At 72.6% G+C, this 42,445-nt stretch carries 43 protein-coding genes, 1 rRNA gene and 1 pseudogene (1 of these 45 only partly in view); 29 read left to right on the plus strand and 16 right to left on the minus strand.

Annotated features, from left to right (window positions below; genetic code table 11):
• The 5 genes from ACRB68_RS36390 to ACRB68_RS36410 all read left to right on the plus strand — a co-directional run.
• A protein-coding gene (locus ACRB68_RS36390) for a GuaB1 family IMP dehydrogenase-related protein (protein WP_328595248.1) crosses the window boundary here: on the plus strand, positions 1–801 show its 3' portion. The gene continues 636 nt to the left of window position 1, outside the view; only the last 801 of its 1,437 coding nucleotides appear in the window; its start codon lies beyond the left edge, outside the window; the stop codon is at positions 799–801.
• 327 nt (positions 802–1,128) lie between these two features.
• The gene (locus ACRB68_RS36395) at positions 1,129–2,634 is read left to right on the plus strand and encodes an LCP family protein (RefSeq protein WP_153540622.1); all 1,506 of its coding nucleotides are present in this window, start codon (positions 1,129–1,131) and stop codon (positions 2,632–2,634) included.
• A gap of 112 nt (positions 2,635–2,746) precedes the next feature.
• Complete coding sequence (locus ACRB68_RS36400) at positions 2,747–3,013, plus strand: hypothetical protein (RefSeq protein ID WP_153540624.1); 267 nt, start codon at positions 2,747–2,749, stop codon at positions 3,011–3,013.
• Positions 3,014–3,055: 42 nt separating this feature from the next.
• Positions 3,056–4,168: an enolase C-terminal domain-like protein gene (locus ACRB68_RS36405; protein WP_153540626.1), complete on the plus strand. Its 1,113-nt coding sequence runs from the start codon at positions 3,056–3,058 to the stop codon at positions 4,166–4,168.
• Positions 4,165–4,749, plus strand: a complete 585-nt coding sequence (locus ACRB68_RS36410) for an AAA family ATPase (protein WP_328595233.1) — start codon at positions 4,165–4,167, stop codon at positions 4,747–4,749. Before ACRB68_RS36405 ends, ACRB68_RS36410 begins: the two co-directional genes overlap by 4 nt.
• A gap of 22 nt (positions 4,750–4,771) precedes the next feature.
• On the opposite strand, the gene ACRB68_RS36415 is transcribed toward ACRB68_RS36410, so the two are convergent.
• Both ACRB68_RS36415 and ACRB68_RS36420 read right to left on the minus strand, forming a co-directional pair.
• Positions 4,772–5,440 carry a response regulator gene (locus ACRB68_RS36415; RefSeq protein WP_153540627.1) on the minus strand — a complete coding sequence of 223 codons (669 nt, stop codon included), beginning with the start codon at positions 5,438–5,440 and terminating at the stop codon, positions 4,772–4,774.
• Entirely contained in the window at positions 5,437–6,603 is a 1,167-nt protein-coding gene (locus ACRB68_RS36420; RefSeq protein WP_153540629.1) for a sensor histidine kinase, read from the minus strand. The genes ACRB68_RS36415 and ACRB68_RS36420 overlap by 4 nt, the downstream gene beginning before the upstream one ends.
• Before the next feature lie 143 nt (positions 6,604–6,746).
• Here ACRB68_RS36420 and ACRB68_RS36425 point away from each other — a divergent pair, with 143 nt between their 5' ends.
• The gene (locus ACRB68_RS36425) at positions 6,747–7,643 is read left to right on the plus strand and encodes a hypothetical protein (RefSeq protein ID WP_194293574.1); all 897 of its coding nucleotides are present in this window, start codon (positions 6,747–6,749) and stop codon (positions 7,641–7,643) included.
• Here the strand turns inward: ACRB68_RS36425 and ACRB68_RS36430 are convergent.
• From ACRB68_RS36430 to ACRB68_RS36450, 5 genes are all read right to left on the minus strand, one after another.
• A complete protein-coding gene (locus ACRB68_RS36430; RefSeq protein ID WP_153540631.1) occupies positions 7,615–8,526 on the minus strand; it encodes an RDD family protein in 912 nt (303 codons plus the stop codon). The genes ACRB68_RS36425 and ACRB68_RS36430 overlap by 29 nt on opposite strands.
• 124 nt (positions 8,527–8,650) lie before the next feature.
• Positions 8,651–9,805, minus strand: a complete 1,155-nt coding sequence (locus tag ACRB68_RS36435; protein ID WP_328595234.1) for an acyl-CoA dehydrogenase family protein — start codon at positions 9,803–9,805, stop codon at positions 8,651–8,653.
• On the minus strand, positions 9,802–11,766 hold the full coding sequence (locus ACRB68_RS36440; protein ID WP_153540632.1) for an acetyl/propionyl/methylcrotonyl-CoA carboxylase subunit alpha: 1,965 nt from the start codon (positions 11,764–11,766) through the stop codon (positions 9,802–9,804). Before ACRB68_RS36440 ends, ACRB68_RS36435 begins: the two co-directional genes overlap by 4 nt.
• A gap of 4 nt (positions 11,767–11,770) precedes the next feature.
• Positions 11,771–13,303: an acyl-CoA carboxylase subunit beta gene (locus ACRB68_RS36445; protein ID WP_235960866.1), complete on the minus strand. Its 1,533-nt coding sequence runs from the start codon at positions 13,301–13,303 to the stop codon at positions 11,771–11,773.
• Between the two features lie 56 nt (positions 13,304–13,359).
• On the minus strand, positions 13,360–15,138 hold the full coding sequence (locus ACRB68_RS36450) for an acyclic terpene utilization AtuA family protein (RefSeq protein WP_153540636.1): 1,779 nt from the start codon (positions 15,136–15,138) through the stop codon (positions 13,360–13,362).
• A 106-nt stretch (positions 15,139–15,244) separates the two neighbouring features.
• Between ACRB68_RS36450 and ACRB68_RS36455 the strand changes: the two genes are divergently transcribed.
• From ACRB68_RS36455 to paaE, 8 genes are all read left to right on the plus strand, one after another.
• Positions 15,245–15,880: a TetR/AcrR family transcriptional regulator gene (locus tag ACRB68_RS36455; RefSeq protein ID WP_153540637.1), complete on the plus strand. Its 636-nt coding sequence runs from the start codon at positions 15,245–15,247 to the stop codon at positions 15,878–15,880.
• A 44-nt stretch (positions 15,881–15,924) separates the two neighbouring features.
• Complete coding sequence (locus ACRB68_RS36460) at positions 15,925–16,533, plus strand: TetR/AcrR family transcriptional regulator (protein ID WP_328595235.1); 609 nt, start codon at positions 15,925–15,927, stop codon at positions 16,531–16,533.
• Between the two features lie 85 nt (positions 16,534–16,618).
• Positions 16,619–18,616, plus strand: coding sequence for a phenylacetic acid degradation bifunctional protein PaaZ (paaZ, locus tag ACRB68_RS36465; RefSeq protein WP_153540639.1), 1,998 nt, complete (start codon positions 16,619–16,621; stop codon positions 18,614–18,616).
• The gene (paaA, locus tag ACRB68_RS36470; protein ID WP_153540641.1) at positions 18,613–19,527 is read left to right on the plus strand and encodes a 1,2-phenylacetyl-CoA epoxidase subunit PaaA; all 915 of its coding nucleotides are present in this window, start codon (positions 18,613–18,615) and stop codon (positions 19,525–19,527) included. Before paaZ ends, paaA begins: the two co-directional genes overlap by 4 nt.
• Entirely contained in the window at positions 19,524–19,802 is a 279-nt protein-coding gene (gene paaB, locus ACRB68_RS36475; protein WP_153540643.1) for a 1,2-phenylacetyl-CoA epoxidase subunit PaaB, read from the plus strand. The genes paaA and paaB overlap by 4 nt, the downstream gene beginning before the upstream one ends.
• Complete coding sequence (gene paaC, locus ACRB68_RS36480) at positions 19,802–20,569, plus strand: 1,2-phenylacetyl-CoA epoxidase subunit PaaC (protein ID WP_153540645.1); 768 nt, start codon at positions 19,802–19,804, stop codon at positions 20,567–20,569. The genes paaB and paaC overlap by 1 nt, the downstream gene beginning before the upstream one ends.
• Positions 20,563–21,051 (plus strand): 1,2-phenylacetyl-CoA epoxidase subunit PaaD, encoded by a 489-nt coding sequence (gene paaD / locus ACRB68_RS36485; RefSeq protein WP_153540648.1) that lies wholly within the window; start codon positions 20,563–20,565, stop codon positions 21,049–21,051. Before paaC ends, paaD begins: the two co-directional genes overlap by 7 nt.
• A gap of 2 nt (positions 21,052–21,053) precedes the next feature.
• Positions 21,054–22,112: a 1,2-phenylacetyl-CoA epoxidase subunit PaaE gene (gene paaE / locus ACRB68_RS36490; RefSeq protein ID WP_407924330.1), complete on the plus strand. Its 1,059-nt coding sequence runs from the start codon at positions 21,054–21,056 to the stop codon at positions 22,110–22,112.
• Positions 22,113–22,121: 9 nt separating this feature from the next.
• Here paaE and ACRB68_RS36495 read toward each other — a convergent pair whose 3' ends face one another.
• Positions 22,122–22,607, minus strand: coding sequence for an Lrp/AsnC family transcriptional regulator (locus tag ACRB68_RS36495; RefSeq protein WP_153540989.1), 486 nt, complete (start codon positions 22,605–22,607; stop codon positions 22,122–22,124).
• Positions 22,608–22,731: 124 nt separating this feature from the next.
• Here ACRB68_RS36495 and pdhA point away from each other — a divergent pair, with 124 nt between their 5' ends.
• Genes pdhA through ACRB68_RS36510 form a run of 3 tightly spaced genes read left to right on the plus strand, consistent with a single transcriptional unit; the run spans position 22,732 to position 26,068 of the window.
• Positions 22,732–23,820 (plus strand): pyruvate dehydrogenase (acetyl-transferring) E1 component subunit alpha, encoded by a 1,089-nt coding sequence (gene pdhA / locus ACRB68_RS36500; RefSeq protein ID WP_328595236.1) that lies wholly within the window; start codon positions 22,732–22,734, stop codon positions 23,818–23,820.
• The gene (locus tag ACRB68_RS36505) at positions 23,820–24,800 is read left to right on the plus strand and encodes an alpha-ketoacid dehydrogenase subunit beta (protein ID WP_153540650.1); all 981 of its coding nucleotides are present in this window, start codon (positions 23,820–23,822) and stop codon (positions 24,798–24,800) included. The genes pdhA and ACRB68_RS36505 overlap by 1 nt, the downstream gene beginning before the upstream one ends.
• Complete coding sequence (locus ACRB68_RS36510) at positions 24,797–26,068, plus strand: dihydrolipoamide acetyltransferase family protein (protein ID WP_153540652.1); 1,272 nt, start codon at positions 24,797–24,799, stop codon at positions 26,066–26,068. The genes ACRB68_RS36505 and ACRB68_RS36510 overlap by 4 nt, the downstream gene beginning before the upstream one ends.
• Positions 26,069–26,073: 5 nt before the next feature.
• Here the strand turns inward: ACRB68_RS36510 and ACRB68_RS36515 are convergent, their stop codons facing one another.
• On the minus strand, positions 26,074–26,715 hold the full coding sequence (locus ACRB68_RS36515; protein WP_328595237.1) for an NAD(P)-dependent oxidoreductase: 642 nt from the start codon (positions 26,713–26,715) through the stop codon (positions 26,074–26,076).
• Positions 26,712–27,416, minus strand: a complete 705-nt coding sequence (locus ACRB68_RS41775) for a class I SAM-dependent methyltransferase (protein ID WP_153540656.1) — start codon at positions 27,414–27,416, stop codon at positions 26,712–26,714. The genes ACRB68_RS36515 and ACRB68_RS41775 overlap by 4 nt, the downstream gene beginning before the upstream one ends.
• Positions 27,417–27,621: 205 nt before the next feature.
• Between ACRB68_RS41775 and ACRB68_RS36525 the strand changes: the two genes are divergently transcribed.
• Positions 27,622–28,761, plus strand: coding sequence for an FAD-dependent oxidoreductase (locus tag ACRB68_RS36525; protein ID WP_153540658.1), 1,140 nt, complete (start codon positions 27,622–27,624; stop codon positions 28,759–28,761).
• Positions 28,762–28,763: 2 nt separating this feature from the next.
• On the opposite strand, the gene ACRB68_RS36530 is transcribed toward ACRB68_RS36525, so the two are convergent.
• Complete coding sequence (locus ACRB68_RS36530) at positions 28,764–29,051, minus strand: DUF1330 domain-containing protein (RefSeq protein WP_153540660.1); 288 nt, start codon at positions 29,049–29,051, stop codon at positions 28,764–28,766.
• A gap of 95 nt (positions 29,052–29,146) precedes the next feature.
• Here ACRB68_RS36530 and ACRB68_RS36535 point away from each other — a divergent pair, with 95 nt between their 5' ends.
• Positions 29,147–29,539, plus strand: a complete 393-nt coding sequence (locus ACRB68_RS36535) for a helix-turn-helix domain-containing protein (RefSeq protein WP_407924331.1) — start codon at positions 29,147–29,149, stop codon at positions 29,537–29,539.
• A 51-nt stretch (positions 29,540–29,590) separates the two neighbouring features.
• On the plus strand, positions 29,591–30,001 hold the full coding sequence (locus ACRB68_RS36540; RefSeq protein WP_153540662.1) for a VOC family protein: 411 nt from the start codon (positions 29,591–29,593) through the stop codon (positions 29,999–30,001).
• A 7-nt stretch (positions 30,002–30,008) separates the two neighbouring features.
• Here ACRB68_RS36540 and ACRB68_RS36545 read toward each other — a convergent pair whose 3' ends face one another.
• Positions 30,009–31,247, minus strand: coding sequence for an oxygenase MpaB family protein (locus tag ACRB68_RS36545; protein ID WP_153540664.1), 1,239 nt, complete (start codon positions 31,245–31,247; stop codon positions 30,009–30,011).
• A 158-nt stretch (positions 31,248–31,405) separates the two neighbouring features.
• Here ACRB68_RS36545 and ACRB68_RS36550 point away from each other — a divergent pair, with 158 nt between their 5' ends.
• A complete protein-coding gene (locus tag ACRB68_RS36550) occupies positions 31,406–32,068 on the plus strand; it encodes a TetR/AcrR family transcriptional regulator (protein ID WP_153540665.1) in 663 nt (220 codons plus the stop codon).
• Positions 32,069–32,530: 462 nt separating this feature from the next.
• Here the strand turns inward: ACRB68_RS36550 and ACRB68_RS36555 are convergent, their stop codons facing one another.
• Positions 32,531–33,727 (minus strand): SMI1/KNR4 family protein, encoded by a 1,197-nt coding sequence (locus ACRB68_RS36555; protein WP_153540667.1) that lies wholly within the window; start codon positions 33,725–33,727, stop codon positions 32,531–32,533.
• A 209-nt stretch (positions 33,728–33,936) separates the two neighbouring features.
• Between ACRB68_RS36555 and ACRB68_RS36560 the strand changes: the two genes are divergently transcribed.
• From ACRB68_RS36560 to ACRB68_RS40715, 7 genes are all read left to right on the plus strand, one after another.
• Entirely contained in the window at positions 33,937–34,077 is a 141-nt protein-coding gene (locus ACRB68_RS36560; protein ID WP_153540669.1) for a hypothetical protein, read from the plus strand.
• Positions 34,078–34,247: 170 nt separating this feature from the next.
• Positions 34,248–34,658, plus strand: a complete 411-nt coding sequence (locus ACRB68_RS36565; protein ID WP_153540671.1) for a RidA family protein — start codon at positions 34,248–34,250, stop codon at positions 34,656–34,658.
• Positions 34,659–35,925: 1,267 nt separating this feature from the next.
• The gene (locus ACRB68_RS36570; RefSeq protein ID WP_235960695.1) at positions 35,926–36,384 is read left to right on the plus strand and encodes a MarR family winged helix-turn-helix transcriptional regulator; all 459 of its coding nucleotides are present in this window, start codon (positions 35,926–35,928) and stop codon (positions 36,382–36,384) included.
• Positions 36,381–37,817, plus strand: a complete 1,437-nt coding sequence (locus tag ACRB68_RS36575) for an MFS transporter (RefSeq protein ID WP_153540673.1) — start codon at positions 36,381–36,383, stop codon at positions 37,815–37,817. Before ACRB68_RS36570 ends, ACRB68_RS36575 begins: the two co-directional genes overlap by 4 nt.
• 602 nt (positions 37,818–38,419) lie before the next feature.
• Complete coding sequence (locus ACRB68_RS36585) at positions 38,420–38,812, plus strand: RidA family protein (RefSeq protein ID WP_153540675.1); 393 nt, start codon at positions 38,420–38,422, stop codon at positions 38,810–38,812.
• A 271-nt stretch (positions 38,813–39,083) separates the two neighbouring features.
• On the plus strand, positions 39,084–39,539 hold the full coding sequence (locus tag ACRB68_RS40710) for a hypothetical protein (RefSeq protein WP_207709949.1): 456 nt from the start codon (positions 39,084–39,086) through the stop codon (positions 39,537–39,539).
• Between the two features lie 24 nt (positions 39,540–39,563).
• On the plus strand, positions 39,564–39,752 hold the full coding sequence (locus ACRB68_RS40715; RefSeq protein ID WP_207709950.1) for an alpha/beta fold hydrolase: 189 nt from the start codon (positions 39,564–39,566) through the stop codon (positions 39,750–39,752).
• 3 nt (positions 39,753–39,755) lie between these two features.
• Here the strand turns inward: ACRB68_RS40715 and ACRB68_RS36595 are convergent, their stop codons facing one another.
• On the minus strand, positions 39,756–40,112 hold the full coding sequence (locus ACRB68_RS36595; RefSeq protein WP_153540677.1) for a VOC family protein: 357 nt from the start codon (positions 40,110–40,112) through the stop codon (positions 39,756–39,758).
• Between the two features lie 182 nt (positions 40,113–40,294).
• Between ACRB68_RS36595 and ACRB68_RS36600 the strand changes: the two are divergent.
• Positions 40,295–41,763 (plus strand): annotated as a pseudogene (locus ACRB68_RS36600) (IS1634 family transposase).
• On the opposite strand, the gene ACRB68_RS40720 reads toward ACRB68_RS36600, so the two are convergent.
• Complete coding sequence (locus ACRB68_RS40720) at positions 41,707–42,069, minus strand: transposase (protein ID WP_207709951.1); 363 nt, start codon at positions 42,067–42,069, stop codon at positions 41,707–41,709. The pseudogene ACRB68_RS36600 and the gene ACRB68_RS40720 overlap by 57 nt on opposite strands.
• A gap of 272 nt (positions 42,070–42,341) precedes the next feature.
• Positions 42,342–42,445: ribosomal RNA gene (gene rrf, locus ACRB68_RS36610) — 5S ribosomal RNA — on the minus strand; the annotation flags it as partial.

The raw sequence follows: 42,445 nt of genomic DNA on the forward strand, positions 1-42,445 counted from the left end.
GGGCGGCTGCGGATCGCCGCGGCGGTCGGGGTGAACGGCGACGTGGCCGGCAAGGCGAAGGCGCTGCTGGACGCGGGCGCCGACCTGCTGGTGGTCGACACCGCGCACGGCCACCAGGAGAAGATGATCAGCGCGCTGGCCGCGGTGCGCGCGCTGGACCCGCGGGTGCCGGTGGTGGCGGGCAACGTGGTCACCGCCGAGGGCACCCGGGACCTGATCGAGGCGGGCGCCGACATCGTCAAGGTGGGCGTCGGCCCGGGCGCGATGTGCACCACCCGGATGATGACCGGCGTCGGCCGGCCGCAGTTCTCGGCGGTGCTGGAGTGCGCGGCCGAGGCGCGCCGCCTCGGCCGGCACGTGTGGGCCGACGGCGGGGTGCGCCACCCGCGCGACGTGGCGCTCGCCCTCGCCGCGGGCGCCGCCAACGTGATGGTGGGCTCCTGGTTCGCCGGCACCTACGAGTCGCCCGGCGACCTGCAGCGGGCCGCCGACGGCCGGCTGTACAAGGAGAGCTTCGGCATGGCCTCGGCGCGCGCGGTGCGGCTGCGCACCGCCGAGGACTCCCCCTTCGACCGGGCCCGCAAGGCCCTGTTCGAGGAGGGCATCTCCACCTCGCGGATGTTCCTGGACCCTCAGCGCCCCGGCGTGGAGGACCTGGTCGACTCGATCGTGGCGGGGCTGCGCAGCTCGTGCACCTACGCCGGCGCCCGCTCGCTGGAGGAGTTCCACGAGCGCGCCACCGTCGGGGTCCAGGGCTCGGCCGGGTACGCCGAGGGCATGCCGCTGTCCAGCAGCTGGTGACGCGGGCGGCCGGTCCGCCAAGTTTTCCCCATCCCCGGCGCCGGGATCCGGTCCGCCGCGCACTTGATCACGCTGCCGGGGAAGGGAAGAATGCGGGAATCTCCCGCGCGGGCGCCCAGCCGGCGCGGGCGAGGACCGGCCACGGGGACGGCCCGGCGCGAGCCGGGCCCCGCCTCCGGACGAGGCCGCACCACCTGGACAACAGCTGCACCTGGTCTCAACCACAGCCCGCATTCGGTCGGTCGGCACCGCAACCTTTGCCCGGTTAGGCGCGTCCATAATGTAGGCCTGGGCCTGAAACGACCGTGCTTGGGGATCGGAGCGTACATGGCGAGTCCTACGGCCAGCCGGCGTGCCCGCGACAGCGGTGACGCCGGCGACGCCCCCGAGCACGGGCACGGGCTGCCGCGTGCGCTCGCGCTGACCCTGGCGTCGGCGCTGGTGTGGGGGGCGGCGCACCTGTCGACCGGCCGCCGCTGGGCGGGCGGGCTGCTGGTGGGGCTGTTCGCGCTCGTCGTCGCGACCCTGATGGCGGCGGCCCTGTTCTTCCGGGACGACCTGGTGCACCTGGCCGTGCGCCCGGACTGGCTGTCGGGGATCTCCGCCGGCATCGTGCTGCTCGGCCTGGTCTGGCTGGCGGTGGTGATCCGCTCCTACCAGCTGGTGCGGCCCGCGGGGCTGACGCTGTCCGCGCGCGCCGCGGGCGTCATGGCGGTCGCGGTGCTGTGCGCGGCGGTGGCGGTGCCGACGGCCTGGGCGGCGCGCAGCACCTACCTGTACCGCGACGCGCTGACCAGCATCTTCCACGCGGGCGGCGGCAACGGGCGCAAGATCGACGCCGACGACCCGTGGGCCGGGCAGAAGCGGGTGAACGTGCTGCTGCTCGGCGGCGACGCGGCCGCCAACCGCGAGGGCGTGCGCACCGACAGCATGACGCTGGCGAGCGTGGACACCCGCACCGGCGACACGGTGCTGCTCAGCCTGCCGCGCAACCTGGAGCACTTCCAGCTGCCGCCGGGGCCCGCCCGCGACCGGTTCCCCTACGGGTTCACCGGGGACGGCCCCGAGACGCCGGGCCTGCTGAACGAGGTGTACCAGTACGCCGAGGAGCACCCCGACATCGTGCCGGGCGTGCCGAAGAACCACCGCGGGCCCGACCTGCTGAAGCGGACGGTCGCCGGCATCCTCGGCCAGCCGGTCGACTACTACATCCTGGTCGACATGTTCGGCTTCGCCGACATCATCGACGCGATCGGCGGCGTCAAGATCCGCATCACCCAGCCGATCCCCTACGGCCGCGACGGCGGGGTGCTGCAGCCGGGCTACCGCACGCTCGGCGGCAAGGACGCGCTCTGGTACGGCCGGTCGCGCACCGACAGCGACGACTACACCCGGATGGGCCGGCAGAAGTGCCTGATGCGGGCGATCGCCAAGCAGGCCGACCCGCAGACGGTGCTGCGCAAGTTCGACAAGCTGGCGGCGGCGACCAAGCGGGCGATCTCCACCGACCTCCCCCAGGAGCTGCTGCCGGCGCTGATGACGCTGTCGGAGAAGGTCAAGGACGGCGCGCAGATCAACAGCCTGGCGTTCGTGCCGCCGCTGGTGATCACCGGCAACCCCGACTTCGCGCTGATCCGCAGGCTGGCCGCCAAGGCGGTCGCCGAGGATGCGCACAAGGGGGCGGCGTCGCCGAGCCCGTCCGCGAGCCCGTCCGCCGCGGCCACGGCGGCGAGCGGGACCGGCCAGGGCGGCACGCCCACTCCGGGCACGACCCCCCAGCGGGCGAACGAGGGGACCAAGCCGGTCTCGCTGGAGTCGTCCTGCCCCTCCTGACGGCGGGCCCGCCGCGGCGCGGGCAGGTTCTCCTTACCTTGCGATGACGAACCCGACCCGCGTCCGGTCCATCCCATCCAAAGACGGGATGTCCGGACAGGGGGCGATGGGGATGACACAGACGATCACCGGTGGCGGGACCGCGGCGCTGGACGAGCTCGGGGCGGCGCTCGCCCCGCTCGGCTATCTGACGGTGCTGCTGGAGGACGGCGCGCGGCCCCGGCTGGAGGTCCTGGACCGGCGCCCGGGCGGCCGGTCGGGCGGCGTGGTCTGCGACGGGGACTGGTACTGGTGGCCGTGGGCGGACCGGATCGCGCCGGCGGGCGATGCGGCGCGGGCGGCGGCGCTGGTCGACCGGGGGCTGCGGCAGGCGGCCTGACCTCGGCTCGGGTGGCGTTCCCGGGTCCCCGGAGGGGGGATCATGGGAGGGAACACCTTCGAGCGGAAGAGGCGGGTGCGGGTGCCCCAGATCCACGGCTGTGACGCCTTCCGCGTGGCGATGCCGCGCGGCGGGCGGCCCGAGAGCGTCCTGGTCCGGGTGACCGGCGAGGACGGCACGGCGGGCTGGGGCGAGGCGGCGGTACCCGGGCGCCGGGGCGGCCCGGACCCGGTGACCGACGCGGTGTGGCGCGACATCGCCGAGCGGATGGGGCCGGCGCTGATCGGCCTGGAGTGGGACCGCCCCGAGGACGTGTCGGCCGCGGCCCAGCTCGGCACGCGCAGCGCGGCGTCGGCGATCGACACCGCCTGCTGGGACCTGTGGTGCCGGAGCCGGGGCCTGCCGCTCGCGCACGCGCTCGGCGGCACCCGCACCTCGATCGTGACGGGCCGGCACATCTCCCCCGAGCCGGTGCTGGAGACGCTGGTGGGCCGGGTGAACCGGGCCGTCGGCGCGGGCCACACCCGGGTCACGGTGGACGTGCGGCCGGGCTGGGACATCGAGCCGATCCGGGAGATCCGGCGGGCCTACCCGGCGCTCGCGGTGGTCGCCGACGCCGGGCACGCCTACGACGAGTCGGCCGAGCACCTGGACGCGCTGGAGGGGCTGGACGCCTACGGGCTGCTGGCGCTCCAGCGGCCGTTCGCGGCGCACGAGCTGCGGGCGCACGCGCGGCTGCAGCTGCGGGTGGACATGGCGGTGGCGCCCGCGATCGGCGACCTGGACACCCTGGACGCGGCGGTCGCGCTCGGCGCGGGCCGGGTGCTGGACCTGCGGATCGACCTGCTGGGCGGGCTGACGGCGGCGCGCAGCGCGCACGACCTGGCGTACGCGGCCGGGTGGGAGGTGTGGTGCACCGGGTCGGGCGCGTTCGGGCTCGGGCAGGCGGCGGCGGTGGCGCTGGCGGCGCTGCCGGGGGTGACGCTGCCGAGCGATGTGAGCGACCCGGCGGGCGGCCCGGTGTTCGTGACGCCGCCGGTGCGCTCGTCGGGCGGGGTGGTCGGGGTGCCGCTGACGCAGCCGGGGCTCGGCCACCAGGTCGACGAGGCGCGCATCGAGCGGCTGGCGACGCGGCGGATGCGGCTGCCGGCGTGACTCCGGCGACGGCGTGGGTGGTGGCGGGCCCGCCGGGCGGCGGGAAGTCCACCGTGGCGTCGCTGCTGCTGGAGCGGCTGCGCCCGGCGCCCGCGCTGCTGGACAAGGACACCCTGTTCGGCCCGTTCGTCGCGGCGGTGCTGGAGGCGGCGGGCCGTGATCCGGGCGAGCGTGAGGGCCCCTGGTACGACGAGCACGTCAAGCGGTACGAGTACGCGGGGCTGACAGCGGCGGCGCGGGAGATCCGCGCGGGCGGCTGCCCGGTGCTGCTGAGCGGCCCGTTCACCGGCCAGATCCGCTCGCCGGAGCGGTGGGCGGAGTGGGTGGCCGGGCTCGGCGGGCCGCCGGTGCGGCTGCTGTGGATCCGCAGCGACCCGGGGACGCTGCGGCGGCGGCTGGAGGCGCGGGGCCTGGCGCGGGACGCGGGCAAGCTCGCGGCGTTCGACGCGTTCGTGGCGCGGATGCGCCCCGAGGAGCCGCCGCCGGTCCCGCACGAGGAGATCGACAACCGGCTGTCGGCGCCGCTCCCCCTGGCCGCCCAGCTCGAGGCGCTGGCGCGCCGGGCCGGGTCCGGAGGCTGAGCAGACCCGGTGCGGCCGGGTCTCAGCCGAGCAGGCCGGCCTGGTGGGCGAGTATCGCCGCCTGCACCCGGTTGGCGAGGTCCAGCTTGGCCAGGATCCGGCTGACGTGGGTCTTGGCGGTCGCCTCGCTCATGTAGAGCGTGGCCGCGATCTCGGTGTTCGACAGTCCGCCGCCGAGGGCGACCAGCACCTGGCGTTCCTTGTCCGTGAGCACCGCGAGCCGCCGCGCGGCGTCGCCGCGCCGGTCCGGCGCCGGCCCGGCGAACTCGCGGAGCAGCCTGCGGGTGATGCCCGGGGAGAGCATCGCGTCGCCGCGCGCCGCGCAGCGCACCGCGGCGAGCATGTCGCCGGCCGGCGCGTCCTTCAGCAGGAACCCGACGGCGCCGTTGCGCAGCGCGGTGTGCACGTACTCGTCGAGATCGAACGTGGTGAGCACGACGACGTGCGGCGGCGGGTCGAGCCGCGCCATCCGCCCGGCCGCCGTCAGCCCGTCGCCGCGCGGCATCCGGATGTCCATGAGCACCACGTCCGGCCGGAGCGTGCGGGCGAGCTCGACGGCCTCGGCGCCGCCGGACGCCTCGCCCGCCACCGTGATGTCGGGCGCGGTCTCCATGATGGTGCGCAGCATCGCGCGCACCATCCACTCGTCGTCGACGATCAGCGTCCTGATCGGGCCGGCCGCGGCGGTCATCGCCCCTCCTGGGGGATCGGCATCTCGGCGGTCACCTCGAAGCCGCCGCCGGGGGTGGGGCCCGCGGTGAACTCGCCGCCGACCAGCCGCACCCGCTCCGCGAGCCCGAGCAGCCCGTGGCCGCCGCCCGGCAGCGCCCCGCCGACGGCCTGCCGTCCCCGGCCGTTGCCGACCGACAGCCGCAGCAGGCGCGGGGTCCGCTGGACCCGCACCCGGGTCCGTGCCCCCGGCGCGTGCTTGTGCACGTTGGTCAGCGCCTCCTGCACGAACCGGTAGGCCGTGTGCTCCACCAGGAGCGGGGGGCGCTCCCCCGCGTGGCCGGCCACGTCGAGGACGACGGGGATGCCGATCCGCCGGGACTCCTCGATCAGGGCGTCCAGATCGGCCAGCCCCGGCTGCGGAGCGAGCGGGACGTCGTCGTCGTTGCGCAGGACCGCCACCAGGGAGCGCAGTTCCGCGAGCGCCTCGCGGCCGGTCGCGCCGATCTGGGTCCCGATGGCGGCCGCCTCCTCGCCCTTGGCCGCCTCCAGGGCCGTGGCCTGCAGCACCATCAGCGAGACCCGGTGGGCGACCACGTCGTGCATGTCGCGGGCGATCTGGGCGCGTTCGTCGCTCCGGGCCTGGGCGACGCGCCGCTGCTGTTCGTGTTCGGCGCGCTCCGCCCGCTCCTGGACGCGTTCCACCAGTTCGCGCCGGGTGCCGACGTACATGCCCAGAAGCGCGGGCGCGACGCACACCGCCATGCTGATGGGGATCGCACCGTCGGCGCCGGCGAAGCGCCAGATCGGGACGCCCACCAGGGCGGCGGACGCCAGGGTCCCGGCGGTGACCTTGGGCCACGCGGTGGTGCGCTCGGCCAGCGTGTACAGCGCGACGGTGACGGCCAGGTGGGCCGGCACGAGGGCGTTGGCGAGCAGCGATCCCGCCAGCAGGAGCAGCGGAAGGCCGCGCCGCCACCAGGTCAGCAGCCCGGCTCCCACAGCGAGCGGGACGCCGAGCCACAGCGGCGGGACGCGGCCGCCCAGCCCACTGAGGGCCGGTCCGAAGAAGCCGGTGCCGAACTCGCCCGTCGCCGTGGACAGCGCGACGGCGAGCGCCATCGCCGTGTCGGTCACGGGACGGCGGGACCAGGGCGTCGCCGGGGGCGGGTCGTGCGCGCTCATCGTGCTCCCAGGCTAAGCTTCCCGGCCGCCGTGCGCGTCGGCGGAAAGATGTACGCGGCGCCGGGAAATCAGGGCCGATCCGGTGACCGGCCTTCCCGGATCGGCCGATGCCCCGGCGCGGCGCCGCCGGTGACGCTGGACGCATGGTCATCCAAGAACGGCTCGGCCGATGGGCCGCCCCCAGGAACCTGCAGTTCGCCTTCGGGCTCTTCGCGCTCGTCGCGGGAGCATCGATCGCACTGCGGCAGGACGCTCAGCATCCCCTGTTCCAAGCCGCCGGGGCAGTGGGTTACGCGCTGGCCGCGATGCTCTCCTTCGGGAGCTGGTTCGCGCTCGGCCGCGCGGCGGGCGCCGCGCGCGCCCGGCGGACCCTGATCGTCTTCCACCTGCTCTTCATCCCCGCGCAGTTCCTGTTCCTGCTCGCCCACCAGCTGCCGTGGCTCGGCATGCTGCTGTCGACGGTGATCGCGATCAGGCTGAGGCCGCGCTTCCCGCGGCTCGGGCGCAGGTCGCGCAAGGTGTGGCTGGCGCTGCACATCGGCGTCGGCGTCGGCTGGCTGGGCGTCTCCCTCACGATGCTCGCCCTGTCCGTCGTGGGGGTCACCGCCGGCGATCACGAGACGCGGCACGGCGCCTACCTGCTCATGGATCTCTTCGACCTCGCGCTGGCGATCCCGAGCGTCTTCCTGGCGCTCGTCACCGGGGCGGTGGTGTCGCTCGGCACCCCGTGGGGACTGGTCAGGCACCGCTGGGTGCTCGCCAAGCTGGTCATCGCGCTCTGCCTGCCGGTCCTCGCCACGCTCGAGGGGCCGTGGATCGACGAGCTGGCCGCGCGCACCGAGGAGCCCGCTGCCGACCCCGGCGGGACCGGGATCCTGCTGGCCGGCGCCATGGCGCTGTTCCTCGCCCTGCTGTGGACCGCGACGTTCCTGTCCGTCTTCAAGCCCGGCGGCAGGACGCGCTGGGGCGCGGGGAGGCCGGGCGAGGGGCGGCCGGGCGACCGCGCGCCGGTCAGCGCCAGGGCTGCTCGGGCGGCCTGATCTGCTGCGGTGGTGCCGGGTGGATCTGCTGCGGGGGCGCGTATCCGGGATGCTGGCCGGGCGGGGGCAGGGCGCGGCGTTCCTGGTAGGCGCCTTTCAGGCGGCCGCCGATCCGCCGGCCCGCGTCCTGGACCTGCCGGGCGTGCTCGTTCTGGGCGAGCAGGGCGGCGTTGTCGCGGGCGAGCCGCTGCGCGGCCGCGGCCGCGCGCTGGTAGGTGCGGGCGCGGACGACGACGGTCCCGCCGGCGACGTCGGCGATGCTGCGGCGGCGCGTCCCGGCCAGGGTGGGCACGGCGTTGACCACGAAGGCGGCGACGGCGGCCAGCCACAGCAGCACCGAGAACAGGAACAGGCCCTCCAGCAGCAGGATCCAGGCGAAGGCGTACAGCCCGGTGCCGGTGGCGGTGGTGATCAGGGCGCGGCGGGCGGCGCGGGCCATGCCGATGCCGCGCGCGTCGCGGTGCGGCGCGCGCACGCGGATGTCCATGGCGGCCTTGCCGAGCGTGCGGCCCGTCCAGGCGAGCGCGGCGAACTGGTAGACCAGCTCGGCGAGGACGAGCAGGAGCAGCGCCTGCTCGATGTCGGTGACCAGGGCGCCCCACAGGTCGCCGCCGACGTCACCGGCGGCGGCGCGCACGTCGCCGCCGGAGCCGGCGAGGCCCGCGACGGCCTGCAGGGCGCGCAGCGGCGCGTGCTCGACGAAGTGCTCGTGCAGGCGGCCCCAGGTCATGCCGCCGAGCAGGACGGCGACGGCGGCGAGCAGCGCGGCGTCGATCGCCCAGGCGGCGAAGCGGCGGGCGCGCGGGGCGGCCTCGCCGTCGCCCGGCGCGGGCGGTGGCGGCGGGGCGGCGTAAGGCAGGGCGGGTGGCGGGGGGCCGTACATCGGTGCCCTTTCCGGTGGCGGATGCGCCGGAATTCTACGGACATGTCCCGCCCCGTGCCATGCCTTCGGCCAAGGAGAGCGCTTTCGCGGACGGCGCCCGGGCGCCGTCCGCGAAGGCGGCGTCCTAGTACGACTTGGGCAGGCCCAGGGAGTGCTGCGCGACGAAGTTGAGGATCATCTCGCGGCTGACCGGCGCGATGCGCATGAGGCGGACCACCCCGGCCAGCATGCCGACGCCGTACTCGCTGGTCAGGCCGTTGCCGCCGTGGGTCTGGATGGCCTGGTCGACGCAGTGGATCGCGGCCTCGGCGGTGGCGTACTTGGCCATGTTGGCGGCCTCGCCGGCGCCCATGTCGTCGCCCTGGTCGTAGAGCCAGGCGGCCTTCTGCCCCATCAGCCGGGCGAGCTCCAGCTCGATCTTGCCCTGGGCGAGGGGGTGCGCGAGGCCCTGGTGCGCGCCGATGGGGGTCTTGAAGACCTGCCGGTCCTTGGCGTAGGCGATGGCCTTGCCCAGGGCGAGGCGGCCGATGCCGGCGCCCATCGCCGACGCCATGATCCGCTCGGGGTTGAGGCCGGCGAACAGCTGCAGCAGCCCGCCGTCCTCGTCGCCGATCAGGGCGTCGTAGGGCAGCCGGACGTCGTCGAGGTGGCAGATGAACTGCCGCTCGGGCGAGACGATCTCCATCTCGATCGGCGTCCAGGAGAACCCGGGGGTGTCGGTGGGGACGATGAACAGCGAGGGGCGCAGGTTGCCCTTCTGGTCCTCGCTGCGGCTGACGAACAGCACCGCGTCGGACTCGTCGACGCCGGAGATGAAGGTCTTCTGACCGTTCAGCACCCAGCCGTCGCCGTCGCGGCGGGCGGTGGTGGTGATGCGGTGGGAGTTGGACCCGGCGTCGGGCTCGGTGATGGCGAAGGCCATCTTGACCGAGCCGTCGGCGAAGCGGGGCAGCCAGTGCTTCTTCTGCTCCTCGGTGCCCGAGCGGGCGATGATGGTGGCGCAGATGGCCGGGGAGACGACCATGAGCAGCAGCGGGCAGCCGGCGGCGGCGAGCTCCTCGCAGACCGCGGCCAGGTCGCCGATGCCGCCGCCCCCGCCGCCGTACTCCTCGGGCACGTTGACGCCGAGGTAGCCGAGACGGCCGGCCTCCTGCCACAGCTCGTCGGTCTTCTCGCCCGCCTTGGCCTTGCGGACGTAGTAGTCCGGGCCGTACTTGGCGCCCAGTTCGGCGACGGCGGCGCGCAGCGCCTGCCGCTCCTGCGACTCGATGAAGCTCACTGGGGGTTCCCTTCGGAGATCACGGCGAGGACCGCGCCGGCCTCGACCTGCTGTCCTGCGCTGACGTTCAGCTCGGCCACCGTGCCGGCGGCGGGGGCGGCGATGCGGTGCTCCATCTTCATGGCCTCCAGCACCACCAGGGTCTGGCCCTCGGCGACGGCGGCGCCGGGTTCGGCGAGCACCCGCACGACGGTGCCGGGCATCGGCGCGAGCAGCGAGCCGGGGGCGACCAGGTCGCTCGGGTCGGCGAAGCGCGGCACGGCGCGCAGCGCGACGGGGCCGAGCGGGGAGTCGACGTAGCGGTGCCCGGCGGCGGTGCGCACGGTGAAGCGGTGCCGCACGCCCGCGACGTCGAGGACGACCTCCTCGGGGGCGGCGGCGGCGAGGCGCACGCCGTCGTGGCCTTCGGCGGCCAGGCCGTCGCGGGTGAGGCGGTAGGCGACCTCGATCGTCCCGCCGGGGCCCTCGTAGGTCTTGCGCTGCGGCTGGGAGGGCACGTTGCGCCAGCCGGAGGGCAGCCCGCCGAGGACGGGCGCGGCGGCGCGGTTGGCGGCGGCGTCCGCGAGCGCCGCGGCGAGCGCCGACAGCCGTACCGTGTCCTCGTCCGCGAGCGGCGCGGCGAGCACGTCCAGGCCGATCCGGTCGAGGTAGCCGGTGTGGACATCTCCCGCCAGGAAGACCGGCTCGGCCATGATGCGGGCGAGCAGGTCCCGGTTGGTGGTGACACCGTGCAGGCGGGCGCCGGTGAGCGCGGCGCGCAGGCGCCGCGCGGCGGCCGCGCGGGTCGGCGCCCAGGCGATGAGCTTGGCGAGCATCGGGTCGTAGTGGACGCCGACCTCGCCGCCGCTCTCCACGCCGCTGTCCAGGCGCAGCCCCGACTCGCCGCCGAGCGCGAACTCGGTGTCCACGCCGGGGATCTCGAAGGTGTACAGGGTGCCGCTGCCGGGGAGCCAGCCCGCGGCGGGGTCCTCGGCGTACAGGCGGACCTCGATGGCGTGGCCGCGCGGCGCGGGCGGCGCGGCGGGCAGCGGGTGCCCTTCGGCGACCTCGATCTGGAGCCGGACCAGGTCGAGCCCGTAGACGCACTCGGTGACGGGGTGCTCGACCTGCAGGCGGGTGTTGACCTCCAGGAAGTAGAAGCGGCCGTCGCCGGCGAGCATGAACTCCACGGTCCCGGCGCCGGTGTAGCCGATCGCCTCGGCGGCGTTCACCGCGGCGGCGCACAGCTCGGCGCGCAGCGCGTCGTCCACCGCGGGCGACGGCGCCTCCTCGATGATCTTCTGGTGGCGGCGCTGGACCGAGCAGTCGCGCTCGCCGAGCGCCCACACGGTGCCGTGCGCGTCGGCGAGGATCTGCACCTCGATGTGGCGGGCGTCCTCCAGCAGCGGCTCGCAGAACACCGCGGGGTCGCCGAACGCCGACTCGGCCTCGCGGCGGGCCGCGGCGACCTCCTCGGGCAGGTCGGCGAGGGCCCGCACGACGCGCATGCCGCGCCCGCCGCCGCCCGCCGACGCCTTCACCAGGATCGGCAGGTCGGCCTCGGTGACCGAGCCGGGGTCCAGTTCGGGCAGCACGGGCACGCCGGCCGCGGCCATCAGCTTCTTGGCCTCGATCTTGGAGCCCATCGCGGTGATCGCGGCGGGCGGCGGGCCGACCCAGGTGAGCCCGGCGTCCTGGACGGCGCGGGCGAACCCGTCGTTCTCCGACAGGAACCCGTAGCCGGGGTGGATCGCGTCGGCCCCGGCGGCGCGCGCCGCCGCGATGATCAGGTCGCCGCGCAGGTAGGTCGCGCCGGGCGCGTCACCGGGCAGCCGGACGGCCGCGTCCGCCTCCCGGGCGTGCGGCGCCCCCTCGTCGGCGTCCGAGTACACCGCGACGGTGCCGATGCCGAGGTCGCGGCAGGTGCGGAAGACGCGGCGGGCGATCTCGCCGCGGTTGGCCACCAGCAGTTTGTTGATCATCAGCTCACATCCGGAAGACGCCGAAGCCGTCCGCGCCCTGGACGGGGGCGTTGTGGACGACCGACAGGCAGAGGCCGAGAACGGTTCGGGTGTCGCGCGGGTCGATGACGCCGTCGTCGTAGAGGCGCCCGGACAGGAAGTACGGCAGCGACTCGGCCTCGATCTGGGTCTCGACCATCTCGCGCATGGCGGCGTCCTGCGCCTCGTCGTAGACCTGGCCGCGGGCCTCGGTGGCCTGCCGGGCCACGATCGACAGCACCCCGGCGAGCTGCTGCGGCCCCATCACGGCGGACTTGGCGCTCGGCCAGGTGAACAGGAAGCGCGGGTCGTAGGCGCGGCCGCACATGCCGTAGTTGCCGGCGCCGTAGGACGCGCCCATGACGACGGTGAGGTGCGGCACCCGGCTGTTGGACACCGCGTTGATCATCAGGGCGCCGTGCTTGATGATGCCGGACTGCTCGTACTCCTTGCCGACCATGTAGCCGGTGGTGTTGTGCAGGAACAGCAGCGGGGTGTCCGCCTGGTTGGCGAGCTGGATGAACTGGGCCGCCTTCTGCGCCTCGGCGCCGAACAGCACGCCCTGCGCGTTGGCGAGGATGCCGATCGGGTAGCCGTGCAGCCGGGCCCAGCCGGTGACGAGGCTGGTGCCGTACAGCGGCTTGAACTCGTCGAACCGGGAGCCGTCCACGATCCGGCCGATGACCTCGCGCGGGTCGAACGGGGTCTTCAGGTCCTCGGGGACGATGCCGGCCAGTTCCTCGGGGTCCAGCACCGGCTCCTCGACCGGGCCGGGCGCGGGGCCGGGCTTGCGGTGGTTCAGCCGCTTGACGATCTGGCGGCCGAGGCGCATCGCGTCGGCCTCGTCCACCGCCATGTAGTCGGCGAGGCCGGAGGTGCGGGCGTGCATCTCGGCGCCGCCGAGCTCCTCGTCGTCGGCCTCCTCCCCCGTCGCCATCTTCACCAGCGGCGGCCCGCCGAGGAACACCTTGGCGCGCTCCTTGACCATGACGACGTGGTCGCACATGCCGGGGATGTAGGCGCCGCCGGCGGTGGAGTTGCCGAACACCAGCGCGATCGTGGGGATGCCGGCCGCCGACAGCCGGGTGAGGTCGCGGAACATCCGCCCGCCCGGGATGAAGATCTCCTTCTGGGTGGGCAGGTCGGCGCCGCCGGACTCGACCAGGTTGATCACCGGCAGCCGGTTCTCCAGCGCGATGTCGGAGGCGCGGAAGCTCTTCTTGACCGTCCAGGGGTTGCTGGAGCCGCCGCGCACCGTCGGGTCGTTGGCGACGATCATGCACTCGACGCCCTCGACGACGCCGATGCCGGTGATCACGCTGGCGCCGACGGGGAAGTCGCTGCCCCAGGCGGCCAGCGGGCTGAGCTCCAGGAACGGCGAGTCGGGGTCCAGCAGCAGCTCGATGCGCTCGCGGGCGAGCAGCTTGCCGCGCTTGTGGTGCCGGGTGACGTACTTCTCGCCGCCGCCCGCGAGGGCCTTGGCGTGCTCGGCGTCCAACCCGGCGAGCTTGGCGAGCATCGCCGCGCGGCGCTCGCGGTACTCGGGGCCGTTCGGGTCGATGGTGGTCTTGAGAGTCAAAGGACTGCCTCCGGGATGTCGACGAGGCGGGACCGCAGCCATTCCCCGAGGGCCTTGCCCTGCGGGTCGAACCGGGTCGAGGCCGAGACGCCCTCCTGCAGGAGCCCCTCGACGACGAAGTTGACGGCGCGCAGGTTCGGCAGGACGTGCCGGGTCACGGTGTGCTCGCGGGTCTCGGGGAGCAGTTCCGCGAGGCGCTCGGTGGTGAGGTGGGCGTTCAGCCAGGCCCACTGGGCGTCGGTGCGGGCCCAGACGCCGATGTTGGCGTCGCCGCCCTTGTCGCCGCTGCGGGCGCCGGCGATCCGCCCGAGCGGGACGCGGACGGTGGGACCGGCGGGGGCGGGGTTATCCACAGATGGCTGGGGTACTACCGCGCTCTGACCTGCGGGTTCGACAATGGAAGTGGGGTCGCCCCCCTGGGCGGGCGGGGGTTGGCTGAAGTCGCTCTGCACCACTTCCGCCGCCGGGATGATCACCCGCTCTCCATCCGGCAGCACCGCCACATGCTCGATCTCCTCGTTCGCCACAAAAGCCGGCGTGTACACGCCGTACGGCGCGCCCTTCCCCGGCGGCGAGGTCATCGTGAACCCCGGATACCCGGCGAGCGCCAGCTCCACGACCGCGCCGCTGAAGTCACGCCCGACCTTGACCGGATCGGGGTCCAGAACGGCGCAGCGCAGCAAAGCGGTCGCCGCGCCCTGGGTAGCCGGGTCCTTCTCCGCCGTACCGACCAGCGTCCACTCCACCCGCTCGGGCCGCCGGTCGCCGAACGCGGCCTCCAGCTGCGCCTTGGCCAGCTCGGCCTTGGCCTCGATGTCCAGCCCGGTGAGCACGAAGGTCATCTCGTTGCGGTTGCCGCCGAGGTGGTTCAGGCACACCTTGGTGGCAGGCGGCGGCGGGGTGCCGCGCACGCCGCTGATCTCGACGCGGTCGGGGCCGTCCTGGCGGAGCCGGACGGTGTCGAACCGGGTGGTGACGTCGGGCCCGGCGTAGGCGGGGCCGCCGATCTCGTAGAGCAGCTGGGCGGTGACGGTCTCGGTGGTGACGTTGCCGCCGGTGCCGTCGTGCTTGGTGATGACGCTGGAGCCGTCGGCGCGGATCTCGGCGAGCGGAAAGCCCAGCGGCTTTACGTTGTAGATTTCTTGGAAGAAGGCGTAGTTGCCGCCGGTCGCCTGCGCGCCGCACTCCAGCACGTGCCCGGCGGCCGTCGCGCCGGCGAGGGCGTCCCAGTCGTCGCGGGCCCAGCCGAAGTGCGCGGCGGCGGGGCCGACGACCAGGGAGGCGTCGGTGACCCGGCCGGTGACCACGATGTCGGCGCCGGCCTTCAGGCACGCGGCGATGCCCCAGGCCCCCAGGTAGGCGTTGGCGGTGAGCGGCTGCCCGTGGCGCTCGTGGGCGAGGCCGAGCTCCTTGGCGCGCGGCAGCAGGTCGTCGCCCTCCACGTGGGCGATCGCGACCTGGACGCCGAGACGCTCGGCGAGTTCGCGCAGCCGGCCCGCCAGCCCGCGCGGGTTGAGACCGCCCGCGTTGGTGACGATCTTGGTGCCGCGCTCGGCGGCCAGCCCGAGGGACTCCTCCATCTGCCGCAGGAAGGTGGCGGCGTAACCGCCGCCGGGGTCCTTCAGCCTGCTCCGGCCCAGGATCAGCATGGTCAGCTCGGCGAGGTAGTCGCCGGTGAGGACGTCCAGGGGACCGTCCCGCAGCATCTCCCGGACCGCGGAGAACCGGTCGCCGTAGAAGCCCGAGGCGTTACCGATCCGCAACGGTTGGCTCATGGCCCGCAGCCTGCCAGCCCGGCATGAAAAAATCAATCGCGCTTGATTGTTTCCACTTCGGGGCGTATTTGGTTGACTGGAGCATTCCACCGACCCCGAGGACACGATGACCACGCAGGCAGTCCCCCGCGAACCGCAGCAGGACCGCAGCCGCGCCACCCGGCAGCGGCTGCTGGAGGCCGCCGTGGACTGCCTGGCGTCGATGGGCTGGGCGGGCACGACCGTCGCGGTGGTGGCCGAGCGCGCCGGGGTGTCGCGCGGCGCGGCCCAGCACCACTTCCGCACCCGCGAGGAGCTGGTCACCGCCGCCGTCGAGTACGGCAGCGAGGTGCGGATGACCCGGATGCGCGAGCACCTGGACGCCCTGGCGGGCCGCCGGCCGAGCGCGCTGGAGGTCGTCACGCTGCTCGGCGAGATGTACACCAGCCCGCTGTTCCGGGCCGCGCTGCAGCTGTGGGTCGCGGCGAGCTCGGACGACCAGCTGCGCGCCCAGGTCCTGCCGCTGGAGGCCCGGGTCGGCCGGGAGGCGCACCGGCTCACCGTGGAGGCGCTCGGCGCGGACGAGACGGTCCCGGGCGTGCGCGAGACCGTCCAGGCCACCCTGGACCTGGTGCGCGGCCTCGGCCTGGCCGACCTGCTCACCGACGACTCGGCGCGCCGGGCCCGCCTGCTGCGCCAGTGGGCGGCGACGCTGGAGCTCGCCCTCGGCGCGGCGCCCGCCTCGACGGACGTCCCGCGCTGAGCCGCCCGGACGGGCCGCCACCGGACGCTGGGATACTCGGTGCCGTGACCTCCACATCCGCGGCCCGGCGGCCGGCCAAGCGCGGGCGGCCCGGCCACGACCTGGAATCGGTCCTGGCGGTCGCCGTCCGGCTGTTCAACGAGCGCGGCTACGAGGCCACCGGGATGGAGGCGCTCGCGCGCGCGCTCGGCATCACCAAGTCGGCGATCTACCACCATGTCGACAGCAAGGAGGACCTGCTGCGCATGGCCACCGACCGGGCCCTGGACGGCCTGTTCGAGGCGGCCGAGGAGGCGGCGGCGCTGGACGGGCGCGCGATCGACCGGCTGGAGTTCCTGGTGGAGCGCAGCGTGCACGTGCTCGCCGAGCGGCTGCCGTTCGTCACCCTGCTGCTGCGGGTGCGCGGCAACACCGACGTGGAGCGGCGGGCGCTGGAGCGGCGCCGCGCCTTCGACCACTTGGTCGCCGAGCTGATGGAGCGGGCCGCGGCCGAGGGCGACCTGCGGCCGGGCATCGACCCGGCGATCGGGGCGCGGCTGGTGTTCGGCATGGTCAACTCGCTGATCGAGTGGTACCGGCCGGACGGCGGCACGGACGTGGCCGCGCTTGCCGTACTGGTCCGCCGTACTGCCTTCGACGGCTTGCGCGCCTGACCCCGGCGGGTCTTCCCAGCTCCGGCCCGGCGGGTTAGCATTACTTACCGAACGTCCGGTCGGTAATTCGGTGAAGGGACAGGGCATGGCAGTGCTGCGCGGTTACGTCTCGGGGACCTGGCAGACCCCTCAGGACGAGGGCGCCCCGATCCACGACGCCGTCACCGGCCAGGAGGTCGCCAGGGTCTCCTCCGCCGGGATCGACTTCGGCGCCGCGCTGGCCTATGGCCGGCGGCAGGGAGCGGGTCTGCGCGAGCTGACCTTCCACCAGCGCGCGTCGCTGCTGAAGGCCCTCGCGTCCCACCTCAACGAGCACCGCGAGGAGCTGTACGCGCTGTCGGCGCACGCCGGCGCGACGCTCGCCGACGCCCGGATCGACGTCGACGGCGGTATCGGCACGCTGTTCGCCTTCTCCAGCAAGGGCCGCCGCGAGATGCCCAACGACACCGTCTACATCGACGGCGCGGTGGAGCCCCTCGGTAAGGGCGGCACGTTCGCCGGCCGCCACCTGATGACGCCGCTGCACGGCGTGGCGGTCCAGATCAACGCGTTCAACTTCCCCGTCTGGGGCCCGCTGGAGAAGCTGGCGCCCGCGTTCATCGCCGGCATGCCGACGCTCATCAAGCCCGCCTCCCAGACCGCCTACATCACCGCCCGCCTGGTCGAGCTGATCATCGACAGCGGCATCCTGCCCGAAGGATCGGTCCAGCTCGTCTGCGGCGAGCCCGGCGACCTGCTCGACCACCTCACCGAGCAGGACGTGCTGAGCTTCACCGGCTCGGCCGCCACCGCCCGCAAGCTGCGCACCCACCCCGTCATCGTCGAGCGCGCCGTCCGCTTCAACGCCGAGGCCGACTCGCTCAACTGCTCCATCCTGGGCCCCGACGGCGACATCGACCTGTACGCCAAGCAGCTCGTCACCGAGATGACCGCCAAGGCGGGGCAGAAGTGCACCGCCATCCGCCGCGCGTTCGTGCCCCGCGACCGCCTGGACGAGGTCACCGACGCCGTCCGCGAACGCCTGTCGCGCATCGTCATCGGCGCCCCCGGCGCCGAGGGAGTGCGGATGGGCCCGCTGGTCAGCCGCCAGCAGCGCGAAGAGGTCCGCCGCGCGGTCAAGGCGCTCGGCGGGACGCCCCTGTTCGGCGACCCCGACCGGGTCGAGGCCGTCGACGCCGACGCCGAACTCGGCGCGTTCATGTCGCCGCTGCTGCTGCTGGGCGACCCCGAGCGGGCCGAACCGCACGAGGTCGAGGCGTTCGGCCCCGTCAGCACCCTGCTGCCCTACGACTCGACCGAGCAGGTCATCGACTACGCCGCCCGCGGCCGCGGCAGCCTCGTCGGCTCCCTCGTCACCGAAGACACCGACTTCGCCCGCCAGATCGTCCTGGGCCTGGCCCCCTGGCACGGCCGCATCCTCGTGCTCGACCGCACCGACGCCAAGGAATCCACCGGCCACGGCTCACCTCTGCCGATGCTGGTGCACGGCGGCCCCGGCCGCGCCGGCGGCGGCGAGGAGCTCGGCGGCGTCCGCGCCGTCCTGCACCACATGCAGCGCACCGCCGTCCAGGCCTCGCCCGGCGTCCTCACCGCCATCACCGGCCACTGGACGCCCGGCGCGCAGCGGTCCGACGACGGCGTCCACCCCTTCCGCAAGAACCTCGCCCAGCTCAAGGCCGGCGACTCGGTCACCGCCGGGCCCCGTACCGTCACCCTGGACGACATCGAGCACTTCGCCGAGTTCACCGGCGACACCTTCTACGCCCACACCGACGAACAAGCCGCCCAGGCCAACCCGCTGTTCGGCGGCATCGTCGCCCACGGCTACCTGGTGGTGTCGTTCGCCGCCGGCCTGTTCGTCTCCCCCGAACCCGGCCCCGTCCTGGCCAACTACGGCCTGGAGAACCTGCGCTTCCTCACCCCGGTGAAGCCGGGCGACGAGCTGACCGTCACCCTGACGGCCAAGCAGATCACCCCGCGCGAAGGCGCCGACTACGGCGAGGTCCGCTGGGACACCGACGTCACCAACCAGGACGGCGCCTCCGTCGCCAAGTACGACGTCCTCACCCTGGTGGCCAAATGAGCACGTTCGACGAAGTGATCGCGGCGGACCAGCGGATCGAGCCGCGCGACGAGATGCCCGAGGCGTACCGCAAGACCATGGTCCGCCAGATCGCCCAGCACGCCCACTCGGAGATCATCGGCATGCAGCCGGAGGGCTACTGGATCACCCGGGCGCCGTCGCTGCGGCGCAAGGCGATCCTGCTGGCCAAGGTGCAGGACGAGGCGGGCCACGGCCTGTACCTGTACGCGGCGGCCGAGACGCTCGGGATGGACCGCGCCGACCTGACCGAGCGATTGATCGACGGCCGGCAGAAGTACTCCTCGATCTTCAACTACCCGACGCTGTCGTACGCCGACGTCGGCGTGATCGGCTGGCTGGTGGACGGCGCGGCGATCTGCAACCAGGTGCCGCTCTGCCGCAGCTCCTACGGCCCCTACGCGCGCGCGATGATCCGGGTCTGCAAGGAGGAGTCGTTCCACCAGCGGCAGGGCTACGAGCTGCTGATGACCATGATGGGCGGCACCGCGGCGCAGCGCGCGATGGTGCAGGACGCGGTGGACCGCTGGTGGTGGCCGTCGCTGATGATGTTCGGGCCGCCCGACGCCGACTCCCCCAACACCGCCCGCTCGATGGCCTGGAGGATCAAGCGGCACACCAACGACGAGCTGCGGCAGAAGTTCGTCGACATGACCGTCCCGCAGGCCGAGCGGCTCGGCGTCACGCTGCCCGACCCGGAGCTGCGCTGGAACGCCGAGCGCGGCCACCACGACTTCGGCACGCCCGACTGGGACGAGCTGAAGCGCGTCATCGGCGGCGACGGCCCCTGCAACGCCGAGCGGATCGCGAACCGCCGCCGCGCCCACGAGGAGGGCGCGTGGGTCCGCGAGGCCGCCGCCGCACACGCCCGCAAGAAGGAGGCGACGCCATGACCTGGCCCCTGTACGAGGTGTTCGTCCGCGGCAAGCGCGGCCTGAACCACGTGCACGTCGGCTCGCTGCACGCGCCCGACGACGAGTCCGCGCTGCACAACGCCCGCGACCTGTACACCCGGCGCAACGAGGGCGTCAGCATCTGGGTGGTGCGCTCGGCGCACATCACCGCGTCCAGCCCGGACGAGCAGGACGCCTTCTTCGCGCCGAGCGGCGACAAGGTGTACCGGCACCCGACGTTCTACGCCATTCCCGACGACGTTCCGCACATCTGATGGACCTCTACGACGACGACTTCACCGGCGACGGCCACTGGGCCTTCGGCACCGGCTTCCGCGACCCGCTGGACGGCGTCCCCATGACGCCGGCCTCCCCCGAGCTGGCGGAGCGCTGCCTGGCCCTCGGCGACGACGCGCTGGTCATGTCGCACCGGATCCAGGAGTGGTGCACCCGCGCGCCCGAGCTGGAGGACGAGGTCGCGCTCGCCAACATCGCGCTGGACCTGCTCGGCCAGGCGCGGCTGCTGCTCGCCCGCACCGGCCGCGACGAGGACGCGCTCGCCTTCCACCGCGAGGCGGCCGGGTTCCGCAACGTCCGGCTCGCCGAGGTGCGCAACGGCGACTTCGCGCACCTGGTCGTCCGGCTGCTGGTCTTCTCGACGTGGCGCCTGGCGGTGCTGGAGCGGCTGCGCGGCGACCCCGACCCGGTCCTCGCCGCGATCGCGGACAAGGGCGTCAAGGAGGTCGCCTACCACCGCGACTACGCCGCCCGCTGGACGATCATGCTGGGCGACGGCACCGAGCACTCCCGTGAGCGCATGGAGCGGGCCCTCGCCGACCTGTGGCCGCTGGTCGGCGAGCTGTTCACCCGCGACCCGGACCTGCGCGCGGGGTTCGACGCCGTCATCGGCGAGGTCCTCGCCCGCGCCACCCTGAAGGTGCCCGCCGGCACCGCGCCGCCCGGCCCGCGCGGCGACGACCTGGCCGAGCTGCTGGCCGAGATGCAGGGCGTCGCCCGGTCCCTCCCGGAGGCGACATGGTGACCGCGCGCGAGGTCGCCGAGACCGTCACCGACCCCGAGCTGCCGCAGCTCACCCTCGCCGACCTCGGCGTGCTGCGCGACGTCGCCGAGCGGGACGGCCGGGTCACCGTGACGATCACCCCGACCTACACCGGCTGCCCGGCGCTGGACACCATGCGCGACGACCTGGTGCGCCGGCTCACCGAGGCCGGGTTCGCCGGCGTCGACGTGCGGATCGCGCTCAGCCCCGCCTGGAGCAGCGACCAGATCACCGCGGCGGGGCGCCGCAAGCTGGCCGCGGCCGGGATCGCGCCGCCCGGCCGCGCGCCGCGCCCGCCCGCCGGGCCCGTCCCGCTCACCCTCGGCCCGACCCGGACGGCGGCCTGCCCGCGCTGCGGCTCCCCCGACACCGAGGAGCTGTCGGAGTTCGGCGCGACCGCGTGCCGGGCGCTGCGCCGCTGCCGGTCCTGCCGCGAGCCCTTCGACCACTTCAAGGAGATCTGACCGTGGCCGCCGTAACGCACACCCTGCGGGTGGACAAGGTGGAGCGGCTCTGCGAGGACGCCGTCGCGGTGACCTTCGCGGTGCCGCCCGAGCTCGCCGGCCGGTACGCCTTCCGGCCCGGCCAGTCGCTCACCCTGCGCCGGTTCGTGGACGGCCGCGAGGAGCGCCGGTCGTACTCGATCTGCGCGCCGGCCGGCGGGCCGCCGCGCGTCGGGGTCCGCGAGGTGCCCGGCGGGGTGTTCTCGTCCTGGCTGGTCCACGAGGTGCGGCCGGGCGACGAGATCGAGGTGCTGCCGCCCGCCGGGTCGTTCACCGCCGACCTCGCCCCGGGCGCGCACCACGTGCTGGTCGCCGCCGGGTCGGGCATCACCCCGATCCTGTCGATCGCCGCGTCCGCCCTCGCGGTGCCCGGTTCACGGGTGACCGTCCTGTACGGCAACCGCACCGCCGGGTCGGTGATGTTCGCCGACGAGCTCGCCGGCCTGAAGGACGCCCACCCCGAGCGGGTGCAGCTGGTGCACGTGCTGTCGCGCGAGCCGCGCGAGGCCGAGCTGTTCAGCGGGCGGCTCGACGCGGCGCGGCTGCGCCGGCTGCTGCCGCTGCTCGTCCCGGTCGCGGACGTGGACCACTGGTGGCTCTGCGGCCCCTACGGGATGGTCACCGGCGCGATGGAGGTGCTGGCCGGGCTGGGGGTGCCCCGCGACCGCGTGCACCGGGAGCTGTTCCACGTCGAGGACGTCCCGCCGGAGCGCGCGGCACCGCCGCCGCCCGCGCCGGACGGGCCGTCCACCCCGGTCACGGTGATCCTGGACGGCCGCACCACCCGGCTGGACCTGCCGCCGGGCGCGACCGTGCTGGACGGCGCCCAGCGGGTCCGCCCCGACATGCCGTTCGCCTGCAAGGGCGGCGTCTGCGGCACCTGCCGGGCCAAGGTCACCGAGGGCGAGGTCGTGATGCGCCGCAACTACGCCCTCGACCCGGCCGAGCTGGACGCGGGCTACGTCCTCACCTGCCAGTCCGAGCCGGCGGGCGGCCCGGTGACGGTCGACTTCGACGCCTGAGCCGGGCGGCTAGGGGCGGTCGCGCAGGATCATGTCGTCCGCCGACTCCTCGAAGATGATCATCGTGCGGGTGCTGCGCACGCCCGGGATGGTGTGCAGGTCGGCGAAGACGACCTCGCGCAGCGCGGCCTGGTCGGCGACCCGCACCAGCGCGATGACGTCGAAGTCGCCGCCGGTCAGCGAGAAGTGCCGGATCGCGGGGATGCGCAGCAGCCGGTCGCGCACCCCGCGCCAGGAGTTCTGCTCGATCGTCAGCGTCACGTACGCCGAGGTGCCGAGGCCGAGCCGGACCGGGTCCAGCCGCGCCGCGAAGCCGCGGACGACCTGGTCGCGCTGCAGCCGCTCCAGCCGGGAGTAGGCGTTGGCGCGCGAGATGTGCAGCCGCTCGGCCAGCGCGCGCACCGACAGCCGGCCGTCCCTCGACAGCTCGGCGACGATCCGCCGGTCGACCTCGTCCAGCACCGGGACCGGTTGCCCCGGGGACGGCTCGGGCATGTCCATCCGTCCAGCGAAGTCCGTCACAGCACTCCATTCGTCTCGGTCTGGTGGCCGACTCTGGACAGAGTGCCAGGTCACACCGCACCGTGTTCGACAAATGCCTCAATGAGGAGGAATTTCCGTGGTCGCCACGCCCGGTGCCGAACTGCTCCCCACCGCCAAACCCGTCCGGCTCATCGGCAAGAACGGTGAGCGCGCGCCGAAGGCCCGCGCCGCGGGCCACCCCATGCCCGCCCCCGAGGAGCTCCTGGCCGCCTACCGGGCCCTGGTCGTCGGCCGCCGCTTCGACCGCCAGGCGACCAGCCTGGTCAAGCAGGGCCGGCTCGCGGTCTACCCGTCCGCGCACGGCCAGGAGGCCGCCGAGGTCGGCGCCGTCCTCGCGCTGCGCCGCACCGACTGGCTCTTCCCGACCTACCGCGACAGCGTCGCCCTGGTCACCCGCGGCATCGACCCGGTCGAGGTGCTCACCCTGCTGCGCGGCGACTGGCACTGCGGCTACGACCCGGCCGCGCACCGCACCGGCCCGCAGTGCACGCCCCTCGCCACGCAGGCGCTGCACGCCGTCGGCGTCGCCTACGCCGCCCGCGCCAGGGGCGAGGACACCGTCGTCCTGGCCTTCCTCGGCGACGGCGCGACCAGCGAGGGCGACTTCCACGAGGCGCTGAACTTCGCCGCCGTCTTCCAGGTCCCGGTCGTCTTCTTCGTGCAGAACAACCGGTACGCCATCTCGGTGCCGCTCGCCCGGCAGACCGCCGCGCCGTCGCTGGCGCACAAGGCCGTCGGCTACGGCGTCCCGGGCGTCCAGGTGGACGGCAACGACGTCGCCGCCGTCCTCGCCGTCGTCGGCCGGGCCGCCGAGCGGGCCCGCGCCGGCGGCGGCCCGACCCTGGTCGAGGCGCACACCTACCGGATCGAGGCGCACACCAACGCCGACGACGCCGGCCGCTACCGCAGCGACGACGAGGTCGCCGCGTGGCTGGACCGCGACCCGGTGGACCGCCTCACCGCCCACCTGCGGCGGACCGGCGCGCTCACCGACGAGGCGGTCGCCGCCGTCGCCGAGGAGGCCGAGCGCGTCGCCGCCGACCTGCGCGAGCGGCTGCCCGCCACCACCCCGCCCGCCGCGGACGAGCTGTTCGCGCACGTCTACGCCGCCCCCACCCCCCAGCTGCGCGAGCAGGCCGCCCGGCTGCGCGCCGAGGAGCACTGATGGCCTCCCTCACCATGGCCCAGGCGATCAACGCCGCCCTCGCCGACGCCCTGGCCGCCGACGAGCGCGTGGTGGTGTTCGGCGAGGACGTCGGCCCGCTCGGCGGCGTCTTCCGCGTCACCGACGGCCTCACCGCCAAGTACGGCGAGGACCGCTGCTTCGACACCCCGCTCGCCGAGTCCGGCATCGTCGGCACCGCCGTCGGCATGGCGATGAACGGGCTGCGGCCCGTCGTGGAGATGCAGTTCGACGCGTTCGCCTACCCCGCGTTCGAGCAGATCGCCAGCCACGTCGCCAAGATGCGCAACCGCACCCGCGGCGCGATCACCCTGCCCATGGTGATCCGCATCCCCTACGCCGGCGGCATCGGCGGCGTGGAGCACCACTGCGACTCCTCCGAGGCCTACTACGCGCACACCCCCGGCCTCACCGTCGTCACCCCCGCGACCGCCGCCGACGCCTACAGCCTGCTGCGCGAGGCGATCGAGTTCCCCGACCCGGTGGTCTTCCTGGAGCCCAAGCGCCTCTACTGGGCCAAGGAGGAGGTCGAGCTGCCCGCCCGTACCGGGCCGTTCGGCCGCGCCGCCGTCCGCCGCGAGGGAAGCGACGCCACCCTGGTCGCCTACGGGCCGGCCGTCCCGGTCGCGCTGGAGGCCGCCGAGGCCGCCGCCACCGAGGGCTGGGACCTGGAGGTGGTGGACCTGCGCACGATCGTGCCGTTCGACGACGAGACCGTCACCGCCAGCGTCATGAAGACCGGCCGCGCCGTCGTCGTGGCCGAGGCGCAGGGCTTCGCCGGCGTCGCCTCCGAGATCGCCGCCCGCATCGGCGAGCGCTGCTTCCACGCGCTGGAGGCGCCGGTGCGGCGCGTCACCGGCCTGGACATCCCCTATCCCCCGCCGAAACTGGAGCACCACCACCTGCCGAACGCCGGCCGGGTGCTGGACGCCGTCGCGACCCTGCAGTGGGAGACCGCATGACCGCCCGCGAGTTCACCCTGCCCGACCTGGGCGAGGGCCTCACCGAAGCCGAGATCGTCCGCTGGCTCGTCGCGGCCGGCGACACCGTCGAGGTGGACCAGCCCGTCGTCGAGGTCGAGACCGCCAAGGCCGTCATGGAGGTGCCGACGCCCTACGCCGGGACCGTCGCCGAGCTGCGCGCCGCCGAGGGGACCGTGCTGGACGTCGGCGCCGTCCTCATCGTCGTCGACGACCGGGCCCCCGGGCCCGAGGCGGCCCGCTACATCGAGGAGGAGCGGGCCGGGTCGGGCAACGTCCTGGTCGGCTACGGCACCACCGCCGCCCCGCCCCGCAAGCGGCCGGTGCCCCGCCGCCACGCCGCGCCGGCGACGCGCCCGCTGGTCGTGTCGCCCGTCGTCCGCCGCCTGGCCCGCGACCACGGCGTCGACCTCGGCGCGCTCGCCGGCAGCGGCCCCGGCGGCGTCATCACCCGCGCCGACGTCGAGCGGGCCATCGCTCCCCCCGTGCCGGCCGACACCGCGCCGGCCAATACCGCGCCGGCCGAGCCCGTACCGGCCGCCCCGGCGCCGGACGGGCCGCGGCCCGTCGCCGAGCGGGTCCCGCTGCGCGGCGCCCGCAAGGCCGCCGCCGAGGCGTTCGCCCGCAGCCGCCGCGAGATCCCCGAGGCCACCACCTGGGTCGACGTCGACGCCACCGCCCTCGTGCAGACCCGGCAGGAGATCAACGCCCGCGCCGCGCGGCCGATCGGGCTGCTGGCCCTCATCGCCCGGTTCGTCGTCGCGGGCCTCGCCCGGCACCCCGAGCTGAACAGCCGCGTCGGCGAGGGGGAGATCGTCCGGTTCGACGGCGTCAACCTCGGCATCGCCGTCCAGACCGACCGCGGCCTGGTCGTCCCCGTCATCAGGGACGCCCACACCCGGACCGCCCGCGGCCTGCACGACGAACTGGCCCGCCTCACCGAGGCCGCGCGCGCCGGCGCCCTCACCGCCGCCGACCTGACCGGCGGCACCTTCACCCTCAACAACTACGGCGTCTTCGGCGTCGACGGCTCGGCCCCCATCATCAACCACCCCGAGGCCGCCATCCTCGGCGTCGGCCGGATCATCGACCGGCCCTGGGTCGTGGACGGCGAGCTGGCGGTCCGCAAGGTCGCCCAGCTCGGCCTGGCCTTCGACCACCGCGTCTGCGACGGCGCCCCGGCCGCGGCGTTCCTGCGCTTCGTCGCCGACTGCGTCGAGGACCCCCAGACGGCCCTCACCTCCCTCTGACCGGGTCAGTAGGCGACGCCCACGACCTGCCGCACGGTGGCCGGGTCGTGCAGCCAGCCCAGCGCCGCGTGGGCGAGATCGGCGCGTGCGAGGACCCGCCCGTTGGCGACGTTCGCGCCGGTCTCCTGCCGGTACCGGCCGCGCCCCGGCCCGCCGGTCAGCCGGGGCGGACGCGCGATCGTCCAGTCCAGCGGGCTGTCGCGGATCCGCCGCTCCATGGCGGCCAGATCGCTGTACACGGTGCGGAAGACGGCCGAGACCAGCGGGTAGACCAGCCTGCGGCCCGCGAACGACTCGCCGTCGGGCACGTCGCCGACCGGTGCGGCGCTGACGGCCACCAGCCGCCGCACACCGCACGCGTCCAGGGCGGCCACGATCTCGCGGATCAGCGAGGAGACGACGCCGGCGCGGGCCTGCCCGAGCGTGTTCGCCCCGAGCGCCGAGACCGCGGCGTCGTGCCCCGCCACCGCGTCCCGCAGCGCCGCCGGATCCGCCAGGGCGGCGGCGGACACCGTGAGACCGGGGTGGCGGACGGCGAGCCGGGCGGGATCGCGGACCACCGCCGTCACCGCGCAGCCCTGCTCCAGGGCTTGACGCACGACGTGGTGGCCGGTGCCGCCGGTGGCCCCGAAGACGACGACCTTCACCGGACACCCGCCGCGTCGTCCGGAGCGGCCCGCCTGACCCCAGAGATCGTCAGCAGGGGCGTGCCCGGGAGGCGTTCGGCCCCGGCCCGGACGAGCGGCAGGCCGGCGACCAGCGCCCGGCCCTCGTCCAGGTCCAGCCCCTGACCGGCGATGTAGGTGCGGAACCCCCACAGCGCGGGCTCGGCGAGCGGGCGCGGAAGCCCCAGCCGGGCCACGAACGCCCGCGCGTCGGCGAGTGCGCAACCGCGGTCGACCTCGGCCACCAGCAGCAGGCCGCCGGGCCGCAGCACCCGCGCCATCTCCGCCATGCCCTTGTCCCGGTCGGGCCAGTGCTTGATCGAGCCGATGCTGACCACGGCGTGGAAGTGCTCGTCGGGAAACGCCGTCTCCAGCGCCGATCCCACCTGGAACCCGACCCGGCCGGCCACCGTCCCGGCCCGCGCGCGGCGGGCGGCCCGTGCCACCTGCCCGGCGGACAGATCGACACCGGTCACGTGAAGACCGGCGCCGCGTTCGGCGAGGCGCAGCGCGAACCGGCCGCCACCGGAGCCGACCTCCAGGACCGAGCCGTCCGCCGGGACCCCGGCCACCAGCCGGTCGATCAGCCCGGACACCGTGGCCAGCACGGCCCCGGCGATGAAGCGGTCGTAGAACCACGCCTCCGACGGCGTGTAGCGCGCCGTGACGTCTTTCAGGATCACCGTGACGCCTCCCGTTGCCCGGTGCGGATGAGCGGGACCGGCCGCACCCCTTTCATATAGATATCACTGTCCATATGAGTCTCCGCTGGGCCCCCGCGCCTTCCGGCGGAAAGTTCGAACCCGTGCGGAGCAAGGCCTGGCGGCGGCCGCCCTTTTCCTCTACAAAGAGTAGTACTACGTTTTGTAGTAGAGACGAGGAGGTCTCATGCGGGTACTGGTCGCAGGGGCGGGGATCGCCGGACTGGCGGCGGCGCGGGGGCTGCTCGCCGCCGGCCACGAGGTGACGGTGCTGGAGCAGGCGGAGGGGCTGCGCCTCGGCGGCGGCGCCATCACCCTGTGGAGCAACGGCACCGCGATCCTCAAGGACATCGGCGCCGATCCGGACGGGCTCGGGCAACGGCTGACGACACTGAGCGTGCGGACGGCGGGCGGCCGCCCGGTGATGGAGATCGACCTGGCGGCGCTGGAGGCACGGCTCGGGTCGGAGTCACGGGTGGTCCCGCGCGGCACGCTGATCACCCGCCTGGCGGGCGGGCTGCCGGACGGAACGCTCCACTTCGGCGCCCGGATCGCCGAGGTGCAGGCCGGCGGCGACGGCGTGCGGGTGCGCACGCAGGCCGGCCGGGACTACAGCGGCGACCTCCTGGTGGGGGCCGACGGCGTGCGGTCACGGGTGCGCGAACTCGTCCTCGGGGACGGCCCGGCGGCCTGGACCGGCGCGGCCATCTGGCAGGGGCTGACGCCGGCCCCGTTCGACCTCGGCCCGGCCACGACGCTGATGCTCGGCCGGCAGGGCGACTTCGGGTACATGGGCGCGGGCGACGGGCTCGTGCAGTGGTTCTTCGACGTGCCGTGGTCGCCGGGCACGCCGCCGGAGGACAAGCCGCTGGAGATGCTGCGCCGGCGGTTCGGCGGATGGGCCGAGCCGGTCACGCGGATCCTGGACTCGCTGCGCGACGACGACCCCGAATTGTTCCCGCACACCCGGCACAAGGTGCCGCGCCGCTGGGGCGAGGGCCGGTGCGTGCTGCTCGGGGACGCCGCGCACAGCATGCCGCCCGTCATGGCGCACGGCGCGAACCAGGCGCTCGAGGACGTGGCGGCGCTGGTGGATTGCCTGGCCGCCGCGCCCGATCCGGCGGCGGTCGTGGACGCGTACTCGTCCCGGCGGAGGCGGCGGGCGGCCCGGGCGTCCGCGGTCGCCACGCGCGCGCTCGCGGTGTCGGGCCCGCGGACGCTGGGCCAGAGCGGGCCCCTCCTGCGCATGACCACCGGCACCCTGCCGAAGGGCCTGGCCACGCGCGGGTACGGGAGCCTGCTGCGCTCCCTCAGCGGCCGGATCTGAGGTCACACCCCCTTCGCCACGATCACCACCCCGGTGGTCGCGGCGATCCGGTCCTTGGAGATCTCCCGGTACTCGGGCGAGGACGCCCAGGCCTCGAAGGCGCCGCGGTCGCGGAACGCCATGAGGATCACCTTGTCGTAGGGCCATTCGCCCTCGACGACCTCGGGCGCCTCGTCCGCGACCAGCAGGCGCCCCTCGTAGCGGAGCAGCACCTCCATGAACCCCGCGACATAGGCGCCGTAGCGCGCGCGGTCGTGGATGCGGATCTGGGCCAGGGCGTAGGTCGTCATGCCCGGGACCGTACCGAACCCCGTTCGGTACGGGCAGGGACCCGTGTCCCGGCGGCTCCGGGACGATCATCCCGCCGGCATGGTGGGATGGGCGGGTGAGCCGCGCCGCAGAGGAGTCCAACCGCCGCATGCTGCGGGCCCGGGACGCGATGGACCGCGCCTACGCGCAGCCGCTGGACGTCCCGGCCCTGGCCCGCATCGCCTGCGTGTCGTCGGCGCACTTCACCCGCACCTTCCGGGCCGCGTTCGGCGAGACCCCGCACCGCTACCTGCAGCGCCGCCGCGTCGAGCGCGCGATGTTCCTGCTGCGCGAGACCGACCGGAGCGTGACCGACATCTGCTTCGCCGTCGGCTTCGGCAGCCTGGGCACCTTCAGCCGCACGTTCCGCGACATCGTCGGCCGGTCGCCGCGCGCCTACCGCAGGGAGGCGGCCGCCGCCGACGTGCCGACCTGCTTCACGATGGCCTGGACGCGGCCGCGCTCGTGAACCGCAGTTTCGGAGAAGTCCTCCACCTCCCGGCTCAGTAGCGTGAAGCCCATGTTCAACGCCATCACGCACTCGCAGATCTACGTCCTGGACCAGGACGAGGCCCTCGATTTCTACGTCGGCAAGCTCGGCCTGGAGGTCGCCTCCGACATCGACCTCGGCTTCATGCGCTGGCTGACCGTCCGCGTCCCCGGCCGTCCCGAGTTCGAGGTCCGGCTGGACCGGCCCGGCCCGCCGGCACTCTCGGAGGAGACCGCCGAGCAGGTCCGTGAGCTGGTGACCAAGGGCGCGATGGGCGGCTCGCTCATCTTCGCCACCGACGACTGCCGCAAGACCTACGAGACGCTGCTGAGCCGGGGCGTGGAGATCACCGAGGAGCCCACCGAGCGCCCGTACGGGATCGACTGCGGTCTCCGCGACCCGTTCGGCAACAGCATCCGCTTCACCCAGCCGAAGGCCTGAGGCTTCCTCAGGACGGCCGGTTGGCCTGCGGGATCTCGATGCTGATCGGCAGCCTGCCCTCGGACAGGAAGAGCAGGGCGCCCTGGCGCAGGATCTCGTCGAACATCCAGTAGATCTGCCGCAGCTCCTTGGGCGCCTTGGTGAGGTCGAGCAGTCCCTCGCGGACGGCGACGAACGGCGGCCAGAGGGTGGTGATCAGCGGGTCCCACAGCGGGTCCCGCGGGATGCGCAGCCAGCCGGCGATCTTGTCGCCGAGCAGGAAGCGCGTCAGCGAGCCGAGGATCGGCTTGGTGAGGATCCCGCCGTCGATCGTGGCGCCCAGGTTCAGCAGGATGTCGGCCAGCTTGATCCCTTCAGGGGTCGGGGCCAGCACCGGGTCGAGCACCTGCCCGGCCTGGGCGTTGGCCTCGCTCCAGGAGGCCGGGAGGTACTCGTCCCGGATGCCGAGCATGTGCCCGGTCAGCTGCCAGGAGTGCAGGAAGGCCTCGGACTCGGCGGCCGGGATCGGCACCTTCCACTTGACCAGGTTCTGCATGACGGTCGTCGGCAGGCTGTGCCAGGTGACCATCATGTCCGCCTGGCTGATCGGGATCCGCTCGTCGGCGGTCTTGGTCCAGTACGGCGACCTCGGCAGCAGGTGGCGCACCGCCGCGTGCACCAGCCGCGTCTTGACGCAGGTCACGATCATCTCGCCGTCGGGCTGGAAGGCCTTCTCGCTCCCGACGTCGTAGCCGAGCTTGGCGGTCTTGGTGATGCGGTCCTTCATGTCCGCGCCGCCCTTGGAGTAGTAGACCGCGCGCGCCTCGTGCGGGATGGCGGTGCTCATCATCCCGCTGGCGAAGCCGTAGGTCACCCCGAGGTAGAGGCCCCGCTTCTGGTTGAACTCGAACGCGGTGGCCAGCTTGCCCCGGTCGGCCCACGACGGGAGCGCGCGGGCCTTCTCCATGAAGGCCCGCAGGTCCGCCGGCAGGCCGCCGGGCAGCGGCTGGCCGTTCTTGGTCCAGGTCCGCAGGAGCCTGTTGACGTCGGGCACGGCGCCCCGGTCGAGCAGCGAGGCGACCAGCTCGTCGGCCTCGGGGTCCCACACCCATCTCGGGTCGGCCCCCTCCCCAGCGCCCGCCACCGAGCCCTTGGGCGACCATGTCCAGAGCGGGCTCGCCTGCGCGGGCGCGGCGGCGTTCAACGCGCCGACCGCGCCCAGCACCCCGCCCGCCATCAGCACGTTGCGTCTGCTGGGCTTCTCCATGCCTGGCTCCTCCTCGGACCCGCGAGCACTGCTTGATACAATGAAACGCAGTCCGATACCGCGTATCATCGCCATGGCCATGACAGCACACTGTGGCGGCCGTCACAAGGCCCAGAAACGACGGCGCTGAGGCAGAATCGGAGACCGGGAGGAAACCCATGGAGCCTGCGCGGGAGTCGCTGCTCGAACGCGCGTACACCGACGCCGTCGAGCGGGTCGACGACACCGACCAGACCCGCGCGCGCATCCTCGGCGCGGCCTACGAGCAGTTCTGCCGGATCGGGATCCAGCGCTCCACCATGGAGGACGTGGCCCGGCGCGCCGGCGTCTCACGGATCACGGTCTACCGGCGGTTCGCCACCAAGGACGCGCTGGTCGAGCAGGTGGTGCGCCAGGAGTTCCGCCGCTACTTCGACCGGTTCCTCATCGACATCGCGCGGGCCCGCACCGTCGCCGACCGCGTGGTGCTGGGCTTCGTGAGCTCGCTGCGCGCCATCCGGGGCAACCCGCTGATCGGCGGCCTGATGGAGACCGAGCCGGACCTGCTCGTCCCCTCCATGATCAGCGACGACGGCCGGACCCTGGCCACCGTGCGCCGCTTCGTGGCCGGCCAGCTCCGCCAGGAGCAGCGCGCGGGCAACGTGCCGGGCGACCTGGACACCGACCTGGTGGCCGAGATGATGGTCCGGATCTCCGCCTCGTTCCTGGCGATCCCCAGCCACCTCGTCGACCTGGACGACGACGAGGAACTGGCGGCCCTGGCCCGGCGCTTCCTCGTCCCCATGCTGGAACCGAGGGCGCCCGGATCGAACCCCCGCTGACACGTGCCACTTCCCGGCAGTGTCACCTTGCTCGCGGAGCGTTGCGCCCCACCTCACCTTGATGCACGGTCCCTCTGAGCTTTCGCAGCGGAGAGGAGCCGGTGCAAGGCGGAACGTCATGGCCTGCGGCAGATGGCCTTCACCCCGGCGATCGTCGCTCACGACTCGCTCTGGTGGCGGGCCCACGGGGCAAGGGGTGGCGCGAGGGCGGCCGGGTCCCGAGCGTGCCCGCGCACGTCGCACCGGTCCTGGCGCCGGACGGGGTGCGGCTGCCGTGCGCGACGACGGCGTCTGCGTCACCGGTTCGGCGCTGCCCGCGCTGTGCTGCGGCGGAGACCTCCAACTGGCCGAGGCCCTGCCGAGCCGCCGCGCGACCGGAGGTTCCTCGCCCACCATTCCCACGGCGGAAACAACTGGGGCCCAGCGTCGAGTTCCCCTAGAACGGCCTCTGCGTGAGAAGGATCAGGAAGCCGGCCTGGGGGTGGCCAGGAGTTCGCGGCCGCGTTCGGGTGTGATCACGGTGGCCAAGACCGGATGGGTGAACAAGGCGACCGGTGCAAGGTGTTCGTGGCTGCGTGGACGCCAGGCAGCGAACGCCTGCTTGATGGCCTGCCACAGTTCTTCGCTGGGTTCGGGATGGGCCTTCAGGGCCGCCTTGACCTGGGCGTCGAATTCAGGGTTCCCGTACACGACCGCGGTGGAGCCGGATCGAGCGCGGTGTTGCTCGACCAAGGCCTGCAGGCCCGGGTGCTCGGCACCCAGCGCCCACTTCAGCGTCGACATGACGCCCTGGGCTTCGGCCCGTTCGTACTGCAGGTACATGAGCGGGAGCAACTCGTCGATGAACAACGGGTCGGTGTTGTACTCCTCCTGCCAGAAGAGCTGCGGAAAGGGGTAGCCCAGGAGCCGCTCGGCTTCCTGGCGGTCGCCGGTGAACAGGCGGAGCTGGCCCAGCAGGATCTCCACGCGGTTGCCGTGCCCCTGCTGCTCGATCCCGCTCAGCAGTGACAGCGCGGTGTCCACATCACCGGCCAACGCGGCAGCCCGCCCTCGCTCGGTCGTGGCCTCGACCATGTCCAGCCGGGCACGTTCCTCGCGGGCGCGGTCGACCCACCAGCCGTGCAGGTCCTCAAAGCAGTCCTGCAGGCCGGCATGGCGTTGAGGCCCCAGGTCTGACCAGGAGGAGTACTGGTAGACCGCCCAGTCGCCGCCTGCGTCGACGTCCTGGGGATCGAGGAAGATGATCGTCAGGTCGGCGTCCAGCGAGATCAGCAGGCCGCGGCGCAACAGGGCAGCGATCTGGCCGAAGTGCGCTGCGACATCTTCATCAAGATCTTCTTCATCCGCCTGGTGAGCCCAGCCTTCGGCCCAGTGAGGTTCCAGCTCGTGCAACCAGCCGATCTGATCGGCGCTGCGGAAGCTGTCGACGATCCCTTGCAGGTTGCGCCACCCGTTGGTGGTCGCCAAGAAGGCCCGGTAGGTGGGCGGCAGCGCGCACCCCAGTCGCCGCTCGGCGGCCTCCAGCCCGGCCTCGGTCGCCGGTGGCGCTCCGAGCCAGCGGTCCTGTACTGCGGCCGGAGCCGGCTCCTGGTGCTGCCGGGGGTCGTGTTCGTCAATGCGTTCAGCGCTCCACCGGCGCAGATAGGGCATCCAGTCCATCGGTCAAGGATGGCGAACGCCTCTGACATCGGATGCGGCACGGCCTGGGGGTAGCACGCCATCAAGAGCCCAGCCGCGTCTGGGCCAGCCGTCACAGTGCGCGGTCGTCAGGCGTGTTCGGCGGCTTGGCGGGTGTGGGCTAGGCGGTAGGAGTCGGCGCCGGCCTTTCGGCCCGGTCCGACCATTGGATCTCCTGCACCATCCGCTGGATGACGGACGATGAGATCAGAGCGTTCACCGGCCGGCTCCACCAGATCGCCATCAGCCCGTCCGCCGCAAGCCGGCAGACCCGGCATACGGCCGAGACGATCCTGAAAGAACACGGGCTCTGGTCTCCTCAAGCGCCCTGACCGGGCTTCCCTCACGGCCGAGGGATCGGACTCCCGCCGACAGCCGCCCGCTTCGTCCACGCCGCTCGAAGACAGGCTCAGCTTGTTCTTTGACCTCAGGTTGCCGGGAAGTGCTTGCCGGAGACGAAACTGCGGTGCGTGCCGCCACCGTGCCAGCCAGACTTGCGGACATGACCGAGAAGATCACCCGCATCAATCCCGAGCAGCTGCACCAGACGCCCGGCTACCACCACATCACGGTGGTGGAGGCAGGGCGTACGGCCTACCTGGCGGGACAGTGCCCGCTCGATCGCAACGGCGACCTCGTCGGGGCCGGTTCCTTCGAGAAGCAGGCCGATCAGGTGATCGCGAACGCGCTCACCGCCCTGGCGGCGGCGGGTGCCGAGCCGTCACACGTGGTGCGGTCGGTGATCTACGTGCGAAGCGACGAGCAAGGCGACCTCGGAGCCGTATGGCGCCGGCTCACCGAGTCCGCCCTGGGACCGGTGTTCACCACCGCCAGCACGCTCCTGGGCGTCGCCCAGCTGGGCTTTTCCGGACAGCTCGTCGAACTGGACCTCACCGTGGCGCTGCCGGACTGATCTCGAACGGCGTATCCCACCGGGCATTCGCCGGACGCTGGGGCGACCTTCGTCTGATCATGTGCTCCGGGTGCGGTGCACTCGGTGGTGGAACTGACGCTGCCGCCCGAGCACGGACGGGCGCCTGATGCCGGCGGTTAGACGCACTGATTCGACCGAACCCCGCCGCCGAGCTTGAGACATCACACTTCGCGACCACCCGCGGTGAGAGTTTCGGCCCCTTAGGAGAAGATCAAGGGTTGAACGACAAGCTCAGCGTTCGTCCCTGAACCGCAGCTTCCCTGTCGCCGAAGGCCCTGCCATCCTGAGGTGATGGGGCATGATCGAGGACTTCCGGCCGAACGCTATCGCTCTCCTGCCGGCTGGCAGCCGCCCGCTGGAGTCAGGCCGGGATGGGATTGGCTGCCGCCCGGCGGTGGACGGGCTCACCCGGCGCTGGTCCCGTGGTGGATCAGGGTCCTCTACCGAGTGCCCTTCGTCGACCGGTATGCACACGTCCTCATGTGGCATCGAGGTGCTTGGGAAGTCTGGCCACCGGACTTGATCGGTCCTGGGCCCGGTGGTTCCGAGTCTCTGTGCGGATCGGCTCCGTCCAGGTGAACGCAAAGCGAACCGGCCAGAGAAAGCGCCGACCGATCGATCCCGCTTGAACGGACCCCGGGTTCCCTGTAGTTCGGCGTCTGTCACCGGTAGCCGATAAGGGCGCGTGCCCTGATTTTGTATGCACCGGACCACTGCAAGTGCCGGCGCAAGATGTCCATCGAGGCGCCGCCGTCGATCCCACCGCGGTCGGGGAAGCGGTCGCCGATCGCGGACGGGCGGTAGTGCAGGCCACGCGCGGCTTCGAGGTGTCATGTCCAGTGGCGAACACCGCGTTCACGGACGCGGCTGCGCTGCCGAAGGACACACCGCCGGTGACGCACTTGAGGATCGACGAGACCCGACACGGAGAGGCGAAGTTCGGTCTGGTCGGTGGTGCCGGGCCGTTGGGCGGATCGAGAGCCGCAGTACGGCGAGGGTGTCGGTGTGCATCGGCGCCCAGACCTGCCAGTGGCGGGCCGGGCTCCAGGTGGTCGCGATCGACATGTGCACCGTGTTCAAAGCCGCGGTGCGCGACTCGCTGCCGCACGTCCGCACGTGGTGGCCGCAGATCCTCGCCGCGATCACGGTGCCGTGCGTCTTACGCGAACGCGTTATAGGCCAAGCGCCGCCGAGCCCCGATCCAGAGATACATAAAGAGTTCATATAAATCGGTTATGCTTCAGGGATGAGCCGCCGAGACGCCGCGCACAGCGCTTCCGAAGCCATCGGGTCAGCCCTCTACGGTCTGGCCACCAGGGCCGTGAGACGCCTTCCCCGCGACATGAGCCTGACGTCCGCCGCCACCTTGGCCACCCTGGACAAGACCGGCCCGCGACGGATCACCGATCTGGCGGTGGCCGAGGGCGTCACCCAGCCCGCGATGACCGTCCTGGTCCGGGTGATGGAGGAATTCGGGCTGGTCGAGCGGAAGAGCGACCCCTCCGACAAGCGGGTCACGCTGGTGTGCCTGACCGAGGCCGGCGCGTCGTACGTCCGGACGCGACGCCAGGCGGGCGTCGACGCGTACGCGCGGTTGATCGACGAACTCACCGGTGACGAGGTCGAGGCCCTGGCGGCAGCCCTTCCGGCGCTGCTGCGTCTGGCAGAGCTCGAAAGCCGCGCCCGCGAGGAGCCGGGCCGATGACCGCGCCCCAGGCCCACGAGCAGCCCATGAGCACTCCCCCGATACGTTCCGGGGCACGTCTGCTGGTCCCCGCCCTGGTGTTCATCGCCCTGGTCGTGGCGGCGGTCGCCAGCCTCGGGACACCGCTCATCACCAGCGTGGCGACCACGTTCCACGTCTCCCTCGACAGCGCGCAGTGGACGCTGACCATCGCCCTGCTCAGCGGCGCCGTCGCCACACCCGTCCTCGGCCGGCTCGGAGCCGGCCCGCACCGGCGGGCCACGATTCTCGCCACGCTGGCGATCGTCGTCGCCGGCAGCGCGCTCACCGTGCTGCCGCTGCCGTTCGCCTGGCTGCTCGTGGGCAGAGCGGCCCAAGGCGTCGGCCTCGGTCTCACGGCGCTGATGATGGGCGTGGCCCGCGACCATCTTCCCGAGGAGCGCAGCGCGGCCACGATCGCCCTGATCTCAGTGGTCTCCATCATCGGAGCCGGCGTCGGCTACCCGCTGGCCGCGCTGCTCGCCGAGTTCGGCGGTCTGCGGACCGCCTACGGCCTCGGCCTGCTCGTCACCGCCATCGCCTTCGTGACCGCGTGGCGCTCCATGCCCGCGGCTCCCGAAGGCCGCTCCGCTCACGTGAACGTGGCCGGTGCGCTCGCCCTGGCGGGTGGACTGCTCCTCGTCCTGTTCCTGGCCGGCGAGAGGAGCCTGTGGAGCCGGCACCTCGCCGTGGCGGTGTCCCTTGCCGTCGCCGCCGTACTCCTGCTCTGCGCCTGGACCGTTTCCGAACTGCGGACCAAGACGCCCCTGGTCGACGTCCGGGCGGTACGGCACCCGGCGGTCGCCGGGGCGAACATCGCCATGCTCGTCGGCGGGAGCGGCATGTACCTCCTGCTCACGCTCATCACCCGCTACGCGCAGACGCCGCACAGCGCCGGCTACGGCTTCGGACTGACCACCTTCGTGGCGGGGCTGGTCCTCATCCCGTTCTCCGTGCTGGGGTTCGTCGCCGGCAAGCTCACGCCGCGGGTCCGCGAGCGGATCGACGGCCCCCTGCTCCTGGCCGGCAGCGCCGCCATCGTCGGCGGCGGGTTCGTCCTGTTCGCCACCGCCCGGTCCAACCTGGCCGAACTGCTCGCGGCCATGAGCGTGCTGGGCTTCGGCGTCGGCAGCTTCTCGGCCGCCATGCCCGGCGTCATCCTGGCCGTCACCCCCAAGAGCGAGACGTCGAGCGCCATGAGCTTCAACTACGTCGTCCGCAGCGTCGGGTACTCCCTGGGCAGCGCCATCGGCGGTCTGGTCCTGGCCGCCGGCACCGCCACGGGCCGCCTCTTCCCGAATGACGGCGCCTACACGACCGCGGCACTGGTCGGCGTCGCCGCGATGGCGATCACGACGATGGCCAGCCTCGCCCTCGCCCGCCGACGCTCATCCGATCACGGCTCCGAACGGTGAGCCGGGCCAGGGCCGGTCGGGTCGAGCAGGAAGCTACTGACCTACAGCGCGTCGGCCATGGATCTGAGCATCGATTCCGAACACAGGAGGCACCGCGGCCAAGAGCCATCGGGGCAGCGCCTAGCGCATCATTGCGAACCCCGAGAAGTCTGCTGCCTACAACAAGCTGGCTGGTCCAGCCGTCAAGGACGCGGGCGGGCGACTACTCGTCCGCGACTCAGGAGGCGCTGGCCACACTTGCTGACGGCGTCGAGCACGAAGCCGACTGCGGGGATCACTTCGGCCCTGCCTTGCCGGACGAAGTCGGCCAGCACAGTAGGGCCGACTGCCCGATCTGCCGTGATCGCCCGATTCAGCGATCCCGGTGGTGCGGGTAAGCCCGACGATTCGATCATCTCGGCGTCGATCCGTCCACGGTGGGATCGATGGCAGCGCCTCGGTGAGCGTCATGCGTCCAACAGCACCTGGTCCAGGTCGGACCGGTTCGCCGCACGGCCGCGAGCAGACCCCATGGACGAGTGCGCGCCCAGGAATGCAGCCACCCGGACCGCACGCCCGCTAGGGCGTGCATCGAAAGTGCGACGCTCTGAGAGCATGGTGTGATGGAACATGTTCGGCAGATGGTCAGTTCTGGGTCGCCACTTGAGCCTCAAATTGGATTTTCGCGGGCAATCCGCAAAGGGAGGCATGTCGCGGTTGCCGGCACCGCGCCCATCGGGGACGACGGGACGACGGTAGGGCAAGGCGACGTCTATGCCCAGACCGAGAGGTGCCTGGATATTGCCGAGGCCGCGTTGGAGGAAGCCGGGGCGTCGCTGGAGGATGTCGTGCGGACTCGCATCATGCTCACGGACGTGACGCGCTGGAGGGAAGCCGCGCAAGCGCACGGCGAGCGGTTCGCATCGGTCCGTCCAGCCTGCACCTTTGTTGAAGTCTCACGTTTCATCGATCCCGACTGGCTCGTCGAACTAGAGCTCGACGCCATCCTCGACTAACCCGCGAAGGTGCTGACCGCAGTCACTCATGTTGGCCGCGATGAGGACGGTCGCTTCGTAGCGGACGGCGACCTGACTTGGCTCAAGATCGCTGATCTTGGGTAGGGTGCTGGCTGTTGAGCTGCGGTTTCGTCGTGTGAACGGCGAAAATCTGCGCACTAAGCGGCCGGTTCCAGGGGTCTGCCCATCGCTTCCCGGTTACGGCTTCAGCGACAAGCCGGCCGCGCCGGGGTGGGGGATCGAGCGGATATCCGACGCGTGATGCGAGCTGATGGCCCGGCCCGGCTACCGGCGGTTCGGCGCCCAGGGCAGCGACTGGGGCACCAGCATCGCCACGAGCATCGGTCAACGGCAACCCGATCGGGTCGCCGGCATCCATCTCATGCCGCCGCTCGCACCGCCCGATCCGGCCACGTTGGACGACCTCACCGGCGCCGAGCGGGCGGCGCTCGCGACACTGCGGGAGGCGGACGAATGGGGCTCCGGATACTCGGTGCAGCAGTCGACCCGGCCGCAGACGGTCGGCTACGGGCTGGTCGACTCGCCGGCCGCCCTCTGCGCCTGGATCGTCGAGAAGTTCTGGTCGTGGACCGACTCCGGTGGCGACCTGCATCGGGTTATTACCCGGGATGAGCTGCTCGACAACCTGATGCTCTACTGGCTGCCCGGCACCGGTGCCTCATCCGCCCGGCTGTACTGGGAAAGCCTCCGGCAGGTCAACGAATAGATCTCCGGGTCGGCCGGCGCGCCGGTGACCGTACCCACCGGCTGTTCGGTCTTCCCCAAGGAGCTGCAGCGCCCGTCTCGGCGGTGGGCGGAGCGCCGGTTCCCGAACATCCGGTACTGGAACGAGCCCGGCAAGGGCGGCCACTTCGCGGCGTTCGAGCAGCCGGCGTTGTTCGTCGACGAGGTCCGGTCATTCTTCCGGCTGGTCCGCTGATGGTCACCCGTACTCGGTAAGCGGCTGGCTAAAGATCAACAAGTGCCCATCGGGTGTCTGTACGTTGAAGTCGCGCATCCCGTAGGGCCGGTCAGCCAGTGGCTCGACGATGTCGGCGCCGCGGGCGCGCAGCTCGTCGTGGCAGGAATCGACGTCGTCGACGACAACCGTCACCCTGGCCGGGCCGACGCTGCTTTCGGCGTACAGGTGGAACTCGGCGGTGTCGCGGATCACGGCCGCGTAGCTGGGTGGGGTCTCCCAGGTGAATATGGTGTCGAATCCGAGCACGTCCGTGAAGTACGACCGCGCTGCCTGCACATCTCGGCACGGCAGCACGGGAACCGCCACCCGCATGACCATTCCGTCACCGTACCTGACTTTGGCTCAAGATCGCTGATCTTGGGTAGGGTGCCGGCTGTTGAGCTGCGGTTTCGTCGTGTGAACGGCGAAAATCTGCGCACTAAGCGGCCGGTTCCAGGCTGTCTCTCGTGGCGTATGTGCGCACGGTGAAGACGGCGTCGGGGGCCAGGGCGGTGCAGATCGTGCACTCCTCGCGTCGCGGGTCGCGGGACATCGAGCACATCGGCTCGGCGCATGACGATGCGGCGTTGGAGGCGCTCAAGGCGGTGGCGAGGCAGCGTCTGGCTGTGGGGCAGCCCGAGCTCTACTTTGGCCCGGACTTCGCGGCGTTGCAGGCCGGCAGTGGTGCTGGTGGTGGGCCGCTTGCGATCACGTCGTCGCGGATGGGGTACCTGTGGGACGCGCTCGGCCACGCCTACCAGCTGTTGGGGTTCGAGGAGGCCGCTGGTGGTGACGAGGTGTTCCGATTACTGGTGCTGGCACGGATCGTCGAGCCGACCAGCAAGCTGGACAGTCTGCGGGTGGTCGAGGAGGCAGGTTTCGACCCGCCGGCGTACGCGACCCTCAAGCGGCGTCTGCCCGCGTTCGCGAAAGAGTCCTGGCGGCAGAAGTTGGCCGCGGCGTGCGCCCGCACCGCTGATCTGGGGCCGGCGTCACTGGTTCTCTACGATGTGTCCACCTTGTACTTCGAGACCGATGCCGGGGACGGGTTCCGTGAGCCCGGGTTCTCCAAAGAACGCCGCCTGGAGCCGCAGATCACGATCGGGCTGCTCACCGACGCAAGCGGGTTTCCGTTGATGGCTAACGCGTTCGAGGGCAACCGGGGCGAGACCACTACGATGCTGCCGACCATCCGTGCGTTCATGGATGCCCACCAGCCGGCTGATGTCACGGTCGTGGCCGACGCTGGCATGATCTCTGCGGCCAACCAGCAGGCCATCGAGGCCGCGGGGTTGTCGTTCATCCTCGGCGCGCGGATACCCGACGTGCCGTACGTGGTCCAGGCGTGGCGCCACGAGCACCCGGATGAGCAGATCCCCGACGGGCACATCTTCACCCAGCCCTGGCCTGCCGGCCCCAAGGACCAGCGCCGCGACCAGATCATCTACTACCAGTACCGGGCGGACCGGGCTCGGCGCACCCTGCACGGCATCGACGAACAGGTCGCCAAGGCCGAGCAGGCCGTCGCCGGCAAGACCGCGGTCAAACGCAACCGGTTCATCCAGCTCACCGGCGCCACCAAGAGTGTCAACCGGACCCCGGAGCCAAGGCACGCGCCCTTGCCGGCCTCAAAGGCTACGTCACCAACCTCCCGGACGTCACCGCCGAGTTCGTGATCGACGCCTACCACCGACTGTTCCGCATCGAGAAGTCGTTCCGAACGTCTAAACACGACCTACGTGCGCGGCCGATCTACCACCACAAGCGCGAGTCGATCGACGCGCACCTGACGGTCGTGTTCGCCGCCCTGGCCGTCAGCAGGTGGATCGAGCAGACCACCGGCTGGTCGATCAAGAAGTTCGTGCGCACCACCCGCCGCTACCGCACCATCAACATCCAGGCCGGCGAGCACACCCTCACCGCCGTCGACCCGCTACCCGACGACCTCCGCGATGCCCTCACCCGCATCCACGACCGCGGTGCGCACTAATTTGAGCCAAGTCAGGTCACTCATGTTGGCCGCGATGAGGACGGTCGCTTCGTAGCGGACGGCGAGTTTCTCGTAGCGGGTGGCCATCGCTCGGTTTCTCTTGAGGCAGTTGATGTCGCACTCGACCGCATGGCGCTGGCGCTGGTCTGCCCTGACGAACTTCGGCGGGCGACCGCCGCGAGAGCCGGGTTCCTTGCGGTTGCGGATGTGGTCGACCTTGTCCGGGATGGTGCAGCGGATCCCGCGCGGCCGAAGTCCTGGCACGCCCTGGACAAGCCGCGCTGCTGCCCGCACCGCGCCGAACACCTGGCCAAAGTCATTCCGGTACTACACAACCGCGAACTTCAAACCACCTGTTGAAAAGGCTCCCTGACGCCAGACCGCGCTCACCAGGCACGGCCAAGCTCAAAGACCCCCATATCCTGCACCAGGCATGGTTGCCAACAGACAAGAAGGGCTCGGGGAGCTACCTCTCACCGAGGTCGGTCCCCGAAACGCCGTGCAAGCGGGGCCGGACATGCGTTTTCCGGGAATGCGAAAGGGCCCCGCCACAAGTGGCGGGGCCCTTTCCAATATGAGTCCGGCGGTGTCCTACTCTCCCACACGGTCCCCCGTGCAGTACCATCGGCGCTGAAGGGCTTAACTTCCGGGTTCGGGATGGGACCGGGTGTTTCCCCTTCGC

Origin of the sequence: Actinomadura macrotermitis (genome assembly GCF_009604375.1) — a bacterium.
In the GTDB taxonomy this organism is placed as follows: domain Bacteria; phylum Actinomycetota; class Actinomycetes; order Streptosporangiales; family Streptosporangiaceae; genus Spirillospora; species Spirillospora macrotermitis.

Excerpts from the sequence above, each read along its gene's own strand:
- ACRB68_RS36395 (WP_153540622.1), top strand. The coding sequence starts at position 1,129 with ATGGCGAGTCCTACGGCCAGCCGGCGTGCCCGCGACAGCGGTGACGCC.
- ACRB68_RS36400 (WP_153540624.1), top strand. The coding sequence starts at position 2,747 with ATGACACAGACGATCACCGGTGGCGGGACCGCGGCGCTGGACGAGCTC.
- ACRB68_RS36405 (WP_153540626.1), top strand. The coding sequence starts at position 3,056 with ATGGGAGGGAACACCTTCGAGCGGAAGAGGCGGGTGCGGGTGCCCCAG.
- ACRB68_RS36415 (WP_153540627.1), bottom strand. The coding sequence starts at position 5,440 with ATGACCGCCGCGGCCGGCCCGATCAGGACGCTGATCGTCGACGACGAG.
- ACRB68_RS36420 (WP_153540629.1), bottom strand. The coding sequence starts at position 6,603 with ATGAGCGCGCACGACCCGCCCCCGGCGACGCCCTGGTCCCGCCGTCCC.
- ACRB68_RS36425 (WP_194293574.1), top strand. The coding sequence starts at position 6,747 with ATGGTCATCCAAGAACGGCTCGGCCGATGGGCCGCCCCCAGGAACCTG.
- ACRB68_RS36430 (WP_153540631.1), bottom strand. The coding sequence starts at position 8,526 with ATGTACGGCCCCCCGCCACCCGCCCTGCCTTACGCCGCCCCGCCGCCA.
- ACRB68_RS36440 (WP_153540632.1), bottom strand. The coding sequence starts at position 11,766 with ATGATCAACAAACTGCTGGTGGCCAACCGCGGCGAGATCGCCCGCCGC.
- ACRB68_RS36445 (WP_235960866.1), bottom strand. The coding sequence starts at position 13,303 with ATGCTCGCCAAGCTCGCCGGGTTGGACGCCGAGCACGCCAAGGCCCTC.
- ACRB68_RS36450 (WP_153540636.1), bottom strand. The coding sequence starts at position 15,138 with ATGAGCCAACCGTTGCGGATCGGTAACGCCTCGGGCTTCTACGGCGAC.
- ACRB68_RS36455 (WP_153540637.1), top strand. The coding sequence starts at position 15,245 with ATGACCACGCAGGCAGTCCCCCGCGAACCGCAGCAGGACCGCAGCCGC.
- paaZ (WP_153540639.1), top strand. The coding sequence starts at position 16,619 with ATGGCAGTGCTGCGCGGTTACGTCTCGGGGACCTGGCAGACCCCTCAG.
- paaA (WP_153540641.1), top strand. The coding sequence starts at position 18,613 with ATGAGCACGTTCGACGAAGTGATCGCGGCGGACCAGCGGATCGAGCCG.
- paaB (WP_153540643.1), top strand. The coding sequence starts at position 19,524 with ATGACCTGGCCCCTGTACGAGGTGTTCGTCCGCGGCAAGCGCGGCCTG.
- paaC (WP_153540645.1), top strand. The coding sequence starts at position 19,802 with ATGGACCTCTACGACGACGACTTCACCGGCGACGGCCACTGGGCCTTC.
- paaD (WP_153540648.1), top strand. The coding sequence starts at position 20,563 with ATGGTGACCGCGCGCGAGGTCGCCGAGACCGTCACCGACCCCGAGCTG.
- ACRB68_RS36495 (WP_153540989.1), bottom strand. The coding sequence starts at position 22,607 with ATGCCCGAGCCGTCCCCGGGGCAACCGGTCCCGGTGCTGGACGAGGTC.
- ACRB68_RS36505 (WP_153540650.1), top strand. The coding sequence starts at position 23,820 with ATGGCCTCCCTCACCATGGCCCAGGCGATCAACGCCGCCCTCGCCGAC.
- ACRB68_RS36510 (WP_153540652.1), top strand. The coding sequence starts at position 24,797 with ATGACCGCCCGCGAGTTCACCCTGCCCGACCTGGGCGAGGGCCTCACC.
- ACRB68_RS36525 (WP_153540658.1), top strand. The coding sequence starts at position 27,622 with ATGCGGGTACTGGTCGCAGGGGCGGGGATCGCCGGACTGGCGGCGGCG.
- ACRB68_RS36530 (WP_153540660.1), bottom strand. The coding sequence starts at position 29,051 with ATGACGACCTACGCCCTGGCCCAGATCCGCATCCACGACCGCGCGCGC.
- ACRB68_RS36540 (WP_153540662.1), top strand. The coding sequence starts at position 29,591 with ATGTTCAACGCCATCACGCACTCGCAGATCTACGTCCTGGACCAGGAC.
- ACRB68_RS36545 (WP_153540664.1), bottom strand. The coding sequence starts at position 31,247 with ATGGAGAAGCCCAGCAGACGCAACGTGCTGATGGCGGGCGGGGTGCTG.
- ACRB68_RS36550 (WP_153540665.1), top strand. The coding sequence starts at position 31,406 with ATGGAGCCTGCGCGGGAGTCGCTGCTCGAACGCGCGTACACCGACGCC.
- ACRB68_RS36555 (WP_153540667.1), bottom strand. The coding sequence starts at position 33,727 with ATGGACTGGATGCCCTATCTGCGCCGGTGGAGCGCTGAACGCATTGAC.
- ACRB68_RS36560 (WP_153540669.1), top strand. The coding sequence starts at position 33,937 with ATGACGGACGATGAGATCAGAGCGTTCACCGGCCGGCTCCACCAGATC.
- ACRB68_RS36565 (WP_153540671.1), top strand. The coding sequence starts at position 34,248 with ATGACCGAGAAGATCACCCGCATCAATCCCGAGCAGCTGCACCAGACG.
- ACRB68_RS36570 (WP_235960695.1), top strand. The coding sequence starts at position 35,926 with ATGAGCCGCCGAGACGCCGCGCACAGCGCTTCCGAAGCCATCGGGTCA.
- ACRB68_RS36575 (WP_153540673.1), top strand. The coding sequence starts at position 36,381 with ATGACCGCGCCCCAGGCCCACGAGCAGCCCATGAGCACTCCCCCGATA.
- ACRB68_RS36585 (WP_153540675.1), top strand. The coding sequence starts at position 38,420 with ATGGAACATGTTCGGCAGATGGTCAGTTCTGGGTCGCCACTTGAGCCT.
- ACRB68_RS40710 (WP_207709949.1), top strand. The coding sequence starts at position 39,084 with ATGGCCCGGCCCGGCTACCGGCGGTTCGGCGCCCAGGGCAGCGACTGG.
- ACRB68_RS36595 (WP_153540677.1), bottom strand. The coding sequence starts at position 40,112 with ATGGTCATGCGGGTGGCGGTTCCCGTGCTGCCGTGCCGAGATGTGCAG.